Source organism: Olsenella sp. kh2p3, assembly GCA_900119625.1.
Lineage (GTDB): Bacteria > Actinomycetota > Coriobacteriia > Coriobacteriales > Atopobiaceae > Tractidigestivibacter.
Genome location: FPKD01000007.1, coordinates 1 through 57671 on the forward strand (window position 1 = coordinate 1; position 57671 = coordinate 57671).

At 61.6% G+C, this 57671-nt stretch carries 52 protein-coding genes and 1 pseudogene (1 of these 53 running past the window's edge); 9 read left to right on the plus strand and 44 right to left on the minus strand.

Translation table 11 applies throughout. The features are described 5' to 3' along the window. Positions 1-1337, minus strand: a 1337-nt coding sequence (locus BT122_RS08040; protein WP_143190018.1) for a PKD domain-containing protein, incomplete at its 3' end; no start/stop codon positions are given. 185 nt (positions 1338-1522) lie between these two features. Here BT122_RS08040 and BT122_RS08045 point away from each other — a divergent pair. Continuing rightward, entirely contained in the window at positions 1523-2929 is a 1407-nt protein-coding gene (locus BT122_RS08045; protein ID WP_072355446.1) for a glycosyltransferase, read from the plus strand. Between the two features lie 55 nt (positions 2930-2984). On the opposite strand, the gene BT122_RS08050 is transcribed toward BT122_RS08045, so the two are convergent. The 7 genes from BT122_RS08050 to BT122_RS08080 all read right to left on the minus strand — a co-directional run bounded on the left by BT122_RS08050 (position 2985) and on the right by BT122_RS08080 (position 11077). Further along, a complete protein-coding gene (locus BT122_RS08050) occupies positions 2985-6287 on the minus strand; it encodes an FtsX-like permease family protein (protein ID WP_072355447.1) in 3303 nt (1100 codons plus the stop codon). Between the two features lie 53 nt (positions 6288-6340). Then, entirely contained in the window at positions 6341-7042 is a 702-nt protein-coding gene (locus BT122_RS08055; RefSeq protein WP_059053977.1) for an ABC transporter ATP-binding protein, read from the minus strand. A gap of 32 nt (positions 7043-7074) precedes the next feature. Further along, entirely contained in the window at positions 7075-7308 is a 234-nt protein-coding gene (locus BT122_RS08060; RefSeq protein WP_072355448.1) for a hypothetical protein, read from the minus strand. Next, a complete protein-coding gene (locus BT122_RS08065) occupies positions 7298-8644 on the minus strand; it encodes a Y-family DNA polymerase (RefSeq protein WP_072355449.1) in 1347 nt (448 codons plus the stop codon). Before BT122_RS08065 ends, BT122_RS08060 begins: the two co-directional genes overlap by 11 nt. A 1-nt stretch (position 8645) precedes the next feature. Beyond that, the gene (locus tag BT122_RS08070) at positions 8646-9227 is read right to left on the minus strand and encodes a DJ-1 family glyoxalase III (protein ID WP_059053971.1); all 582 of its coding nucleotides are present in this window, start codon (positions 9225-9227) and stop codon (positions 8646-8648) included. A 124-nt stretch (positions 9228-9351) separates the two neighbouring features. After that, positions 9352-9813, minus strand: coding sequence for a PTS sugar transporter subunit IIA (locus tag BT122_RS08075; protein WP_059053969.1), 462 nt, complete (start codon positions 9811-9813; stop codon positions 9352-9354). Between the two features lie 121 nt (positions 9814-9934). After that, a complete protein-coding gene (locus BT122_RS08080; protein ID WP_072355450.1) occupies positions 9935-11077 on the minus strand; it encodes a glycerate kinase family protein in 1143 nt (380 codons plus the stop codon). Positions 11078-11329: 252 nt separating this feature from the next. On the opposite strand from BT122_RS08080, the gene BT122_RS08085 reads away from it, so the two are divergent. Next, positions 11330-12556, plus strand: coding sequence for a hypothetical protein (locus BT122_RS08085; RefSeq protein WP_072355451.1), 1227 nt, complete (start codon positions 11330-11332; stop codon positions 12554-12556). A gap of 135 nt (positions 12557-12691) precedes the next feature. Here BT122_RS08085 and BT122_RS08090 read toward each other — a convergent pair whose 3' ends face one another. Then, positions 12692-16021 carry an ABC transporter ATP-binding protein/permease gene (locus BT122_RS08090; protein WP_059053963.1) on the minus strand — a complete coding sequence of 1110 codons (3330 nt, stop codon included), beginning with the start codon at positions 16019-16021 and terminating at the stop codon, positions 12692-12694. A gap of 353 nt (positions 16022-16374) precedes the next feature. Between BT122_RS08090 and BT122_RS08095 the strand changes: the two genes are divergently transcribed. Genes BT122_RS08095 through BT122_RS08105 form a run of 3 tightly spaced genes read left to right on the plus strand, consistent with a single transcriptional unit; the run spans position 16375 to position 20185 of the window. Then, entirely contained in the window at positions 16375-17259 is an 885-nt protein-coding gene (locus tag BT122_RS08095; protein ID WP_083432404.1) for an Mrp/NBP35 family ATP-binding protein, read from the plus strand. A 3-nt stretch (positions 17260-17262) separates the two neighbouring features. Beyond that, on the plus strand, positions 17263-18498 hold the full coding sequence (locus BT122_RS08100; RefSeq protein ID WP_083432405.1) for an aminoacetone oxidase family FAD-binding enzyme: 1236 nt from the start codon (positions 17263-17265) through the stop codon (positions 18496-18498). A gap of 1 nt (position 18499) precedes the next feature. Beyond that, positions 18500-20185, plus strand: a complete 1686-nt coding sequence (locus tag BT122_RS08105) for an NAD(P)/FAD-dependent oxidoreductase (protein ID WP_072355452.1) — start codon at positions 18500-18502, stop codon at positions 20183-20185. Positions 20186-20211: 26 nt separating this feature from the next. On the opposite strand, the gene BT122_RS08110 is transcribed toward BT122_RS08105, so the two are convergent. The 18 genes and pseudogenes from BT122_RS08110 to BT122_RS08195 all read right to left on the minus strand — a co-directional run bounded on the left by BT122_RS08110 (position 20212) and on the right by BT122_RS08195 (position 35202). Next, positions 20212-20604, minus strand: a complete 393-nt coding sequence (locus tag BT122_RS08110) for a GtrA family protein (protein WP_072355453.1) — start codon at positions 20602-20604, stop codon at positions 20212-20214. Between the two features lie 13 nt (positions 20605-20617). Further along, positions 20618-20902 carry a PTS sugar transporter subunit IIB gene (locus tag BT122_RS08115; RefSeq protein WP_072355454.1) on the minus strand — a complete coding sequence of 95 codons (285 nt, stop codon included), beginning with the start codon at positions 20900-20902 and terminating at the stop codon, positions 20618-20620. Between the two features lie 121 nt (positions 20903-21023). After that, on the minus strand, positions 21024-21425 hold the full coding sequence (locus BT122_RS11280) for a putative toxin-antitoxin system toxin component, PIN family (RefSeq protein ID WP_072355455.1): 402 nt from the start codon (positions 21423-21425) through the stop codon (positions 21024-21026). A gap of 3 nt (positions 21426-21428) precedes the next feature. Further along, positions 21429-21701 (minus strand): AbrB/MazE/SpoVT family DNA-binding domain-containing protein, encoded by a 273-nt coding sequence (locus BT122_RS08125; protein ID WP_072355456.1) that lies wholly within the window; start codon positions 21699-21701, stop codon positions 21429-21431. 150 nt (positions 21702-21851) lie between these two features. After that, complete coding sequence (gene uvrB, locus BT122_RS08130) at positions 21852-24077, minus strand: excinuclease ABC subunit UvrB (protein ID WP_072355457.1); 2226 nt, start codon at positions 24075-24077, stop codon at positions 21852-21854. Between the two features lie 100 nt (positions 24078-24177). After that, complete coding sequence (locus BT122_RS08135) at positions 24178-24723, minus strand: lytic transglycosylase domain-containing protein (RefSeq protein ID WP_286130346.1); 546 nt, start codon at positions 24721-24723, stop codon at positions 24178-24180. A gap of 98 nt (positions 24724-24821) precedes the next feature. Continuing rightward, entirely contained in the window at positions 24822-25466 is a 645-nt protein-coding gene (gene coaE, locus BT122_RS08140) for a dephospho-CoA kinase (RefSeq protein ID WP_072355459.1), read from the minus strand. Between the two features lie 71 nt (positions 25467-25537). Then, positions 25538-25948, minus strand: a complete 411-nt coding sequence (locus tag BT122_RS08145) for a zinc ribbon domain-containing protein (RefSeq protein WP_072355460.1) — start codon at positions 25946-25948, stop codon at positions 25538-25540. Between the two features lie 334 nt (positions 25949-26282). After that, positions 26283-27059 (minus strand): amino acid ABC transporter ATP-binding protein, encoded by a 777-nt coding sequence (locus tag BT122_RS08150; RefSeq protein WP_072355461.1) that lies wholly within the window; start codon positions 27057-27059, stop codon positions 26283-26285. Positions 27060-27074: 15 nt separating this feature from the next. Then, positions 27075-27923: an amino acid ABC transporter permease gene (locus tag BT122_RS08155; RefSeq protein WP_072355462.1), complete on the minus strand. Its 849-nt coding sequence runs from the start codon at positions 27921-27923 to the stop codon at positions 27075-27077. Next, positions 27920-28579, minus strand: a complete 660-nt coding sequence (locus BT122_RS08160; protein ID WP_143190019.1) for an amino acid ABC transporter permease — start codon at positions 28577-28579, stop codon at positions 27920-27922. Before BT122_RS08160 ends, BT122_RS08155 begins: the two co-directional genes overlap by 4 nt. Before the next feature lie 79 nt (positions 28580-28658). Continuing rightward, a complete protein-coding gene (locus tag BT122_RS08165; protein ID WP_072355463.1) occupies positions 28659-29666 on the minus strand; it encodes a glutamate ABC transporter substrate-binding protein in 1008 nt (335 codons plus the stop codon). Between the two features lie 267 nt (positions 29667-29933). Continuing rightward, complete coding sequence (locus BT122_RS08170; protein ID WP_072355464.1) at positions 29934-30362, minus strand: Dps family protein; 429 nt, start codon at positions 30360-30362, stop codon at positions 29934-29936. Positions 30363-30557: 195 nt separating this feature from the next. Then, on the minus strand, positions 30558-31754 hold the full coding sequence (rpsA, locus tag BT122_RS08175) for a 30S ribosomal protein S1 (protein WP_032110940.1): 1197 nt from the start codon (positions 31752-31754) through the stop codon (positions 30558-30560). Positions 31755-32064: 310 nt separating this feature from the next. Then, positions 32065-32913, minus strand: coding sequence for a PTS system mannose/fructose/sorbose family transporter subunit IID (locus BT122_RS08180; protein ID WP_083432407.1), 849 nt, complete (start codon positions 32911-32913; stop codon positions 32065-32067). Positions 32914-32915: 2 nt separating this feature from the next. Continuing rightward, a pseudogene (locus tag BT122_RS08185) lies at positions 32916-33590 on the minus strand (PTS mannose/fructose/sorbose/N-acetylgalactosamine transporter subunit IIC). A 181-nt stretch (positions 33591-33771) separates the two neighbouring features. After that, positions 33772-34254, minus strand: a complete 483-nt coding sequence (locus BT122_RS08190; protein ID WP_072355465.1) for a PTS sugar transporter subunit IIB — start codon at positions 34252-34254, stop codon at positions 33772-33774. 81 nt (positions 34255-34335) lie between these two features. Further along, the gene (locus BT122_RS08195) at positions 34336-35202 is read right to left on the minus strand and encodes a hypothetical protein (RefSeq protein ID WP_059053936.1); all 867 of its coding nucleotides are present in this window, start codon (positions 35200-35202) and stop codon (positions 34336-34338) included. Positions 35203-35590: 388 nt separating this feature from the next. Here BT122_RS08195 and BT122_RS08200 point away from each other — a divergent pair, with 388 nt between their 5' ends. Together BT122_RS08200 and BT122_RS08205 are read left to right on the plus strand one after the other, a co-directional pair. After that, positions 35591-36352 (plus strand): HAD family hydrolase, encoded by a 762-nt coding sequence (locus BT122_RS08200; protein ID WP_059053933.1) that lies wholly within the window; start codon positions 35591-35593, stop codon positions 36350-36352. A gap of 57 nt (positions 36353-36409) precedes the next feature. After that, a complete protein-coding gene (locus BT122_RS08205; protein ID WP_059053931.1) occupies positions 36410-37717 on the plus strand; it encodes an L-cysteine desulfidase family protein in 1308 nt (435 codons plus the stop codon). Positions 37718-37740: 23 nt separating this feature from the next. Here the strand turns inward: BT122_RS08205 and BT122_RS08210 are convergent, their stop codons facing one another. The 13 genes from BT122_RS08210 to gnd form a co-directional block, all read right to left on the minus strand. Then, a complete protein-coding gene (locus BT122_RS08210) occupies positions 37741-38124 on the minus strand; it encodes a heavy-metal-associated domain-containing protein (protein WP_072355466.1) in 384 nt (127 codons plus the stop codon). A gap of 488 nt (positions 38125-38612) precedes the next feature. Next, a complete protein-coding gene (gene rnhA, locus BT122_RS08215; protein WP_059053927.1) occupies positions 38613-39098 on the minus strand; it encodes a ribonuclease HI in 486 nt (161 codons plus the stop codon). 27 nt (positions 39099-39125) lie between these two features. Further along, complete coding sequence (gene polA, locus BT122_RS08220) at positions 39126-41858, minus strand: DNA polymerase I (RefSeq protein ID WP_072355467.1); 2733 nt, start codon at positions 41856-41858, stop codon at positions 39126-39128. A gap of 122 nt (positions 41859-41980) precedes the next feature. Then, a complete protein-coding gene (locus BT122_RS08225; RefSeq protein ID WP_218161975.1) occupies positions 41981-43153 on the minus strand; it encodes a UxaA family hydrolase in 1173 nt (390 codons plus the stop codon). Next, positions 43150-43461: a UxaA family hydrolase gene (locus tag BT122_RS08230; RefSeq protein WP_059053921.1), complete on the minus strand. Its 312-nt coding sequence runs from the start codon at positions 43459-43461 to the stop codon at positions 43150-43152. The genes BT122_RS08225 and BT122_RS08230 overlap by 4 nt, the downstream gene beginning before the upstream one ends. Next, the gene (locus tag BT122_RS08235) at positions 43458-44114 is read right to left on the minus strand and encodes a hypothetical protein (protein ID WP_059053919.1); all 657 of its coding nucleotides are present in this window, start codon (positions 44112-44114) and stop codon (positions 43458-43460) included. The genes BT122_RS08230 and BT122_RS08235 overlap by 4 nt, the downstream gene beginning before the upstream one ends. Positions 44115-44128: 14 nt before the next feature. Further along, positions 44129-44848 (minus strand): HAD family hydrolase, encoded by a 720-nt coding sequence (locus BT122_RS08240; protein WP_059053917.1) that lies wholly within the window; start codon positions 44846-44848, stop codon positions 44129-44131. A gap of 93 nt (positions 44849-44941) precedes the next feature. Further along, the gene (locus BT122_RS08245) at positions 44942-45931 is read right to left on the minus strand and encodes a D-isomer specific 2-hydroxyacid dehydrogenase family protein (RefSeq protein ID WP_072355468.1); all 990 of its coding nucleotides are present in this window, start codon (positions 45929-45931) and stop codon (positions 44942-44944) included. Between the two features lie 3 nt (positions 45932-45934). Further along, on the minus strand, positions 45935-46429 hold the full coding sequence (locus tag BT122_RS08250; protein ID WP_059053912.1) for a PTS sugar transporter subunit IIB: 495 nt from the start codon (positions 46427-46429) through the stop codon (positions 45935-45937). Between the two features lie 24 nt (positions 46430-46453). Next, entirely contained in the window at positions 46454-46870 is a 417-nt protein-coding gene (locus BT122_RS08255; protein ID WP_059053910.1) for a PTS sugar transporter subunit IIA, read from the minus strand. Positions 46871-46919: 49 nt separating this feature from the next. Beyond that, complete coding sequence (locus BT122_RS08260; protein WP_082667223.1) at positions 46920-47846, minus strand: PTS system mannose/fructose/sorbose family transporter subunit IID; 927 nt, start codon at positions 47844-47846, stop codon at positions 46920-46922. A 54-nt stretch (positions 47847-47900) separates the two neighbouring features. Next, positions 47901-48734, minus strand: a complete 834-nt coding sequence (locus tag BT122_RS08265) for a PTS sugar transporter subunit IIC (protein WP_072355469.1) — start codon at positions 48732-48734, stop codon at positions 47901-47903. An 89-nt stretch (positions 48735-48823) separates the two neighbouring features. Continuing rightward, a complete protein-coding gene (gene gnd / locus BT122_RS08270) occupies positions 48824-50263 on the minus strand; it encodes an NADP-dependent phosphogluconate dehydrogenase (protein ID WP_059053905.1) in 1440 nt (479 codons plus the stop codon). 335 nt (positions 50264-50598) lie between these two features. Here gnd and BT122_RS08275 point away from each other — a divergent pair, with 335 nt between their 5' ends. Next, on the plus strand, positions 50599-51480 hold the full coding sequence (locus BT122_RS08275) for a MurR/RpiR family transcriptional regulator (protein ID WP_072355470.1): 882 nt from the start codon (positions 50599-50601) through the stop codon (positions 51478-51480). 188 nt (positions 51481-51668) lie between these two features. Here the strand turns inward: BT122_RS08275 and BT122_RS08280 are convergent, their stop codons facing one another. Further along, on the minus strand, positions 51669-52766 hold the full coding sequence (locus BT122_RS08280) for an iron-containing alcohol dehydrogenase family protein (protein ID WP_059053901.1): 1098 nt from the start codon (positions 52764-52766) through the stop codon (positions 51669-51671). Between the two features lie 65 nt (positions 52767-52831). Next, positions 52832-53491, minus strand: a complete 660-nt coding sequence (locus BT122_RS08285) for a bifunctional 4-hydroxy-2-oxoglutarate aldolase/2-dehydro-3-deoxy-phosphogluconate aldolase (protein ID WP_082667221.1) — start codon at positions 53489-53491, stop codon at positions 52832-52834. Positions 53492-53879: 388 nt separating this feature from the next. Between BT122_RS08285 and BT122_RS08290 the strand changes: the two genes are divergently transcribed. Beyond that, on the plus strand, positions 53880-55970 hold the full coding sequence (locus tag BT122_RS08290; RefSeq protein WP_072355471.1) for a glutamine synthetase III family protein: 2091 nt from the start codon (positions 53880-53882) through the stop codon (positions 55968-55970). 604 nt (positions 55971-56574) lie between these two features. Here the strand turns inward: BT122_RS08290 and BT122_RS08295 are convergent. Both BT122_RS08295 and BT122_RS08300 read right to left on the minus strand, forming a co-directional pair. Next, positions 56575-57114, minus strand: a complete 540-nt coding sequence (locus BT122_RS08295) for an HdeD family acid-resistance protein (protein ID WP_072355472.1) — start codon at positions 57112-57114, stop codon at positions 56575-56577. Between the two features lie 144 nt (positions 57115-57258). Further along, positions 57259-57671, minus strand: partial view of an ABC transporter ATP-binding protein gene (locus tag BT122_RS08300; RefSeq protein ID WP_032110949.1) — the 3' end only. 664 nt of this gene lie beyond the right edge of the window; the window shows 413 of its 1077 coding nt (coding positions 665-1077); the start codon falls outside the window, past its right edge — the gene reads right to left on this strand; the stop codon is at positions 57259-57261.

Genomic DNA, 57671 nt, shown 5'->3' on the forward strand with positions numbered 1-57671 from the left:
GTGACGCCGTCGAGCGACCAGGAGTCGTCGTAGGCCTCGACCTCCGTGGACATGGTGCGCGTCCGCCCGGAGCGGTCGGTCACGTCGACGTAGAGCACGTAGCGGCCGGGGCGGTAGAGGGAGAGCTCGGAGGAGGCCTCGCTCGTGCCCTTGCCGGTGTCCCTCACGGTGGAGCCCCAGAGGTCCCACCCGCCCCCGTAGGACCAGACGTAGTTGTACGTGGCGCCGGCGAGGTCGCCGGACACCTGGGGCGTCACGGTGACGGGCTCGTCGACGCGGACGCGGGACGAGGAGAGCTCGACGCCGGTGAAGGACCACTCGGGGGGCGTCACCTCGAGCGTCGCGGACATGGTGCGCGTCTGCCCGGAGCGGTCGGTCACGTCGACGTAGACCGTGTAGGAGCCGGGGCGGGAGACCTCGGAGGAGAGGGTCGAGGACGCGTCGGAGGTGCCGGAGCCGCTCGAGAGCACGGTGGAGCCCCACTCGCCCTGCGCCCAGGAGCCGTTCCGCTGCCAGACGTAGTTGTACTCGGCGCCGTCGAGGTCGCCGGTCACCTGCGGGGTGACCGTCACGGGCTCGCCGGAGGTGACGCGGTCGGCGGAGAGCTCGACGCCGGTGAAGGACCAGGACGGCGGCGTCACCTCGAGCGTGGCCGACATGGTGCGCGTCTGCCCGGAGCGGTCGGTCACGTCCACGTAGACGGTGTAGGTGCCGGGGCGGGTCAGCGTCAGCGTCCCCGTGGCCTCGCTCGTCCCCTTCCCCGTGTCCCTGGCGGTGGAGCCCCAGAGGTCCCACCCGCCCTCGTAGGACCACACGTAGTTGTACGCGGCGCCTCCGAGGTCGCCGGTCACCTGCGGGGTGACCTTCACGGCCTCGCCGGAGGTCACCCGGGTGGCGGAGAGGCTCACGCCGGTGAACGACCACTCGGGCGACGCCACCTCGAGCGTCGCGGACATCGTCCTCTTCTCGCCCGAGCGGTCGGTGACGTCGACGTAGACCGTGTAGGAGCCGGGGCGGGAGACCTCGGAGGAGAGGGTCGCGGAGGGGTCGGCGGTGCCGGAGCCGCTCGAGAGCACGGTGGAGCCCCACTCGCCCTCCGCCCAGGAGCCGTTGCGCTGCCACACGTAGTTGTACGTGGCGCCTCCGAGGTCGCCGGTCACCTGCGGGGTGACCGTCACGGCCTCGCCGGAGGTGACGCTGGAGGAGGAGAGCTCGACGCCGGAGAAAGACCACCCAGGTGCGACAGCGGACTCAGCAATTGCAGGCAGCGTAACGGCTAGAGTACAGACGAGCGCCAAGGCCAGGCCCACTAGACGGTTGACTGGTTTCAAACTCATCGACCTCCAAGAGGTTCTGCTTGGTGACTCTTTTGTGAATATTTTCAGTCACAAGTATAGTCTCTCGTCAATTTGAGCATTGCACACGTTTGTCAGAAGCAACGAATCCAAGCAAAGAAGGCGTGCGCCAACTGCTAGACTTGGGAAAACCCGAAGGGAATAATCTCGGTAATGAGGACTTGCCTATGCCAAGCACCGAAAGCGATAAACCCGCAATTGCCTTCCATTACTTTACGTTTGGCATTGGCGGCGGCGAGAAGGTGACTTCTCTGCTCATCAAATGTTTTGTTGAGCACGGATATCCCGTCACACTTCTTACCGACATTCCGCTTTCCGAAAACCACCAAGAACTGCCCAGCTCAGTTGATTGCGTAGTCCTCCCCTCGGCTGGAGACGCGCGTAGCCAACTTATTCAGGACACAATCGCCCAGCGAAACATCAAGGTTGTGGTGTATGCAAGTTGGCTCTCTACTAAAGCAATCCAGGACGAGGCAGCCATACAGGCGGCTGGCGCCAAATTCGTGTACTTCCCACAGAGCTGCGTCGCTTACTTTGTTGACAAGCCCGACGGCCAATCGCTCCTGCACACCATGAGAACATGCGCTCAAAGCGCAGATGCGGTTGCGGCGCTTGGCCAGTCGGATGTGCTGTTCTGGAAGACTTGGTGCCCAAACTCGTTCCTCGTTACCAATCCCGTTGGCGACTACCTTGCACAAGACACAACAATCCCCCACGTAAGAGGCACCCGCACTGTCGTATGGTGCGGAAGACTCGATCCGCGCGAGAAGCGTCCCGACCTGGCAATTGAGGTCTTCTCGGCATTCCATCGTGTGCGGCCAGGCTATCGGCTCGTTATCGTAGGCGGGGGCGACGACAACGTTCTTGCGGGTCTCAAGGACCTGGCCGCTCAAAGGGGTATCGCAGATGCGGTGACCTTCGTCGGCTGGGTGAACGACTGCACGCCATACCTCGTCGATTCCGACATATACATCCAGACGTCACCCGTAGAGGGCTTCTGCCTAACTCTTTGCGAGGCAATGAACGTTGGCGTCCCCTCGGTCTGCTTCGAGCTGCCAAACTGCGAGCCAACAAGGGATAGCGGCGTAATGCAAGTTCCCTGGAACGACATCGAGCAGTTCGTAAACGCGCTTGTCTTTCTCGCTGACTGTAGCGACAACACCTACAGTTCCATCTCGAAACAGGAGTATCAGCGCGTACGAGAACTCTGCGACAAGGACATCTACGGCGAGTGGCATCACGTGCTGGCTGCGGCTCTCGCGCAGGCATCTGCTGATGGCGACAAGGTCGACGACACTCAGACTCGTCTTATGGAATCTCTTGCAGGAGGGTACACGCGGCTTGCAGACGAGACCGCAAGGGCCACGCAGAGGTGCCATGAGCTTGCCAATGATGTGGAGCGCCAGTCAAATGACCTACGCGAGAAGGACTCTCGCATCCAAGAACTAGAGGGGGAGCTTGCCGCCGAGCGTGCGAAAGTCGCCCGATTCGACACCTCAATCTCTTTCAAAATTGGGCGTGCCGTAACAGCCCCACCAAGGTTTATCCGAGATCACCTTGCAAGGCATCGGTAACAGCGCTAAGGAACTCGACCGACAGCTTTTTCAGGCCACTTTGCACAGCCGTACATTAGTCCACGCTCTTCAGGCTCTCCACCATGTCAACGGCGTCGAGGTGGCGCCGCATAGCGAGCATCACTAGCAGCGTGAATCCCATCGTGAGGGCAAATGCAAAGCCATAGCTCGTCGCGTGGATGGTGCGCCCAAACATCACGTAGTCGACCTCGGCAGTGGTGACTACGAAGTTCTCGAGCCACGTCCCCAGAAGCAAGCCCACCGCGTCGCCAATTGCCGCGGTAATGACTATCTCGCGGAAGATGTAGGCGTGAACCTCTCGGCGTGTAAACCCAAGCACGCGCAGGCTTGCTATCTCACGCACGCGCTCGGCCACGTTGATGTTCGTGAGGTTGTAGAGCACGATGAAGGCAAGTGCCGCGGCCGAGACCACCAACACGACGACAACCGCATCCACCACCGAGAGCATGGACCGGTAGAGCTCGATCGTCTCGGACGAGAAAGCCACGGTCGAGACAGCGCCCTCGTCGTGGAGCGCCTCGGAGAGCGCGGTGCGTCCGTCCGCGTCGAGCGTGGTTGCCACCAGAACGGTCGAGAAGGACGGCTCACTTGCATCCACCTTGGTCCAGGCATCGGGCCCCACGTAGACGTAGTTCCCCACGTAGTTCTCGCAGATGCCGGTCACCGTAAGGGCATGCCCCTCGCCCGTTGCGTTGCCCACCTCGTCCACGTCGCGAAGCACCACCGTATCGCCAACGCCAATGCCCAGGCGGGTCGCGAGCTTCTCGGTAATGACAACGGAGTCGTTGTCGAAGGGTATCTCCTCGTGCGTGGTGCGGCTCCGCAGCGTCACCGCGCCCTCGAAGGTGGACGCATCCTGCGGGACAACCACGCTCACGCGCAGCGTGTCTGTGGTGCCGCTGCTGGCGCCGGCGTGCATGGTGACCTCCTGCACGCGGTCCTCGCGTGTCACCTGGCCGGTCGAGGCAAGGATGTCCTCCACGGCAGCCATGTCTTCATCGGTGGCACCGTCCTTGAGCCCCACAGTGGTGTCGTAGTGAACGATGGGTCCGTACTGGCAGTCGATGATGTCCCAGATGGCATCGTGAAGGCCAAAGCCCACCAAGAGCAGCGCCGTGCAGCCCGCCACCCCAGCCACCGTCATGGCAAGACGGCGCTTGTAGCGGAACATGTTGCGGCAGGTGACCTTCCACGAGAACGAGAGCCTGTTCCAGAGCGGGCGGATGCCCTCGAGAAGAATCCGCTTCCCTGGCTTGGGCGCCAGCGGGAGCATGAGCTGGGCGGGCGTCTCGCGCAGGCTTGAGACAACCGCACCCCAGGTAGCGACAAGCGTCACGCCCACGCCCACGCCACCAGACACCAGAGCCACCGCGGGGTCCACGGGAAGCGGCCATGCCATGGCAGGCACGGCGTAGATAACGCCGTAGGAAGCCATGATGATGGCCGGAAGCGCCTGCGAGAGCACGGTGATACCCAGAACCGCACCTCCCACGCTGGCGATGGCGGCATAGACCAGGTAGCGCGAGGCGATGCGGCCCTTGGAGTAGCCCAGAGCCTTGAGTGTGCCGATAAGGACGCGGTCGTCCTCTACCATGCGGGTCATGGTGGTAAGCGCAACAAGCGCAGCCACGAGGAAGAAGAAGACCGGAAAGACGTTAGCGATGCCGTCCATGCGGCGCGTGTCCTGCATATAGGTCTCGACGCCCTCGTCCTGCGTGCGGTCGAGCAGGTAGACGTCGGGCTTCTCGAGCGCGTCTACCTGGGCCTGGGCATCATCGATCTTCGCCTGTGCGTCATCGAGCTGCGACTGGACGTCTGCTTCCTGCTCCTGGTAGTTGGCAAGGCCCTCCTCGTAGCTTGCCTTGGCGTCCGCCAGCTGGTCTTCGGCCTGGGCAAGCTGGTCCTCGTTCTGGTCGAGCGTGGCCTGAGCAGCCGCAAGCTCTGCCTCGGCGCTCGCGCGCTGCTGGTCGAGCTGGGCATTGGCGGCGTCAAGCTGGGACTGGGCGTCCGTAAGCTGCGCCTGCGCCGAGGAGAGCTGTTCCACGCCCACAAGCGCCTGGTTTACCTGGTCGAGTGATGTCTGCGCCGCTGCAAGCTGAGCGCGCAGGGCCTCGAGCGTTGCCTGATCCGCAGCGTCACCCAGCGCCTCCAAGGCAGAAATCTGCTGTTCGAGGGCATCGATACCTGCGCTGGCCTGCTCCTTCTGGGCAAAAAGCGAGGAGGCCGCCTCGTCGAGCGAGGAGGCGCCAGTCTGCGCGAGCAGGGCGGACGTGCTCGTCTCGAGCTCCTGACGCTGCTGGTCGAGCGTTGCCTGGTTGGCATCGATCTGGTCCTGGGCGTCCTGCAGCTGCGATGCTGCCTCGGCACGCTTTTGTTCGAGCTGCGCCCGGCCATCCTCGAGTTGCGCCCTGCCGGAGGCAATCTCTTCCTCACCCGAGGCAATCTGCTGCGCCGCGTCGTCCAGCTGCGACTTGGCATCCGCAAGCTGCGATTCCGCGTCCGCGCGCTCCTGGTCGAGCTGAGCCTGCGCGTCGTCCACCTTGGCCTGGGCATCCTGGCGCAGATCACCGAGACGTGCCTGGGCCAGCTCGTCCAGGCGTGCGGAGAGCGCCTCCTCCGTGGGTGAGATGGCATCTTCGTAGAACGAGCTTCCGCTCACGGCTGCGTCCGCCCCATCGACGCTCAGGTAGAGCGTGGTCCATGGGTAGTCGTCCGAGAAGGCCGAGGGCAGCACGTAGGCCACCTGCTTCACGGACCCGTCACCAAGCGTCGTGGTGCCAAAGGTGCCTGTGTAGGGATAGCTCGGCGAGCTCATGAGCCCCACCACGGTGAAGGTGCGCACCGAAAGCGTGCCGTCGAGGTCATCCGTACCGTAGAGGACCTCCACCGTATCGCCCACTTCAAGGCCGGGCGTGGCAGCATCACCGTCGAGCAAGCACTCGTCAGCAGACTGCGGCCAGCGCCCCGCCGTCAGGTGCACGCGGTTGAGGTAGGAGTTGTCGGAGGACTCGACCGTCTCGTCAGACGTGCTTGTCGCCGCTTGCGCCGCATCCGCGTCGAGCGACGTGATGCGCACGGCCATCTGCTCGTTGCCAACGCGCGCCATCACGTCGGTGGAGCTTGAGGGCATGACCGCCGTGACGCCCTCGGTAGACGAGACGCGCTCCACGTCCTTCTCCGAGAAGCCCTTCGTGGAAACCAGCCGCAGGTCATAGAGCTTGCAGCCATCAAACCAGCGGTCCGCGGCAAGGCGCATGTCTCGTCCTGACATCTGCAGGCCGGCCAAAAAGCCGCAGCCCAGGGCCACGATGCCCGTGATGGCAAAGAAGCGCCCCATCGAGCCGCGGATGCTCCTCCACACACTTCTTGTGAACGGCGAGGCTGCCACCCCTACCACTCGACCTCTGCCGCATCGAGCGGGTACTCGTTTGTCTCGACGCTCTCGGCGCGTCCCTCTCGCACGTGAATCACTCGGTTAGCGATCTGGGTGAAGGCGGAGTTGTGGGTCACAATTGCCACGGTGCGGCCGCGCTCGCGGCAGGTGCGCTGGAGAAGCCCCAGAATCTGCTTGCCCGTCACGTAGTCCAGGGCACCCGTGGGCTCGTCGCAGAGCAGAAGCTTGGGGTTCTTGGCAAGCGCGCGGGCAATGGCAACGCGCTGCTGCTCACCGCCGGAGAGCTGCGCCGGAAACATGTCCTTGCGCTCGGCGAGGCCAACCTCGTCAAGCACCTCGGCTGCTGGAAGCGGATCCGTGCAAATCTGGCTTGCGAGCTCGACGTTCTCGAGTGCGGTGAGGTTCTGCACCAGGTTGTAGAACTGGAACACAAAGCCAATGTCATGCCGGCGGTAGAGTGTGAGGTCGTGCTCAGAGAGCCCCGAGACCTCGCGGCCCGCAAGCCGGATGGACCCGGAGGTGCAGGAGTCCATGCCTCCAAGCATGTTGAGTACCGTGGTCTTGCCGGCGCCGGACGGCCCCACAATCACGCAGAGCTCGCCCTCCTCGATGTCGAAGGACATGCCGGCAACCGCATGGACTTCGACGCTACCCATGTGGTAGGTCTTACAGACGTCCCTGAACTCAACAAATGCCATGTAACACGCCCAATCCCAGCGGTACCCAGCCATCAGTCCTTGTCCACATTATGCCCGGGACCGCGCTGGATGGCAGGCGGCGCCGAGTGAGGCCACGGCCTTGGCCCGTGGGCGGTACCCTCCTCCTGCTGGCGCTCGCGCTCGGCGAGCATGGCGCGATACCCCTTGAGCGGGTCAAATGGCGAGAAGATCTTTGCCCGCTCCGAGAGGGGCATGGGCTGGCGCGGATGTGGCGTGGCGCGCCCGCCGGCGGCGCTACTCTCCACTGCGATGACCCCCAATCTGCAGGTTGCGCTCGCGCGTGGTTGCCTCGGGGAGAAGGTCCACGCCTTTGAGCAGCGAGTTCTTTCCAAACTTGCGCTTCACGGCGCTGATGGCCTCCTGCCGGCGGCGCTCACGGGCGTCCGCTTCTGGTGTGGCAAAGAGGCTGTCCTGGACGCCGGGGGCATCCTCGGGAAGCACGCCTGTGGCCGTGAGGCCAAGGCGGTGCACCGGGCGCGAACGGTCAACGGAGGAATCGAAGATGCGCGTGATTGCAGCCATGATCTGTTCGCGCGAGCTGGTGGGCACAAGGAGACGCTCGGTGCCGCCGGCGGAGGCAACGGCGCGGTACCAGGCACGAGGGTCCGAGCGGTCACGAATGCCCGCGCGCTCCTCGGCCGAGAGGTCGTATCCCACGTACAGGCTCACGCCACTGGCAACAAGCCGCTGGTCAACGAGGTCGAGCGCGAGAGAGTCTGCCATCTCGCGAGCAATGATGCGCGCACCGGCAAAGTCTCGGTTGCAGCCGAGAACCTGCGCCGTCGAGACGGAATGTGAGCCGGAGCGATAGGCCTTGATGTCTGCCATAGTCACGGGCTCCACGCCCCAGGCGTGGTCGATGAGTATCTCCGCGTCAACGCCAAACTCCCGGTAGAGGGGCTCGGCTGGGTAGGTGGCAACCTGGCCCATGGTATGTATGCCCATGGCTGCCAGGCGCTCGGCAATGCCAGGGCCCACGCGCCAGAAGTCCGTGATGGGACGGTGGTTCCAGAGCGTGGCGCGATAAGTCTCCTCGTCCAGCTCGCCAAAGAAGTCCCTGCTGTGCTTGGCGGTGATGTCGAGTGCGATCTTTGCCAGGTAGAGGTTGGTACCAAGCCCGCAGGTGGCGGGGATGCCAGTGGTCTTCACCACATCCTCGCGAATGCGCTCACCAAGCTCGCGCGCCGTGCAGCCGTAGAGGTCGAGATAGCCCGTGATGTCCATGAAGGCCTCGTCTATCGAGTAGACGTGGATGTCTTCCGGGGCAATCCAGCGCAGGTAGACCGCATAGACGTCACACGAGCGCTCCATGTAGAGCGCCATTCTCGGCGGCACCATCACGTAGTCGATGGTCTGAGGGATCTCGAAGACGCGGCATCGGTTGCGCACGCCCAGCGCCTTCATGGCCGGCGAGACCGCAAGGCAGATGGTCTTCTCAGTGCGCGAGGGATCGGCCACCACGAGGCGCGTCGCGAGCGGGTCAAGGCCGCGCTCCACGCACTCAACGCTGGCGTAGAAGCTCTTGAGATCTATGCAGAGGTACTGGCGCTCCTGTGCGCGCGCCGCAAGGGCGTCTGCCACGCTAGTGCTCGAGCACGATGCGGGGCTTGAGATCCTCGACGGCGGCATCCCCCAGGAACCAGCGGACAATCTCGAGGCCAAACGGGATAGCGGTTGCCATGCCCTTGCTGGTGATCACGTTGCTGTCCACCACGGCAGGCTCCTCCGAGAGGATGGCGCCGTTCTCCACCAGCACGTGCTGGAAGTTAGGGTTCGAGGTTGCGGGACGGTTGGTAAGAATGCCTAGCTCGGCCAAGATCGATGGGGCGGCGCAGATGGCAGCCACGCCCTTGCCCGCCTGGTCGAAGGCCATGACGGCAGCGGTGAGGGGTTCGCACGCCTTGAGGTTGAGCGTTCCCGGCATGCCGCCAGGGAGCACGAGCATGTCGTAGTCATCGAAGGAGAAGCCTTCGTCCGCAATTGAACGGTCGCAGGTGATGGTAACCTGGTGCGAGGAGGTCACGGTGCGCTCCGGCGTGATGGACACGGTGTCTGTAGGGATGCCCGCGCGGAAGAGCAGGTCAACCACCGTAAGGCCCTCGATTTCCTCGAGCCCGTTGGCCACGAACACTGCGACGCGCTTGTCGGTCGACTGCCTGAACATTCCGTACTCCTCTCATGAGACAAAGGGAGTTTCCCTTTGTCTCATCATAAGAAGGGCGGCGCGCAAATGCGGCCGCCCTCGAAATCAACAGCTACACAGGACAAGGAAACCCCGTCCCGTTGGCTTAGTCCTGATCGTTAATGCCCTTGTTGATGGCGTCGGCGATAGCCTGGGGATCGTCGGAGCCACGCACGAGGTTCTTGAAGTCGTCCTTCATGAGCAGGACGGCGGTCTTGGACAGCAGCTTGATGTGCGTGGTGCCAGCCTCGCCGGCGGGGACCAGCAGCGAGATGGCAATGTCGACAGGCTTCTCGTCGAAGGAAGGCCAATCGAGGGCGTGGTCGTTCTTGAAGACGATGACGGCTGCCTTCTTGATGGCGGCGTCCTTGGCGTGCGGCACGGCAAAGCCGTCGGTCATGCCCGTCTCGCCCATGTCCTCGCGGGCGATAAAGGCCTTGTAGACGGCATCGGCGTCATCGGTGACGCCAAGCTCGACTGCCTTCTGGGAGATGAAGCGCAGCACCTCGTCGCGGCTCTCGGCGTGCTGGTTAACAAAGACGTCGTTGGAAGTTACGAAATCGCTCACTGGGTGCTCCTTTGGACGTAGGAAAACGTGTGGCATCGCGCATGGGCACGATGACCTCTCTCTACATAATAGTAGCAGGGAAGCTCGTTGCGCCCAAGAATTGGAGCGGGATACGCGCGGCTTACGTAATGGGAAGACCCCTGCCCAGCTTCAAGAGAGAGAAGACCCTTGCTGCGGCAAGATGGTAGTTCCTCTCGGCATGCAAAAGGGCGTCCGTCACGTCACTGCAGTCGATAACCGTGGGCACAAGTGCATCTACGCCCAGGTTTGAGAGGTCAAGGGCACTGGGGTCCATGCCGCCCACGATAGCCACGCAGGGCACACCCGCCTGCTTGCAGCGCGCCGCCACGCCCGAGACCACCTTGCCGTGAAGTGACTGCTCGTCCGCGTGGCCCTCCCCCGTAATGCAGAGGTCAGCGCCGAGAAGCGCCTGGTAAAGGCCCACAACGTCGAGAACCCAATCGATGCCCGAAACCGATGTTGCCCCAAGGAAGAGGCGCACCGCCGCGCCAAGGCCGCCTGCCGCCCCGTCGCCAGGCTGGTCCGCACTGCTGCCGAGCGTACGCTCGAGCACGTTCGCGTATGATGCCATGCCTTCCTCGAGCTCCTCGATCTGCTGCGGGCTGGCACCCTTTTGCGGGGCAAAGACGCGCGTGGCACCGCAGGGGCCAAGGAGCGGGTTGTCGACGTCGCATAGGAGCCGGAAGCGCGCGTGCGAGACGAGCGGGTCAAGGCCGGTGGCGTCGATGCTTGCCACGCGGGCCAGATCTGCGCCGGTGCCATCGAGCTCCCCTCCCGCGGCGTCAAGAAAGCGCACGCCCAGCGCGCGCATGGCCCCCATGCCACCGTCGTTGGTGGCGCTACCGCCAATGGCAAGGGTTACCTCAGTGGCACCGTTTCGCAGTGCGTGAAGCACGAGCTGGCCCGTGCCAAAGGTGCTGGTGAGCATGGGGTTTCGCTCCGCGTGCGTGAGAAGCGGCAGTCCCGAGGCAGCGGCCATCTCGATGATGGCACGGTTCCCGGGGAGCATGCCGTAGATAGCCTCGACGGGCCGGCCAAGAGGATCTGCCACGCTAGTCTCGACGCGGGCGCCGCCAAGGGAGGCCACAACTGCATCGACCGTCCCCTCGCCGCCGTCCGCCACCGCAAGCTTTGTGCAGGTCACGCCGGGAAAGGCGCGCGTGGCTTCCTCCGCGAGAATGGCAGCCGCGCGAGCAGAGCTGATGGTGCCCTTAAGCGAATCGGATGCGAAGACAAACCTCATGTGCACTCCCCTCTCTGTGCGCGGCGGCACCGACGCCGCTCGCCAGTTGTCGCCCGGCGCCTCTCGCCAGTCGCCAACCGGTACTGTTGAGAACTAATTCGACACATTAGAGCCTCAAGGGTCCGAAAAATGTCCAAATCCTTCTCAGCAGCGTCAGACAAAAGCCGCTTACCCGAGTTTTACCTCTCTAACCACGTTATGAGTGATACTAGACTGCCACAGATAGGCCCGGAGGCAAAAGAAGGTGACGTCATGTCAAAGGCGGCGCGGGCAAGGCTCATGAATCAGGTAAACCGAGCAGCTGCTGGGCTTGCCTTCTTCTCGCCTGATGCGGAGAAGGACGAACGTGTAGCCTCACGAATGGCAGCCGCCGGAGACCTTGTGCGGGTGTGTCCAAGGGTCTACGCAAGCCCATCAGACTGGGAGGGACTTAGGCCCGATGCCCAGCACCTCTGGCTAGCAAGGGCATTGCAGGACAAGCACCCATCATGGGTGTTCTGCGGGACAACCGCCGCTCTCATTCACGGCCTTTCGGTCTCGTATTACCAGCTAGATAGGATAATGCTGGCCGTTGGACCTCACGGACACTCGGGACGGATGGGCACCCTTCGACGAATGGAAACCTCCGCGAGCAACGTGGCGGCCATCGATGGACTCCGTGTGACGCCAATACTCCAGACTGTCTTTGATTGCATGCGCTGGATGCCATTTTCCGAGGGTCTTGTTGTTGCAGACTCCGCCCTTCGGGCCGGGCTAGTCGAAAAAGACCAGCTCATTGAGTACGTCCTGTCAAGGGGAAGAGGGGTAAGGGGTGCCGCACAGGCGTACGTCTGCGCCTTGCACGCCGATGGCCGCGCTGAGAACGGCGGCGAGTCACTCTCGCGAGCAACCATGCTTGAGCTGGGATTTGCTTGTCCAGAGCTTCAGGTGGAGGTTCCCAATCCACTCAACCCAGATCATCCATACCGTCTGGACTTCGCCTGGCGGCTTGCAAACGGGCAGCTCATTGGCGGAGAACACGACGGCTTCGAGAAGTACACCAACATGGAGATGCTTGCTGGTGGGAGCACGCTTGACGCCCTTGTGGCAGAACGTCAGCGAGAATCCTATATTGCCGCGGCGGGCATTAGAGTGCTTCGGTTCACGGCACGCCAGAGATGCGACAAGGTTTACATGTGGAGACTGCTCTCGACGTACGGGGTTCCGTGGGTCGGCACACCAAAGGAAATTGCGTCTCCGCGCGCAGCTGCCCGCCTGCTTGCCAGGGCACGCCAGCAGCGTCGGAATGAGCAGTGGATTCGCAACCATCTGCAAGGCACGCTCCAGATGCAGCTGGGTTCTTGCCTTGTAAACATCGAGGTTATTCAGGGGCCGTGGCACAGGCGCAGCGCCGGACGGCGCACCAAGCGTCCGGAAGCCGGTAATCCAGCAGCGGCAGATTTGCTCCCGGGTACTGTTGAGAAAAATCTGGACAAATAGCGTCGCCCAAAGCCTGAAAAATGGCGAATTTCTTCTCAACAGCCCAGGAGGGTTAGCTCAGAGGTTAACCAGGAGGGTTAGCTCGGAGGTTAACCAGGAGGGTTGGCCCAGAGGAATCCAGAAGCCAAGAGCCCCCTACTCACTGCGCAGCGCCTCTACCGGGTCCTCCCGCGACGCCTTGGAAGCCGGAATCAACCCCGCGAGGAAGGTGAGCAGCACGCTGATGCCAATGAGGATTACGGCATGCTGCCATGAGAGCTGCATGATGTCTGCCACGGCATAGCGGTTGAGCACGTAGGCGTTCACCGGTATGGAGGCCGCAAGCGTTATCGCGATGCCCATCACGCCGGAAACTAGCCCCTCAATCACGGTCTCCGCATTGAAGACCGAGCTCACGTTGTGCTTCGAGGCGCCAATCGATCGCAGGATGCCTATCTCCTTCTTGCGCTCCAGCACCGAGATGTACGTGATGACGGCAATCATGATCGAGGAGACAATGAGCGATATCGAGACAAACGCAATGAGCAGGTAGGAGATCATGTTCACGATGCGCGTGACCGACTCCATGAGCGTCCCCACCAAGTCCGTGTAGGTGATCTTCTTTGCGTCGTCGGTCTGGGAGGCGTTGTACTCGTCCAGAATCCTGATGACCTGCTCCTTGTCGTCGAAGTTGCCCGGATAGATGTCTATCTCGGAGGGGGTCTCGGGGTCTGCATAGCCCAGCTTAACCAGGTTGTCGTCGTAGGTGGCACTGCTGTTAGTGAGCATGCTCATCATGAGCTCGCGCAACTGGGTCTCGTCCACGTTGAGCGAGAAGGCGCTCTTGATCTTGTCGGCGTCGACAGACATCGCGCTCGCCAGGCTCCCCGCGAGCTTGTCCATGCTCGACTGCATGGCAGAAGTGAGCTGGGTCTGAAGCGCGGTGGAGACCTGGGTCATAACCTGCGTCATCGCAGACTGGATGTAGCTCGTGAGGGCATTCGTAATCTGGACCGCAAGCTGGGACGCAATCTGCGAGGCAAGCTGCTTGACGATCTGGGACTTCAGCGCCTTGGCAACAGAGTCACTGACCTTCTCGTCCACAATGGGGTCGAGCTGCTCCTTAAGCTGTCGCTGGATGTCATCGAAGTTAACGATCTTCTCGACGCCTGTCTCTATGGTCTGTCTCCCCTGCTCGGACATGAAGTAGTCCTGGGGGTTTGCGTCAGGATGCTCGCGCATGTAGGCCTGGTACTCGGTTGTGAGCTGGCTCATGAGGGCATCGGCGGCGGACTGGTCGTACTTGATGTCGAGGTTAGAGATGATGCTTGCCCAATCCACGTCCGAGAAGTCCGGCATCAGCTCCTGAAGCTCCTGCGTATCGAGCTTCGACACGTCGACCCCAGAGAGGTCGACGTTCGTGAAGTCCACGCCAGAGAGGTCAAGCGCAGGCACGTCCACCTGCGGTGTGGTCATGGTGCTCATGTCCAGCGACGAGAGGTCCACATCCAGCTTCGAGGTGTCAAAGGAGAACGACGCCTTCAGGGCATCCGCGTCCACGTTAAAGAGGTTCGAGAGGTCGATGTTCTCCTCGCTCGCCCCCGACGCCTCCTCGATGAAGCTCTTCCCCGTAAAGACGTCGGTTGCGGGGTCCGCAAGCTGCTGCTGAACGATCTCACTTTGGGCGGCGTGGTCCATGACCTGGCGCGTGAGGGCGCTTGTGTAGTAGATGCCGGGGCTGAGCGAGGACGAGCTGTCCTTCGCCTGGACAATGCCCACAACCTTCACGTCCATGCCCTGGGAGACAAGCTCCTGCATGAACGCGTCGTCATCCGTCTTGTCGGTCCATACGCCATACTCCGCGTCGTAGGAGTAGACGTCCGAGGGGTAGACGAGCTTGAGCATGCTGGCGAGAATGTCCGCCACGGGATACGAGGAGCCCTCGGACTCGTCGATCGCAGATTCCTCGTCCGCGGAGGTGTTCGACTGCGTGAGCGTGGAGACCATGTAGTCGAGCTGGCTGTGGTCGCGAAGGCCAAGCTCAAACGCATCGAGGTCCGGGATTGTGCCGTCAGGCCTCAGGACCACGAGAAGCTCGTCCGCTTCCGTAGGCCACTCCCCCGCCACAAGGTCGTACTGCCCTTCGATAAGGTCCGTGTCATCGAGCAGCTCGTGGAACGCGCTTGTCTGCGAGGTCATGCTCGAAGTGATGGAGGAGCTCACGCCGGAGCCCAGCTGTTCGAAGGATGACTCGGGGTTTACCTGCACAACCGTCCCGTCATCGTTCTGAAGATAGAGATAGGGCGTGACGTTATAGGAGTACTGGATGGCATGGGCGTACGTGTCGATGCCGCCACCGTTGGCATCCAGGTACGCCTTGAGCGACTTGAGGTCGTTTTTCCCCACGCTCTTGAACATGTTGGTGATGGTGGAGGCCTCACCGATGCTGTCGCTTCCCTCCACGCTCTGAGTATTGTTGGCCGCAAGGGGGTCGCCGGAAGAGGAGCCGCCGCCCGAGCCGCTTACCGAGGAGAGGACGCTCGTGAGGTTGAGCGACGTTCCCTCGATGGTGAGGGGGTAGACAGTGAGCATCTCCTCCTCGGTGTTCCTGATGTAGTTGTTCGCGCCGTTTGACAGGGCGAGAATGGCCGCAATGCCAATGATGCCAATCGAGCCCGCAAACGCCGTGAGGAAGGTTCGGCCCTTCTTGGTCATGAGGTTGTTGAACGAGAGCCCCAAAGCCGTGAGGAACGACATCGAGGTCTTGCGTGTGGGCTTGGCAGGGCGGCGCTCCTCCTCCGGACCGGGCTCGAAGGGGTCTGAGTCACTCGTGATGTGGCCGTCGCGCAGTTCGACGATGCGCGTGGCGTACTGGCGGGCAAGCTCGGGATTGTGGGTGACCATCACCACCAGCCGGTCGCGCGAGACCTCCTTGAGGAGGTCCATTACCTGCACGGACGTCACCGAGTCAAGGGCGCCCGTGGGCTCGTCGGCAAGAAGGATCTCGGGGTCGTTGATGAGGGCGCGCGCAATGGCCACGCGCTGCATCTGCCCGCCCGAGAGCTGGGCCGGTCGCTTGTCCACGTGGTCGGCAAGGCCCACGTCAGCAAGTGCCTTGAGGGCGCGCTCGCGTCGCTCCGTGCGAGAGACGCCCGAGAGCGTGAGCGCCAGCTCCACGTTAGCAAGGATGGTCTGGTGCGGGATGAGGTTGTAGCTCTGGAACACGAATCCGATGCGGTTGTTGCGGTAGGCGTCCCAGTCGCGGTCGCGGAAGCGCTGTGTAGAGATGCCGTCAACCAGAAGATCGCCGGAGTCAAAGTGGTCGAGGCCGCCCACCACGTTGAGCATCGTGGTCTTGCCCGAACCCGAGGGGCCGAGAACCGCCACGAACTCGGAGTCGCGGAAGGCCACGCTGATGTAGTCGAGCGCCACCTGCGTGAAGTTTCCGGTAACATACTTTTTGGAGATGTCCCTGAGTTCGAGCATGCGATTCCTGTCGGTTGACGTTATTCTGGCTCATCCCAGCTTACCCAAGCTAACCTTGGTGAATCGTTCCTGTGGGATAGGTCTACGAAAGAGATACCAAGTTTGAGAGCAGGCCGCACCACGCGTTGTCCAAGCGGATTGGCAGAGTTTAGCTCCATTTCTTAAACAGCCGCCACGTTTGCGCAGGTCGCTGGCAACCGAATTAAGAAATGGAGCTAAACTGCGCTCGTGGCAGCCCCGAAAGGCACTGGCGATGAACCGCCAGCGGCACAACCCTCTCGCCTTCTGCGCCCTTGGGTAGAATTGACCGTGCAACTTACGCGCCGCCCAGCGGCGAGAAGGAAAGGAACGCCATGGCAGACGCCAACGAAGAGAAGATCAAGCGGGAGATGGATGAGGTGCTGCACGGCCGCTCGAAGGCGGCGCAGGGCCCGGCCGGCTTCAAGCAGAACGAGTACACCAAGATCCACCACGTGATTGGGGTCATTTCCGGCAAGGGCGGCGTGGGCAAGTCGTTTGTCTGCGGCAGCCTTGCCGTTGAGCTGGCACGCTCCGGCGCACGCGTGGGCATCCTTGACGCAGACATCACCGGCCCCTCCATCCCCAAGATGCTGGGCCTAGCCGGCGAGCGCGCCACCGCGGTGAACGACATCCTGGTGCCTGCAACCACCAAGGGCGGCATCGAGGTCATGAGCGCCAACCTCGTCCTCGAGAACGAGACCGACCCCATCGTGTGGCGCGGGCCGGTGATCGCGGGCGCCCTCAGGCAGTTCTTCGAGGAGTGCGCCTGGGGCGAGCTAGACTACCTGCTCGTCGACATGCCCCCGGGAACGGGCGACGTGCCTCTCACCGTGTTCCAGTCCCTGCCCATCGAGGGCGTGGTGGTTGTCTCATCGCCGCAGGACCTCGTGCAGATGGTCGTGGGCAAGGCGTTCAACATGGCATCCATGATGAGCGTGCCCGTGCTTGGCCTTGTCGAGAACATGGCCTATGTCACCTGCCCCCACTGCGGCGAGAAGATCTGGCCGTACGGGCCGAGCCACCTTGCGCAGACGGCAGACGAGTACGGCATCGACGCGCTGGGCGAGCTGCCCATCGACCCCGCGCTTGCGGCGGCATGCGACCACGGCACCCTTGAGGACGAGCTTCCCCAGGGCTTTTTGCCAAAGGCCGTGGAGGCCGTGGTCTCCACCTGCGAGTTCGATGACGCCAAGGCGTCGTCGGGGGCGGCGGAGTAGCGCATGCCCTCTCGGCCGAGAAGCACATCGCGCGCGGGCCGCGGGCCGTCGCGCCTGGCGCGGGAGCGCGAGCTTGCCGCGCAGGCGCAGGCGGTCCAGGTTCCTGCCCAGGTAGACGTGGCCGTTATCGGCGGTGGGGCATCAGGCCTCGCCGCCGCCATCACTGCCGCCGAGGCGGGCGCCCGCGTGGTTATCATCGAGCGCGCGCTTGAGTGCGGCCGCAGCATCCTCGCCACGGGCGGCGGGCGCTGCAACCTTGCGAACGCAAACCTCTCGGCCGAGAGGTACCGGCATCCCGGCTTTGTGTCCGCCGTCTGCGGGGAGCGTTTCCTTCCAGACGTGCTGGGCTTCTTCTCGGCGTGCGGGCTTGCCGTGGCCGAGGAGGAGGGCGGCAGGCTCTACCCCGTGACTCGCGAGGCATCCTCCGTGCGAGAGGTGCTGGTGGCGCGGGCGGACAGGGCTCACGTTACGCTTGCCTGCGGGCGCGAGGTTGCCGGCGTCTCGCGGATGGCGAGCGACTATCGTTTGGAGCTTGTGCCCGCGTTTGAGGGTGGCCGGCGAGAGACGCTGGGTGCGCAGGCGGTCGTGATTGCCACAGGCGGCGGGGAGAGCTCACTCGCCCGTGGCCTTGGCCTTCCTCTGGTGGACGTGCGGCCAGTCCTGTGCCCGCTTGCGTGCAGGGGGCTCGACTTCCCCGCACTTGACGGACGGCGGGCACGTGTTGCTGCAACTCTCATGCGAGGTGACACCACCATTGCGCGTGAGGCGGGCGAGCTGCTCTTCAGGCCGTACGGCATCTCCGGCATCGTGAGCTTTGACCTCTCGCGAAATACGCTGCCGGGAGACAGGTTGATTCTCGACCTTCTCCCCGAGGTGGACGCGGGCACGGCCCGAGAGCTTGCGGCGCGCGGAGGCACAGCGGGCCTGCTCGACGACGCGGTTGCCGCCCAGCTGGTCAAGCGCGGCGGCACGGTCGAGGACGTGGCGGCTCGTGCAAAGGCGGTTGAGCTTCTCGTCACGGGCACCGCAGACGAGAAGCGCGCCCAGGTCACGGCCGGCGGCATTGACGTGGGGGCGTTGGACACCTCGACGCTTGCGTGTCCGGGCGCGCCGGGTGTGTTTGTCTGCGGTGAGGCCGTGGACGTCGACGGGGCCTGCGGGGGCTTCAACCTTGCATGGGCTTGGAAGAGCGGCATGGTGGCGGGGGCATCTGCCGCGCGCCTGGCTGAGAGGAGATAGCGTGATAGAGGTATCCGGCATTCGCGTGCCGCTCTCGCAGCTGGACGGAACCGAAGCCCGCGAACAGGCGGTTATCCGCAAGGCGCTAGCCCGGCGCCTGCACGTACGTCCCGACGAGCTTGGCCGCGTCACGCGGCGCAAGCGCTCCATCGACGCGCGCAAGAAGGGCGACGTCCAGCTCATCTTCACGCTGCGGACAGAATTTCCGGGTGGCGAGCCAGCGGAGAGGGAACTCCTCGCCGGGCTTGCCTCCAGGCGCGAGTCAGGCAGCGTACGCCTGGTAGGGACTGCCGACAAGGACTTCCCACTGCCGTGTGCGCATGTGCCACATGACCAGGGCCCCATCGTTGTTGTAGGGGCAGGCTGCGCGGGACTCTTCTGCGCGCTCTCGCTTGCGCGCGCGGGCTTGGAGCCGCTCCTCGTCGAGCGTGGCGACGATGCCGCGCGGCGATCGCGCGTGGTACGCCACCACGACGAGACGGGCGAGCTTGACCCCGAGAGCAACATCCAGTTTGGCGTGGGTGGTGCCGGGACCTTCTCAGACGGCAAGCTGCAGACAGGGACCAAGAGCCCCTTTCACCGGCTGGTGCTCAAGACCTTTGCGGACGCCGGCGCGCAGCAGCGCATCCTGTGGGACGCAAAGCCGCACATTGGGAGCGACGTTCTGCCCGAGGTGGTGACGCACATCGTCGAGATGATCGAGGAGGCCGATGGGACGGTGCGCTGCCGTTGCCGCCTGGTTGACCTCGACGTGAGCGGCGGAAGCGTGCGCGCGGTGACGCTGCGCTCCGAGGACCCGGAGACGGGAATCGTCACCGAGGAACGCGTGCCCTGCTCAAGGGTAGTGCTTGCGTGTGGGCACTCCGCTCGTGACGTCTTCGAGTTGCTCTCGCAACGCGGCGTTCCCATGGAGCGCAAGACCTTTGCGATGGGCGTGCGCATCGAGCACCTCCAGACAGACATCGACCGCGCGCTCTATGGGCCGGCAGCCGGCAACCCCGCGTTGGGCGCCGCGCCATACAGTCTTGCCGTTCACCTCCCGTCGGGCCGCTCGGCCTTCTCGTTCTGCATGTGCCCCGGCGGGTACGTGGTCTCTGCCGCAAGCGAACCGGGCGGCGTCGTGACCAACGGCATGAGCTACTCCGACCGCGCAGGCGAGAATGCAAACTCCGGGCTGCTCGCCAACGTTTTCCCCGAGGACCTTCCCGGTGACGACGTCCTTGCAGGTATCAAGCTGCAGCGCGCCTGTGAGCAGGCGGCGTTCGAGGCGGGCGGCGGTGGCTTTGTGGCACCTGCGCAGCTGGTGGGAGACTTCCTGCACGACAGGCCATCCTCTGCAGTTGGTGGCGTGGAACCCACGTACCCCAGGGGTGTGGCCTGGGGAGACGTCTCGCGTTGCCTCCCTTCCTACATCACCGAGACCATCCGCGCCGCCATTCCCGAGATGGGACGCAAGCTTCGCGGCTTTGACCGTCCGGATGCGGTGCTCACGGGCGTGGAGACAAGGTCCAGCTCGCCCGTGCGCGTGACACGGGGGAGCAACCTACAAAGCGTGGGCGTACGAGGGCTTTGGCCTGTGGGCGAGGGTGCCGGCTACGCAGGCGGCATCATGAGCGCGGCGGCTGACGGTCTGCGTGTGGCCGAGGCCGTTGTGGAAGACGTTACAGAAGAGCTGCGGCAGGCGTAACTCGGGCGGCACGCTGCCGCCACGCCCTAGCGCTGCCTGAACGTCACGGACCTGTTGAGGACAAACTGCATGAGCCCCGCAGTCACAAGGGCGGCGAGCTTCGCCACCAATGGCGTCGAGAGGGGCGCTGCGGCATGTGTGGTGAGAGCGGCAATAACCAGCTCCTGCACGCACATGCCGCAGAGCCCCACGCAGATAAAGACCACATAGCGACGAGCGGGACTATCCATCACATGAAAAGTGTGCTGGCGGTTGAGAAAGAAGCTCAGGGTAAGCCCAACCGCCACACTCGCCACGTTTGCGGCAAGCGGCTCTATGCCGCCCAGTGATGTAAGTGCGAGAAAGACGAGCATGTCGACGGCAGAGCAGACGCACCCAAAGAGCGCATACGAGATGAGCTGCCGAAATGCCTGGTGCATGGTAGCGCTCGAGCTACTTGCCCCTCACTGCGTCGGCGAGGCGCTTGAGCTCCTCGTCCTGGTTCATGCCCGTGAGGAACGCGACGCCGTTAAAGACGGGAACGTCAAACTCGCGCTCGGGGCGGACCACGGCAACATATGCGTCGGCGTTCTTGAGCGCCTCGTCAAGGTCGGCGACGGCGACTGCCTCGACGTCCGCCTCGATGCCATCGGCCGCAAGCAGCTTCTTGACCTTATAGGCTACAGTCGCAGAGGTTGCGACTCCTGAACCACATGCAACGACAATCTTTGCAGCCATGATGCCTCCTTGATAGCTTGACAACCGTCACACAACACATTTCTGGCGACATTCATCATACCCCACGCGTGCAACCGAACTCCCGGGCGCGTTGATTGCGGCGCACACAAGGGCCTACGGCCTACGACTCCAAGAACTCCCGAGGGGAGATTATTCTAAGTGAATCAATCCCCGAATCTAGCAAGTCCCTGTCCCCCGTTAGCAGCACGTCTGCATTTGATGCCAAGGCAGCACGTACAATCGGCCGATCTGCCGAATCACGTACACCCATCTCATCGGCACAAGAGTCACTGGGGGTAGCGACTATTTCGACCGCATATGACAACGAAGCAAGAAACCCGTCGAGCGCAGGAAGCTTTTCCGGGAATTTTCTCTTGAATACCGTCCTGAGCTCTTCTACCACGTAGTCACTAACAATTGGTCGATTCGGTGATGACACCGCGGCTTCATAGGCACAGGCTGCTGCACCACCAGGAAAGAGAGCGGCGGACAGTAACACATTTGTGTCGATGAAGATACGCATAAACTAGTTCCCTGGCCCTTCAGAACGCATGGACGAGACTAGTTTTACGGCCTCGTCCTCTGTTGCGATGCCCACACGGTTAGCCTCGTCACTCATTTCCCGCTGAAGTACCCTCATGGCATATGCTGCGGAGTTCATGACCCTCACTGTATTGCCTTCCACAACAAACGTCACTTTATCTCCGCTCTGAACGCCCAAAACCTTACGCACCTCCTTGGGGATAGTGACCTGCCCCTTTGACATAACCTTGGCGCTATCCACAAATACAGTTTGCATGGTGGCCTCCCCGACTTTTAGTTGCCCTGTTAGTAGGAAAAGTAGGAATATCCTCACTACATTGTACCCACCTAGAGGTCTGATAGGGATTCACGTGGCCATCGTACTTACCAAAAGGGGAAGCAGGGATACCTCAGCGAAGGCTTCGCGTCAGTGCTTCCCGCGGTACTTGCGCCGCGTCGCGTGAGCGCTCCCCTTTCTTGCGCCTACCTTGAGACGTTTCATGACCTCTTCCTCGCTCGTTCCCTCAAATTGGCTCTTGAGTTCGACGAGCTGGTCACGAATGCGAGCCGCCTGCTCGTACTCCATGTTCGCCGAAGCGTTGGCCATCTCCTCCTCGAGCGAAGCGATGACACGCATGACCTCGTCGCGCGGGAGCTTGGAGAGCTCGGCGGCAACGGCCTCTGCCGTAGACACCTCCGCGGGAGCGCCTTGCTCCTCTGCCCCCTCCCCCGAGGCAGTATAGAAGGCCCCGTCCTTGCGCTTGCGCTTTCCCACATTGGCCTGTGCCTCGGCAAGGAAGCCAGAGATGTCGTTGATGGCCTTTCGCACCGTTTGGGGCTCGATATGGTGTTCCTCGTTGAACTTCTCCTGGATGGCACGACGCCTACGCGTCTCGTCGATTGCCTCGCGCATGGAGTCCGTTATCTCATCGGCATACATGATGACCTCGCCCGAGACGTTACGTGCGGCACGTCCCATGGTCTGGATGAGCGACCGACGGTTTCTGAGGAAACCCTCCTTGTCCGCATCCAAAATGGCAACGAGGGAGACCTCTGGAATGTCAAGCCCCTCTCGCAGAAGGTTGATGCCCACGAGCACGTCGATCTTTCCCTCACGAAGGTCGCGGATGATATCCACGCGATCGAGCGTTGCGGTGTCCGAGTGCATATAGTTGACGCGGAACCCCTCGTCTAGGAGGTGGTCGGTGAGGTCTTCTGCCATACGCTTGGTAAGAGTGGTCACAAGCACGCGCTCATGGCGCCCCACACGCTCGCGAATCTCGGAGATGAGGTCGTCAATCTGGCCGTGAACGGGGCGCACCTCAATCTTTGGGTCGAGAAGGCCGGTGGGACGGATGATCTGCTCCACCTCCTGCTGCGTCACCGACTCCTCGTAGTCTCCCGGCGTTGCGGATACGTAGATGAACTGCGGGATGCGCGCCTCGAACTCGTCGAAGCGCAGCGGCCTGTTGTCCAGAGCCGAGGGCAAACGGAAGCCATGCTCGACGAGCGTGACCTTGCGCGAGCGGTCTCCCTCGTGCATGCCACGAATCTGCGGAACCGTCACGTGGCTCTCGTCGATGATGCACAGCATGTCCTTGGGGAAGTAATCGATGAGCGTGTACGGCGGCTCGCCGGGGGCTCGCCCATCAAGGTGGCGCGAGTAGTTCTCGATGCCGTTGCAATATCCCATGTTCTCGAGCATCTCGAGGTCATACGCCGTGCGCTGCGAGAGCCTCTCGGCCTCCAGCAGCATGTTGTTTGCCTTGAGCTCGGCCACGCGCTGCTCGAGCTCCTCGGAGATGGTCTTTAGGGCGTGGGTGATCTTGGGGCGCTCGGTGACGTAGTGCGATGCGGGCCAGATGGGGATGGCGTCAAACTCGCGCACGACCTCACCCGTCACGTTGTCCACCTCGGCAATCTGCTCGACCTCGTCGCCAAAGAACGAGATGCGCAGGGGGTTCTCTGCGTAGGGCGGGAACACGTCCACGGTGTCTCCGCGAACGCGGAAGGTGCCGCGCTGGAGGTCGTAGTCGTTCCTGTCGTACTGGATGTCTATGAGGTTTTTGATGAGGTCATCCCGCTCGAGCGGGACCTCCTTGTCCACATTGGGCGCAAGGCCGGCGTAGTCCTGGGGACTGCCGATGCCGTATATGCACGAGACGGACGCCACCACAATAACGTCGCGGCGCGAGAGCAGGCTCGAGGTGGCCTGGTGGCGCAGCTTCTCGACCTCCTCATTGATGGAGGCATCCTTCTCGATGTAGGTGTCACTCTGGGGGACGTAGGCCTCTGGCTGGTAGTAGTCGTAGTAGCTCACGAAGTAGACAACGGCATTGTTGGGAAAGAGCTCGCGCATCTCGCTTGCTACCTGTGCGGCGAGCGTTTTGTTTGGCTCCATGATGAGCGTGGGGCGCTGGACCGCCTCGATGGTCTTGGCCATGGTGAACGTCTTGCCCGAGCCGGTGACGCCCATGAGCGTCTGGTAGCGCAGGCCATCCTCCACGCCATGCGCGAGCTTCTCGATTGCCTGCGGTTGGTCTCCTGCGGGCTCGAAGGGAGAGACAACCTTGAACGGCGTACCCGCCTGCTCGACGCCAAAGCGCTTGAGTTCTCCGCCAAAGCGCTCGCCCGTTACCGAAGGTTCTGCCATAGCCTCCTCCTTTCCCTGAGCCAGAGTATAACAGAACGCTTGTTCTGTTTCTAGGTCGCTTCAAAGTATTTCTCGAACATGCCCGCCGGCAGCCTCTTGCCTACTGCTCGACCACCAGACCGTTTGGGTAGCTGTCGCGATACCCCTGGTAGGCCTCGCTCACACGGCGCAGGTACTCGCGCGTCTCCGGATACGTGATGTTGTCGGCAAGCTCCCCGGGCTGGGCAAGCCACTCCTCAACCTTGCCCATGCCAGCGTTGTACGCCGCAATCACCTGGTCTGTCGAGGAGAGGTTCTTCTCGAGGAACGCGAGGTAGGCCGTCCCGTACTCGATGTTCGTAGTGGGATCGAAGAGGTTTGAGGGATCGTAGGCACCAGAATCGACCAACCCCATGCGCGCAAGCTCAGACGAGGTCTGCGGCATTACCTGCATGAGGCCAATGGCGCCAGCAGCGGACTGCGCATTCTCGTCCCAGTTAGACTCGCACTTGATAACGGCAGCAACAAGCAGAGGGTCCACACCGTGGCGCTCTGCCGACGCCTGGATGTCCTGCGCATGGCTCACGGGATAGAGCGTCCTCCTAGCAAGCGTCGTGGGCGTAGCCGCAAGTATCGCGCACGCTATGGCCACGGCGCCAACAAGCACGAGCGGCACCACCCGATACCAGCGCCAGAAACCACGTCCTCGAGTGCGATGGCGACGCGCATGAGGGCGCCTTCCCCGCGTGCGAGCAGTGCGTGAGCTCATCGCAGGGCCCCATCCTCGTGCGTCGAGAGGCGCTTCCAGCCCTCGCGCTCGCGCGAGACCCACCAGGCTTGGACCTGTGAGGCCAGGCCCTTCTCGTCCCCCGCGTTGTCGAACACGACGTCTGCGTGAGAGCGCAGATAATCGTTTGATGGCTGCAGGGCAACCCGGCGGTCAAAATCCGCTAGATCCATGCCGCGCCCCTGCGCCCGCACGCGACGCACGTCCAGTGGCGCAACCACGCAGAGAACCTCATCTACCTGAGAAAGCATGGGCTCAACCCTGTCAAGCAGCGGAACCTCGACCACGCAGACAGGGGCGGCACCGGAGCGCTCCTCCTTGGCAAGCGCATGGGCGAGCGTCTCCGAGATGAATGGCAGTTCGATGGCCTCCAGTCGCGCCCCACCCTCGGGCGTGGCAAACGCCCTCTTGGCGAGAAGTGCCCGGTTTATCTCGCCCGTTGTGGGGTTCACGAGGTCTTCGCCAAAGGCCTTGGCCACGGCGGCCGAGCAGTCACTTCTCGGCGAGAGCACGCTTCTTGAGACCTGGTCGAGGTCTATTCGCGAGGCACCCAACCCCTCAAGAATTCGAGCGACGGTCGACTTGCCCGAGGCAATGCCGCCGGCGAGAAATACCTTGTACACAGGTTGCCTCCAGCTGCGATTTGAGTACGTTCAAGGGATACCATCATCGCACGCCGAGGGGCGGGCGTCATCTAGGACTTGACCTCGAACTTCTCGTGGCACTTGGGGCAAGTCACGCGCAGCTTGCCCTTCCCTCGCGGCACGCGGACCTTCTGCCCGCATGAGGGACACTTTGCGTGCTTGTAGGTGCGCAGCTCGTGAGCCGCGTGGTTCGGATTCTGCAGCCACGGCCTCACGGGACCCAGCGCCTTGAGGAAGGCGTCGTTCTCGTTCATACGTGCGTAGACGTTCTTCGAGCACATGCGCCAGGCCGCGTAGACCACAAGCGCCATGGAAATCCAGCTGAGCCAGCCGGTGTGCACAAAGATATCGATGACAACGAGAATGACGGCAACCCACACACAGAGGTTGGCGAGGTCGTCTGGTCCACGGCGCCCGTTCATAAACTGCTGCACCTTACGGTTAAAGTCGCCCTGTGCCATGTCTCCCCTATCGCTAACGCACCCATTGCGGCCGCGTGTCCGCTGAATAGCCAACGAACACATGTCTACCCAAATGGGAGGGTGGCATACGGCAAGCCTCCGCAGCATGGAGGCCGCGTGGAGCAGACAGGGGCCCACGAGGCAGGATGCTTCAAGAAATCGTGCGGCTCCCGGCACCGCAGCATTGCCGCGGATTCCGAACGGTTAAGGGCCCCTAAACGGCGAGTGAGCGCGGCATCGCAAAGGTGCCGCGGATTCCGAACGGTTAGCCCTGCCTAAACGTTCGAAACCCGCGGCACGAAATCTCTCGCCTTGCCAATAGCAGGCCGCGTCCCTAGTGCCCCTTGATGGAGTCGAGGAACTCTCGGGCGCGCTCGGTTGTGGGGTGCTCGAAGAACTCGTCGGGCTTACCCTCCTCGATGATGGCGCCGTCGGCCATGAAGACCACACGGTCGCTCACGCGGCGCGCGAAACCCATCTCGTGCGTAACCACGACCATGGTCATACCGCCGCGCGCAAGCTCAACCATGACGTCCAGGACCTCGTTGATCATCTCGGGGTCGAGCGCCGAGGTGGGCTCGTCAAAGAGCATCGCCTTGGGGTGCATGGCCAGGGACCTCGCGATGGCCACGCGCTGCTGCTGGCCGCCGGAGAGCTGGGCCGGCATCTTCTCGGCCTGCTCGGCAACTCCCACGCGGCGCAGGAGCTCCATGCCCTCCTCACGGGCCTTGTCGCGCGGCACGCCAAGCACCTCGACGGGGCCCATGGTCACGTTGTCGATGATCGAGCGGTGCGCGAAGAGGTTGAAGGACTGGAAGACCATGCCAATCTCGGCGCGCGTGGCGGCAAGCTCCTTCCCCTCCTGCGGGAGCGGCTTGCCCTCGATGAGAACCTCGCCGGAGTCGATGGTCTCAAGCCTGTTGATGGTGCGGCAAAGCGTGGACTTGCCCGAGCCCGAAGGGCCGATAACCACGACAACCTCGCCCTTGCCAACTTTGAGGTTAATGTCCTTGAGCACGTGGAGGCTGCCAAAGTGCTTGTCCACGTGGCGAAGCTCGATGATGGGGGTGTCCTCTGCGGCGAGTGCCTCACCGGTTTGCGTCTGTGTCAACGTAGCCTCCTTTGGCTAGACGGGGTTCTCGCTCGTACGGGAGATGATGCTCGTGCCAGAGCGACGCGCCAGCGACACCGCCAGGTGGTTGATGGCGTAGTTCACAAGGATGTAGAGAATCGCGACGACAAAGTACACCGAGACAAGCGCGTCGTAGTTAGTGATGAGCACGCGCGCGTTCTGCAGCATATCGGGGAAGCTCACCACGTACGCAACAGTGGTGTCCTTCACCACAACGACAAGCTGCGAGATGAGCGAGGGAATCACGTAGCGCACGGCCTGCGGGAATACGATCTTCATCGTGACCTTCATCTTGCGCATGCCCAGCGAGTACGCGGCCTCGGACTGCCCCTTGGGAACGGCGTTCATGCCACCGCGGAAGACCTCGGCAAGGACGCCGGAGGCCGCGAGGCCAACCGGCAGTGTGATCATCCAGAACGAGCTCATCTTCACGCCGTAGGTGGGGACCACCAGGAAGAAGAAGTAGATGAGGAGCAGGCTCGGGACGCCACGGAAGAAGTTGATGATCACGCGGCAGATGCCGGAAAGCACGCGAGAAGAGCTCATGCGCCCCAGCATGAGAAGGAAGCCCAGCACGATGGCGATAAGGCCCGCCATAAGCGAGACCTTAATGGTGCCCAGGAAGCCCTTACCAAGGAAGATCCACGTGGTAGGCCGCGCGAAGAGCTCCCAGTAGCGCGGGGCAAGCTGCCCCGTCACGTAGAAGCGCCGGACGATAAGGCCAATGCCCACAGCCACAAGCACCAGCGAGATGGCCGTCCAGAAGCGGATGCGCCTGCGGGTGTGAGGACCGGGCGCCTCGTACAGCGCATCGCGCATGGAGGTGGAGTTGGCTGCGCTCATCGGACGATCCTCACCTTCTTGTCAATGGCGTTGCCAATGACGCCAATCACAAACGCCGTGCCCGCATACATGAGGGCGGAGATAACAAAGGGCAGGATGCCGCCGACGGTACGGGTGTTGATGTAGGAGACAAGACCCGTAAGCTCGGGCGGAGAGAGCGGGACCTGGGAGCCAAGGGCCGTGGTGAGAAGAACAGCCACAGCCAGGTTGGTCATAGGCAGCACGGCCGAGCGAAGCGCCTGCGGGATGACCACCAAGCGCAGCATCTTGCCAAAGCCCATACCAAGCGAGCGAGCGGCCTCAATCTGCCCCACGCCGATGGTGTTGATGCCACTCATGAAGTTCTCGGACCCAAAGGCCGAGGCAACAAGAATCACCGTGACAATCACGCAGAGGCGGTAGTCCATCACGATCTTGAGGTACGGCAGCGCGTACACCAGGATGATGAGGAGCGAGACGCCTGGGATGTTGCGGAATATCTGCACGTAGAGGTCGCCCACCACGCGCAATGGCTTGATGGGGCTCACGCGGAACACGGTGATGACGAGTGCCAGAAGCATGGCGAAGGCAAACGACACAAGCGACATCCACCACGTGCCGAGAAGCGCTTGGACGTACATGTCCCCGTACTCAGCAAGAAGCTCCGAGATGCTCAAGGCTCCCCCTCTCCAATTACCAACCAAGGCCCCCTGCGCCTTTGCGACGCAGAGGGCCCATACCAGACGTTACCTGGAGTTAGGCGCCAATCGCGGGCGGCTCGGGAACCTTATCGATGCCAGTACGGTCACCGATGCAGATCTTCCACAGCTTAGCCCAGGTGCCTTCGTCCTCGATCTTCTTGAGCCAGGTGTTTACGAAGGTGACCCCGTCAGAGTCGAGCTGCAGGCCAATGCCGTAGGGATCCTCGGGACCAAAGGAATCGCCAGCAAGGCGATACTTGCCGGGGTTCTTGACGATGGAGCTCATCTGCATAGTGGCGTCGATGACGTAGGCGTCAACACGACCCTGCTCAAGGGCGGTACGGGCCTCCTCGTCGGTGGTGAACTCCTGGACGGTTGCGGTAGGCGCGTACTCGGCAAGGATGCTCGGGCCGGTGGAGCCGGACTGGGCGGCAACGGTCTTGCCGGCAAGGTCGTCGACGGAGTTGATGTCCGAGTTGTCGGCAAGCACGAGGATGCCCTGCTGCGTGGAGTAGTACGGGCCGGCGAAGGAGATGACCTCCTTGCGCTTGTCGGTGATGGAGTAGGTGGCGAAGACGGCGTCGACCTGGTCGTTCTGGAGGACGGACTCACGCGTGTCCGAGGTCACCTTGGTGAACTCGTACTTAGACTCGTCACCCAGGATGTAGCGGACGAGCAGCTGCGCAAGGCCAGCGTCAAAGCCACGGAGCTTGTTGTCCGTCTCGTCAAGCGAAGCGAAGAGCGTTGAGGTCTGGACGCCGCCCAGACGGAACTTGCCAGCATCCTTGATCTTCTGGGCCCAGGCGCTCGCAGAGACCGTGGCGTCATCGGCAACGTCACCGGCGGCGAGCAGGCTGTCGAAGGCATCCTTGTCAATCTGGGTCGAGGCGGTGGAATCGGTGCTCGTCGAGGAAGCCGACGAGGAGCTGCTGTTAGAAGCGGTGGAATCGTTGCTGGTGTCGGTGCAGCCGGCGAGGGCAACAACGCCCGCGGCGGCAACGCTGCCAAGGCCAAGGCGGATAGCCTGGCGACGGCTCACGGAAGTGCTCGAAAGTGACTTCATTAGAGTCTCCCCTCTCTTGGTGGTGCGACAACCCCTCCCCCACCCACCTGAGGGCAGCGCAGACAGGGATGTCTCTCGTTTTCCTAGTGTAGCAATCGGAATTGATACTCACCCACAGGGAATTCCGATAGCTAACCATTTGGAAACCAGATACCAGGACAACTTGAACTTTCTTTCTATACCCCAAAGCAGGCGGCTTACGACCCCTAAACAAAAATGCAGGGCCGAGAGGCTCGGCCCTGCGAAGCGTTGCGCCGTTCTCGCCGGCTACGCGCGCTGCTGGCGAATCATCCAGATGGTCTTGGAGAGGCTGGCGATGTAGTCGTCCATGAGAGCGCTCACCAGGTGGTTGTTCTCCTCGTCTGCTGCAACCTTGATTGCGGTAACCTCGTCGAGAAGCGCCGAGAAGTCCGCAAGGACGATCTCGAAGACCTGGGTGCTACGTACGGGCGCATTCTCGCGCTCCTTGATGCTTGCCGTTGAGAGAACCTCTCCCAGGCTTGCGATGGGCTTGCCACCCTGCTGAAGAATGGTCTCTGCCACGTCATCGACAATGGGGAGCAGGCCATCGTAGAGCTCCTCGAGCTTTGCGTGGACCTGGAAGAAGTCACTGCCCGAGATGTACCAATGCAGGTTCTGGAGCTTGTGGTACTCGACGGTGACGTTGGCGAGAAGGTGGTTAAGCTTGGATTCCATTGTATCCTCCTGTGTCTGTCCTTATTAGGAACTGTTCTTAATTGTTGTAGTCAGTATTCCACAGGAGGAGTTCTTCATTATCGAGAATTATTACTATTAGTGTTCTACACATCTTGCACACAAAAAGGGGAGCCGCCCGAAGGCGACTCCCCTATCACGTGCATTTGCTCGGCGCTAAGACGATACGAGTAAGAGCTACTCGGCAGCAGGCTCAGCCTCGGCCTCTGCGGCCTCGTCCTTCTCGGCAGGCTTGTCGCTCTCGGGCAGAGGCTTGACCTCGACCTCGGTGCCCAGGGTCTCGGCAGCGGCCTTCATGGAGAGGGAGATGCGACGACGGTCGAGGTCGATCTCCATGACCTTCACCTGGACGGTGTCGCCAACCTGGCAAACCTGCGAGGGGGCGTCTACGTGGCTCTTAGCCATCTCGGAGATGTGGACCAGGCCCTCGACGCCCTCGCCGAGGTCAACGAAGGCACCAAAGGTGACGAGCTTGGTGACCTTGCCCTCAACGATGGCACCCACGGGGTACTTCTTGACGAGCGTGCGCCAAGGATCCTCGGTGGTCTGCTTGAGGCCAAGGGAGATGCGCTCGCGGTTGAGGTCGACGTCGAGCACCTGAACCTCGACCTCCTGGCCGACCTTGACGACCTCGGAGGGGTGGTTGACGTGGTTCCAGGAGAGCTCGGAGATGTGAACCAGGCCGTCGATGCCGCCGAGGTCCACGAAGGCACCGAAGTCCACGATCGAGGACACGGTGCCCTTGAGGCGCATGCCGGGCTTGAGCTTGGAGAGAATCTCCTGGCGCTCGGCCTTGCGGGCCTCCTCGAGCACGACGCGGCGAGAAAGCACGACGTTGTTGCGGTTGCGGTCCATCTCGATGACGCGAGCCTCGATGCGGGTGCCAAGGTAGGCGTTGAGGTCCTTCACGCGGCGAAGGTCAACGAGGGACGCAGGCAGGAAGCCGCGAAGGCCGATGTCGAGGATAAGGCCGCCCTTGACGACCTCGATGACCTCGCCCTCGACGGTCTCACCGGAGTTGAACTTCTCCTCCACGCGGTTCCAGGCACGCTCGTACTCGGCACGCTTCTTGGAGAGGACGAGACGGCCCTCCTTGTCCTCCTTCTGAAGGACGAGAGCCTCGATCTGGTCGCCCAGCGAGACGACGTCGGCAGGGTTGACGTCCTTGCGGATGGAAAGCTCGCGAGCAGGAATGACGCCCTCAGACTTGTAGCCGATGTCAAGCAGGACCTCGTCGCGCTCGATCTTGACGACGGTTCCGGTGACAAGATCGCCCTCGTCGAAATCGGTGACGGTACCGTCGATGAGGTTGTTCATCTCCTCGTCGGAAATATCATCCAGCGCGAAGACGGACGAGTTCTGAATCTCACTCAAAGGTGGACCCCTCTCGAAACGGGACCCCGGTCGTCATGGTCTGCGCTTCCGCGCTCGCGCACGAACGCTTAGGCGAACTTACATGCTCTCGGGGGCCGACAGATACGCTGCATGGCGGACGCGCATGCACTGGATAGATTAGCCTGTTCGTAGGCATAATTTCAAGCGTCAGGTGTCTTTTTTTCTAAATGTGCGGGAGTGCCGAGCAGCCATGAGACAAAGGGAAACTCCCTTTGTCTCATGCGCGTGGGGTGCGTCAGCCAGATGACTCACACACCCACGAAGGCGTACAACTATGCATGCCCTGCAACTAGACCGTGAGGATCGTGGTGAAGTAGCCCACGATGGAGATCACGAGCATAAGGAGCATGGTCTTGCCAGCAGACCAGTTCTTCTTGACCATGAGCCAGTAGGTCACGAAGGAGATAATCAGCACAGGCAGCTCGGGGAAGATCGAGTCCAAGATGTCGGCGATGTTGATCGTGAGGTCGCCGCTGGTGTAGACGAGGCCAATGTTGAACTTGGAGTACTGCGCGCAGATGGCGCCCACGACGACAAGGCCAACAACCTCGGCAGCACGCGTGACCTTGTCCTTGATGCCACCCGAAAGGACCATCTCCGCGGCGTTGGCACCGGCCTTGACGCCGTAGGAGAAGAGGAACCAGGTGAGCGGCAGCATGATGGCCAGGAAGACCACGATGTAGAAGATCGGGCCGGTGACCTCGCCGTTGGGCGACATGCCCAAGGCGATGGAGAGCAGGATCGGGATCAGCGTACCGGGGAGCAGTGAGTCACCAATGCCGGCGAAGGGCCCCATGAGCGCGGTCTTGATCGAGTTGATGAACTCAGGAGAGATCTCGTCGTTGCCCTCTGCCTTGCTCGCCTCCATGCCGGGGACGATGCTGCCCAGGTACGGCACGGTGTTGAGGAAGACCTCGTGGCGCTCGAGCATCTCCTGCTGGGCCTCGGGGTCGCCAGGGTAGAGGTCCTCACGGACGTCAGCCAGCATCTTGATGATGGCAGGGCCCTGCATCCTCTCGAAGTTCTGCACGGATAGGTTGTAGAACATCCAGTCCCAGTACGCGTGGCGAATGGCGCTCTTGCTGAGCTTCTTGGCGCCGCCCATCTCCTGGTCCTCGGTGGTGATGTCGTTTGCCATGTCTACTCACTCCTCTCGGGGGCAGCGGTGGCGTTGGTGCCGCGGTAGTCGAGGTAGGCGATGCCCAGCGCGAAAATCACGATGGTGACCATGCCGAGCTGGAGCACGGACATGAGCGCGAAGCCAACGCAGAAGAGGATGAGGTCGACGTCACGCTTGCAGATCATGCGCATAAGAAGCATGAAGCCGACGAGCGGCAGCATGTTGGCGAAGATCTGGAGGATGTCGGTCACCTGGACGGGCAGAGCGTTGACAAGAACGGTGATGAGGTCCTGGCCAAAGAAGTTGATGAGAAGGATCGGGGAGAAGCGCAGCACGAAGTTGGTGATCTGGCCAACGATGGGGATGCGAGCGGCGGCGTCAAGCTTGCCGGCCTCGACATAGGCGTCCTGCTTGTGGACGAAGTACAGGTTGATGGCGCACAGGTCGTAGACGGCGAGGACGCCCAGCGACGACAGCGGCACGGCGAGCGCGAGCGCGTACTCCTTGCCGGCACCGGCGACCATGGCCAGCGGGATGCCAATCTACGCGGCAAAGTTGACGTCGGTGGGCATCGTGCCGCCGGGGGTCACGAGGCCGATATAGAGCATCTGGATGGCAGCACCCATGATGATGCCGGTCTGGAAGTCACCAAGGATAATGCCGATGATCCTGCCCGAGACCAGCGGCCGACCGATCGTGTACTAGCCTGCGAGTCCTCCTATGAGCACCGGCGAGTAGATGGAGCCCATCCACCCAAACAGTGCCAGGAGCAGTGCCTGTAGAAAACTCATGGCAGTACCTTCCTTTCCTCTGACACCAGGACCTTATCCCGCTGCCGACGGGATCTTGCTCAGGCCCAAGGTCCGCGCACGGACCCTAGAACCTGTCCTTCACGTCGTCCCACTCGACGACGGGTTGGCTGGGAACCTGCTGGAAGAAGACGTGGGCGCCCTGGTCCACAACATCCTTCACGGCCTGCGCCTCGTCGGGCATGAGGTGCGAGGTGGGGGTCACCTCCGTGGTGCCCTTGCGCTTGGACATGGAGCCAACGTTGAGCTCCTTGGGAAGCCCGGGCACCTTCTCCAGCAGACGCTTGTACGTGATGGGAGACTTCATGAGCACGAGCGTGCGGACGTCATCGCCCATGGCCTTCTCGATGAGCGGGGCAGCCTCGTCCACCGTGTAGACGCCGGCCTTCATGTCGGCCGGGACGGCTGCCTTGAAGACCGAGCGCAGGATAGAGTTGCTCGCCGTGAGGTCGTCGACGACGATGATGCGCTCGATGTGGTTGCCCTTGACTACAACGGTCATGCACTGACCGTGGATAAGACGGTCATCACACCTAACGAGAACTACCATGCGTACCCCTTCCCTCCACGCGTCTTACGAACGCGCGCCATGCCGTGGGGTTACCACGGCCCAACAGCCGGCAGGGCCAGCTCATCCGACGCGCAGGAGCGAGCTTCTCACCTGTGCGGTCATGATGCGCGACATCTCCCGCGAGGTCTGGCTCACAACCACGACCCTAGGGAGCTCTCCGGAGGTGTTCCCCGCCTGGGCAACGTTGCCCAGATCGACGGGGACTCCGGCAAGGAGCGCCTCCTCGCCGGAGCCCATCATGAAGATGGCATCGACGGTGAAGAGGGAGGTAAGAATCGAGAGAATATCGACCAGGCGGTCGACGATTGCGCCCTCGAGCTCGCCGCTGTTGGCGAGTAGGCGGCTTATCTCGGCATATGAACCGTTGCGGAGGGGCAGGCGCTTACCACCTTGGGCTATTCCCACAAGGACCTCGGAGCCAAGGCTCACGAGCAGGTGGTTGGCGCTTGCCTCCTCTGACTCGTCGTGGAGGATCTTGTACTCGGCGCAGTCCTCTGCGCGCTGCTCGTACGCGGGGACGCCGAGACGACGCGAGAGCGCATCCGAAAGCCCGTGGACGGCGTCCCAGGACTCGTCACAGTGAAGGATGCCCACCGCACGCAGGGTCTTCTCGAACTCGCCGTCAGCGCACGAGAGATGCGCCTCGACCGCGCGAGGGAGGTCTGCCGGGGCGTAGTCTCCCCCGAGGGGGATGGGCTCGGCGCAGGGCTCGAGCGCCATGTCGTACTGGTAGAGCGTGGCTCCACGGTATGCGAGGCTCACGATGGCGATACGGCCATAGGAGGCGTTGATCGTTACGGGAATGCGACTCCTGCCCTCCGTGCGCACGCGGGTGGTGTCCTCGACGAGCACGCCCACCGTCATGAGATAGGCAATGTTGCGGGTGACGGTTGCGGGAGAAAGGCCGCTTACCTGGGCAATCTCCACACGTGAGAGAGGACCGTGATCGACGATGGCTCACATGATGCGGGCTCGGTTGGCGTCTGCGACGTACTCCGTACTGCCCGACATGTCTCCACCTCCAAAGTCGCGTCAGCGCATTGGAACATTTCCAAGAGCCCGTGGGCCGCTGTCGTGTACCTGTTATAGCCGCACTTATTATCTGCATGATAATAAATAGGATTCTGGGAGATGAACGAACAGTGGAACCGTCAGCGGTCAAATAGAAACGCAGGCGGGAAAAGCGCCACAAGGCTTAGGCCGATGGGGTTCTCGCGAGTAACCTTGCATCGTAAGCCGGGGTTCTGTAGGGTCACAAAGGGGTATTAGTGCTCACGGGAAGAGCCCGAAGCAGGCAAGACGGGGGGTTGATGGCATGATCAAGGCAGTTCTCTTCGACCTCGACGACACCCTGCTCGACATCAACTTCACCGCATTCATGACGCGTTACGTGGCGGGGCTCTCCGGGCTTCTCGGCGACATCTCGCGCACGCCGGCGCCGCTCATGGGCGTCCCCTTCACCAGGGGCTACCTTGCCATGGAGGACCGCGACCGTTCTGATGACCTCACCAACCACCAACTCTTTATCAATAAGGTCCATGCGCTCACCGGCATTCCCATGGATGATCCCGCAATTGCAGATGCCATTGACTGCTACGAGCGCGAGTTTGTGCCAGCCATGCGTGGAGGCATAGTTGCGGCGCGCCCCCAGCGCGGCGGGCGACAGGCAGTTGACGTGGTGCATGAGCTTGGCCTCACCTGCGCACTGGCGACAAACCCCGCCTTTTCGGAGGCTTGCGTCGAGGCGCGCATGGGCTGGGCAAACGTCTCGCCCGAGGACTTCGTACGTATCTCGAACTGGGACAACGCCTACAGGCTCAAGCCAAACGCCCGCTTCTACCAGGAGTTTGTGAACTCGCTGGGTCTCACGTGCGACGAGTGCCTTATGGTTGGCAATGACTCGCGTCGCGACTTCGCCCGCCCCGACTGCGGACTGCGCACCATCTACGTTGGCCATGCGTGGCCGCGCCGCGCCGTGTGGCACGGGCCCATGTCTCGTCTTGCCCGCGAGCTTCCCAACATCATCCGGAGGTTTGACGGCGAGGAGACCAACAAGCGTGACATGGCCTCGCTCTAGCGCTACCGTTTCCTCCAACCGCGCGCAGAGCCGCGCACGACAACGGCTGGAGGGCCCATGGATCGCAGCACCTACGACACCTATCTCGACATCCTAAGGCGTGAGCTTGTGTGCGCCCTTGGCTGCACAGAGCCCATCGCCGTAGCCTACGTGGCCGCCCTCTCGCGCGACGCGCTGGGCGCCATGCCGGAGCACCTCGAGGTCTCCTGCAGCGGCAACATCATCAAGAACGTAAAGAGCGTGACGGTGCCCAACTCGGGTGACCAGCGCGGCATTGAGGCCGCGGCTACGCTTGGTGCCGTCGGTGGTGACGCCACGCGAGCGCTCGAGGTGCTCGAGGGCGTGGGCGAGGAGGACCGCCAGCGCACACGCGAGCTTGTCTCGGCGGGATTCTGCTCGGTCTCTCTCGCCGAGGGCGTGCCCAATCTCTACGTTCGCGCGGTTGCCACGGGTCAAGGCCACACTGGCGTGGCCTGCGTCGCCGGCAGGCACACCAACGTGGTCGAGCTCTCGCGCGACGGGCAGACCGTCAGCGTCGACGGCGTTACGGCAAACGAGCAGGACACCTGCAGTAGCGACGGCGAGCCGGAGGAGCCGGGTCTCTCGTCCCTCTCGCTGGAGGGAATCTGGGAGTTTGTGCATGAGGTTGACGTCGAGGACATTCGCGAGATGGTCGAGCGCCAGGTGGAGCTCAACGGCGCCATTTCGGACGAGGGACTCTCGGGTGACTGGGGCGCGCGCATTGGGAAGACGCTCCTGCTCACACGGCCGGATGACATCTCGTGCCGCGCGCGGGCGGCCGCAGCGGCCGGCTCAGACGCGCGTATGAGCGGCTGCGCCATGCCCGTGGTCATCAACTGCGGGAGCGGCAACCAAGGCATCACCTGCTCGCTGCCAGTGGCGGAGTACGCCAAGTACCTGCGCGTTCCCCACGACGAGATGCTGCGAGCGGTGGCGCTCTCGGACCTCACGGCCATCCACGCCAAGCGCTTCATTGGCGAGCTCTCGGCGTTCTGCGGTGCCGTGACCGCGGCAACCGGCGCTGGAGCGGCCGTGTGCTACCTGCGCGGAGGTTCCTTTGGGCAGTACCAGGCAACCATCGCAAACACGCTGGCAAACGTGGGCGGCATCGTGTGCGACGGTGCCAAGCCCAGCTGTGCGGCAAAGATTGCGGCAGCGGTGGACGCGGCGATTCTCGGCTGCGACATGGCGCTGGCCAACGTGGACTTTAGGCCTGGCGAGGGGCTTATCGGCGAGACGGCCGAGGAGACCATCCGTTCGATGGGCTACGTGGGCCGCGTTGGCATGCACCCCACCGATGTCGAGATCTTGAACATCATGATTGGCAAGACCATCTGCTCATGAGACAAAGGGAAACTCCCTTTGTCTCATTCAACGCCCACCAGGCGATAGCCGGCCTCCTCGACTACCTTGCGGTATGCGTTCTCGTCGATGGGTGACTTCGAGCGAACATGCGCACGACCGCCCACAAGCGAGACCGTGGCCCAGGTGCCGTCGATGGAATCGAGTGCGCGGGTGACATTCTCAACGCAGTGCTCGCAGCTCATGCCCCCGATCTCGAGGTCGGCCTGGTAGGGGTAGTGGCTCTCGTCTTTGTCGTCAATCGTGCGCGCGCGGAACTGCTTGCCCGCGGACTTCTTGGCGCCGCTGCAGCAATCGCGCGTGCCCGTTGCCGTGCCGACAAAGCGGCGGATGGCAATGACGAGAATCGCGACGACGGCGAGGATAAGAATGATGTCGATTGGCTTCACGGGGTGCCTCCTCCTGGCGCAGAACGTTGCTTCTGGGCGTACGTCTGCGCAACCATTAGTTAACCAAGGGCAACTATATCACTGAGAAGGGCGTAGGCACTCCCCCGCCGGTTCATTTACTCCCATCGTTGCGGAGTTTAGCTCCTTTTCTTAAACGTCATCCGCATTTGCGCAGGTCACAGTAAACGGTTTTAAGAAAAGGAGCTGGAGTCCGATGGAGGCGCTGGGGCGACTGCGCCGGCAATGTGCCTATGGCGGCAAAGTAGCGCTGGAGGCTAGCTTTTTTACGCCGTAGCTGCGATAACCGGCCTTCCGGCGAGGAATTGGCGCCTAAGCCGAAATCTCGTACGCACTTGCTGCTAAAACCGGCCTTCCGGCGGCAAAATGCCGCCGGAACAGGGTTTTTTAGACGAAATGTCCGCTAAAACCGGTCCCCCAGCGTCACGCGAGTCACGCCCCGTCGCCATACAGGCCGCCCAGCCTCGCGCCTACACGTCAGCGTCCGAGAAGCCCTCGTCATCCACGAGCGCATCCCCGTCTGCCGCCGTTGTGGCAAGCTCGTCGCACCGCTCGTTGAGGTCGTGGCCCGCATGGCCCTTCACCCACACAAAGCTCACGTCGTGCGGAGCCATGGCCGCAAGCAGGCGGTTCCACAGGTCGACGTTCTTCACCGGCTGCTTCTGCGAGGTCTTCCAGCCGCGACGAATCCAGCCGTCAATCCAGTGGTCGTTGAAGGCCTTCACCACGTACTGGGAGTCGGAGTGCAGCTCGACGCTGCACGGCCTGGTGAGCGCCTCCAGCGCGGCAATAGCGCCCATGAGCTCCATGCGGTTGTTCGTCGTGCGCTGATACCCCTGAGAGAGCTCGCGCTTGTGCGTCTGACCTGCAGGATCGGTATAGAGGAGCACCGCCCCAAAGCCGCCCGGACCGGGGTTTCCCCGGGAGGAGCCGTCGGAGTACGCCACTACGCGCATGCGTTGTCCTTGCGCCACGCTGCCCCCTTATTTCGCGTCTGCCCACGTGGCACCGGAGGAGACCTCGGCAATGAGCGGCACCTTGAGCTGCGCCACGCCCTCCATGGTCTCCTTTACCAGCGTGGATGCCGCATCAATCTCGTCAACGGGCACCTCGAGGTCCAGCTCGTCGTGGATCTGCAGCACAAGCTTCGACTTGAGGCCCTCCTCGGCCAGGCGCTTCTCGACGCGAACCATGGCAATCTTGATGATGTCTGCCGCCGTGCCCTGCATGGGGTGGTTCATCGCCGTGCGCTCGCCAAAGGCCACCAGCTGCTTGTTCCTCTGCTGGAACTCGCGGATGTGCCGCTTGCGGCCATACATGGTGATGGCGTAGCCGTGCTCGTGCGCAAAGGCGACGGACTGGTCGAGGTAGGCGCGAACGCCGGGATATGCCTCGAAGTAGCGGTCGATCATCTGCTGCGCCTCGGCGCGCGGAATCTTGAGCGAGGTGGCAAGGCCGTACGCCTGCTGCCCGTAGACAATGCCAAAGTTAACGGCCTTGGCGCGGCTGCGCAGCTGAGGCGTGACCTCCTCGACGGGAACGCCAAAGACGCGCGCAGCGGTTGCGGCGTGGAAGTCTGCACCCTCGTTGAACGCCGCAATCAGGTGCTCGTCACCGGAGAGGTGCGCAAGCAGCCTCAGCTCGATCTGCGAGTAGTCGCAGGCGAGAAACACGGAGCCCTCGGGTACCGTGAAGGCAGTGCGCACGCGATGCCCCAGCTCAGAGCGGGTGGGGATGTTCTGCAGGTTAGGATCGGAGCTCGACAGGCGCCCCGTAGCGGCCACTGTCTGGTTGAACGTGGTGTGAATGCGGTGGTCCCCCCTGATGAGCGCCGGCAGCGCGTCGAGGTAGGTCGACTTGATCTTGGCGCGCTCGCGGTACTCCAGTACCTTGGCGACCAGCTCGTCGGTCTGGGAGAGGTCGGCGAGGACCTTGGCGTTGGTCGAGTAGAAGCCCCGCTTGGTGCGCTTCATGCCAAACGTGGGCAGCTTGCGCACGTCGAAGAGGATGTGCGAGAGCTGCTGCGGGGAGTCGATGTTGAAGTCCTCCCCCGCCATGGCGTGGATGTCCGAGACCATCTGGTCTATCTCGGCTCCCAGCTCGGCGGACTGGCGGGCGAGAATCGCAGGGTCAACGGAGAGGCCCACGCGCTCCATCTGCGCAAGTACCGGCAAGAGTGGCATCTCAATCTTGTACATGACATCCGCGGACCCATCGTCGATAAGACGCTGCGCGAGCACCGGCACCAGCAGGCGCGAGGCAACTGCCTCGACGGCAGCAGCGGAGGCAGCGTCCTCCTCCGGGAGTGCGGACGAGAGGAACTGCTCAGCCAGACCACGCACCTCGAAGGACGAGCGGTCTGATTCCAGCAGGTAGGCAGCCACACCCACGTCGAAGATGCGCTCCGGTGACACGCTTCCGGCAGTCATGGTCTCGGGAAGCGACGAGTCGACCGGCGAAAGGCGATGGAAGAGTGCCTTGACGTCGCCTGCCGCCACGTGCCCCTCGGCAAAGGCAAGCTTGAGCGCCGCATCCGCCGCGTCGCCGGCAAAGCGCAGAAGCACGTCGTCGGCAACGGAAACCCAAAGCGTGTAGCCCTGAGAGAACAGCGTTCCCGCTGACGGGTCCTCCTCGACGGCACAGCCAATCCAGCCCCCGGCCCTGACGGCGTCCTTGAGCGCAGAAGCAGCGGCGTCGCCCTCGAGCGGCTTGGGCACCGTTACGGTTGCAGGAGCGGGTTCGCTGGCCTTAGGGACATCGACAGACTTCGCAGCCACAACGCGTCCAGAGTCCCCGCCAAGGCGAGCAAGCCTGCCTGTAAGCCCCGTGAACCCAAGCGCCGAGAAGGCCTTGGTGACCTCTGCCGGGTCGAAGGTGGGGAACTTTGCGTCGGAAAGCTCGATGTCGATGGGGGCGTCAGTGCGGATGGTCGCAATCTCGCGAGAGAGCAGGGCATCGTCGATGTGTGCTCTGAGGTTCTCGCCCATCTTGCCCTTGACCTCGTCCGCATGGGCAATGACCTCGTCGAGGTTGCCGTACTGGACGATGAGGGCAGCCGCCTTCTTGGGGCCGATGCCCGGCACGCCCGGGATGTTGTCCGACGTGTCGCCCTTGAGGCCGTAGAAGTCCGGCACCAGCTCGGGCGTGATGCCGTGATAGAGGTCGTCGACGCTCTCGGGCGTCATGATCTGGACCTCCGAGACACCCTTCTTGGTGGAGACGATCTTCACGTGCTCCGTGGCAAGCTGGTACATGTCGCGGTCGCCGGTGAAGAGCAGCATCTCGTAACCCGCAGCCTCCCCGCGGCGCGCGAGGGTGCCCAGGATGTCGTCGCCCTCCCAGCCCTCGAGCTCGCAGACAGGCACGTCGAGCGTGCGCAGCAGGTCCTTCACCATGGGGAACTGCTCGTGGAGCGCCTCGTCCATGGGCGGGCGCTGTGCCTTGTACTGCGGGAGCTTCTCCATGCGCACCTTTGGCTTGCCCTTGTCGAAGGCGCAGATGATGCCGTCGGGATGGAACGTCTCGACCATCTTGATAAACATGTTGAAGAACCCAAAGAGGGCGTTTGTCGAGCGTCCGTCCGGTGCCGTCATGGGCTGCATGATGGCGTGGTACGCGCGGTGCATGAGCGAGTTGCCGTCGATGACGGCTATGGTTCGGCGCGCGGCGTCCGTCTTGGCAGCCGTGGCCGTGGTTGTCTCCTCGGTTTCTGACATGAGCCTGTCCCCTCTCGTGTTGACCCATTCATTCTACCGGGGAGCCGGACGGAATTGTCCGCGGCGGGCGGATGTGCGAGAGGTGCCCACAGCCGCCCGCCTTGCAAATGGCAGACAGCAGCTTACGAGAAGGAGCAGGTGCCCCAAAGCTCCATGTTGTGATATAGGGAGAAGTCGTCGAAGCCAAGCCGCTCGGAAACCGTCTGCTCACCAGAGCAAACCCTGTCAAGCAGCCCCAGCAGGCGCTTCCCCTCCTCTCGGATGCTCCTGCCCTGCGTAATCACGCCCGAAGCGTCGAAGTCTATGTTCTCCCCCATGGACTTGAAGGTTTCGTCGTTGCCGGTCACCTTGATCACCGGGGCCAATGCGCAACCCGTAGGCGTTCCCCTGCCAGACGAGAATATGACCACCTGGGCCCCGCCGGCGACCATGCCCGAGACTGACTCGATGTCATATCCGGGCGTATCCATGATGACGAGGCCAGCACGGTCTGGGCGTGCACCGTATTCGATGACCTGTTGAATCATCGACGTCCCGCCCTTGCTAATGCCGCCGAGCGCCTTCTCTTCGAGCGTGCTGAGGCCTCCTCGCATGTTCCCGGGAGACGGGTTTGCGCCACGAACGTCGACCCCAGATTCAACAAGGTCGTGCTCGAGGGTCCCCACGAGACGAAGAATGTCATCGCGCACCTTGGGGGTGGCCGCACGGCGAGCAAGGATGTGCTCGGTTCCGATAAGCTCGGTGGTCTCCCCCAGAAGCACCGTTCCGCCCGCGCCAACCACGGCGTCACTCACATAACCGATGGTTGGGTTGGCGGCGATGCCGCTCGTGGCGTCCGAGCCCCCGCAGTTGGTCCCAAGGACCAGGTCCCCCAGCCCCATCTCGGACGGAGTTACCTTCTCTGCGCGCTCCACCAGCTCTTTTACCAGCGTGCGACCCTTCTCTACCGCCGCGCTGGAACCGCCCTCCTCCTGGATCGTGATGTCATAGACCGGCTTGTCCGAGAGGCTCCTCATGCGTTGAGCCAGTTCGTGGGGACGCATGGTCTCGCACCCAAGGCCAACCACGACCGTTCCAAAGACGTTGGGGTTCTGCGAGAGGTTCACCAGGCAGCGCGACATCATCTCGGCGCTTTTCCCAAGCTGGCCGCAGCCCTTTGCGTTGCGAAGTGACACCGCACCAGGGATGCCCTTCGCTATGAGGTCGGCAACATGATTCGCGCAGCCGACGCTCGAGAGCACCAGCACATAGTTGCGGACGCCGTACCTGCCATCGGGTCGCACATAGCCCATCATTTGCCAACACCCACCTTTGCGCTCACGAGGTTGTGAACGTGCACGTAGTCGCCACGGGTTATTGCCGAGCTCGTAGTCCCAATGACCTCACCGTATTTAGTGAGGCGCTCGCCTGCCCCCAGGTCCCTGAGCGCCACCTTGTGGAAACGGGGAATATCGGCACGCGCTGCCACCGTGTCGACGACGGCACCGTCCGTATCCCTCACTTCTATCTGGTCGTCCTTCGACGCCGGTCCAAGAAGACAGGCAACGTCATCGTGCTCGTTCAGCCGGAGTGCGGGCACGCAGGAACTCGTGTCACCACTCATTGCCCGTCATCTCCAGACTTGCCTTCCTCCTCGGCAAGGCGCTTCTTCACTTCCTGCTCGCGACGGCGCTGCTGGCGCTCCAGGCGCTCCCGCCCCTTCTTGGAGTGGGTGGCAAGGCTGTCCTGGAACCCCGTGCACACAACGTCGGGATTGTAGCGGGCCGCAAGAACCGAGATGTCATCGAACGCCTGCTCCATGTGCTTGTGAGAGACCCACATGCCAGAGAGCTCGAGGAGGTAGTAGCCCTTGCCACCATTCTGCTCGGCCATCTGACGCTGCTCCGGGGTCAAATCGCCCATCTCGTCAATCGTCTTGAAGCCTACGACATCGAGCATGAGAGCCTCGTTGTTGGCTGCCTTGAGATCGATCCTCTCAACGTGGTCCCACGGGACAAAGACGACATCGTCCTTCTTCGTGTAGTCGGTCACGCCCTTCGAATCGGCCTTGAACAGGACGCGCGAGTGAGCGATCTCGACCACGTTGTGAATAAGACCAAGCAGCGCGACCACAGCGACGGCACAGCAGAGGCCAACAACAACCGGCCCATCGGCAACCGTTGCGCCCAAGCCGACGAACAACGCACCCAAAATCACATATGCCACCGATATTGAGACCAGCTTGCCCGTATCGGTACGAATGACCACGTCTTGCATGCCTTCCACCTCCGTTAAGAGTTTGCCTGTTTGATGATTGGAATGACCTCTTCAAGATCATGTGGTTTGAAATCTGCGAGCAGACCTGCGTCGTGCGGGTCGGGAAGGTCGACAAGAATGGGATAGCCACTGGTGAGAGTCCCATATTTGGTCACGTCATCATAGACGAACGCGCTGCGGAAGCCACCCCGGTGAGCTGCCTCGATACCCGCACGGGCGTCCTCGAGAACAAGCGCCTCGGACGGGTCGACGCCCAGCTTGGAAGCAGCGGTTAGGAATATCTCGGGGTCAGGCTTGCCGTGCGTGACCATATCGCCACTCACAATCACCGGGAAGGCATGAACAAGGTATTCCGTCGAGAGGAGCTCGAGGATCTTCTCCTTCTTGGTGGAGCTTGCCAGGGCATAGGGAATGTGCATCTCGTTGAGGTAGCAGAGAAGCTCGAGCAGGCCCGCCTTCTTGCCGGCCCGACCACGCTCGCGAAGGATGACGTCCTTTTGATGGTTGATATAGGAACGCCATCCAACGATGTCCTTGTCGTCACCGAACAGGCGCTTGAGTTCGGCGATAATCTCGGGCTCTGTGCGTCCGCCCAAATCCATGTGAAGCCGCTCGTTAACCTGGAAGCCAAACTTCCTTCCAGCACGGAGATATGCGTTGTATCCAATTGACTCGGTATCGAGCGTAAGCCCATCCATGTCGAACAGGACAGCGCGTATGCATCTCTGGGTCATATGACCTCCAGTCACAAAGCGGTGTCGCCCCGCACAAACATGCAGAGCGACACTGTGTAGCTCACCAACATGCATCCGGCAACGCTATAGATGCTAGCGCTTGACCGGCACGTTCTTTGCGTTGACAGGCTCCTCGCCCCTGACGTAGCGCTCGACGTCGCCAACGCACTTCTCGCCCATCTCGACAAGGCACTCCTGCGTGTATGCAGAGATGTGCGTGGTCACAAGTACCTTGGGGTGGTTGAAGTACGGGTCATCGGGCTTAGGCGGCTCGTCATGCATGACGTCGATGGCGAGACCGGCAACCGTTCCGTCATCGAGGGCCTTGAGCATGGCCTGCTGGTCGATGAGGTCCGCGCGGGCATTGTCGACCACGTAGACGCCCTTCTTCATCTTGGAGAACTGCTCCTCGCCAAGGATGTGGTAGGACGTGGGGTTGAGGTCGGCGTTCAGGGTAAGCACGTCGCAGTTGCTCACGACGGTATCCAGATCGGTGTACTCGACGCCCAGGACATCGGCCCAGTGCTCGAAGTGCTTGGGATCGCAGGCAAGAACGCGCATGTCAAAGCCGCGCTTGAGAATCTCGACGACCCTGCTTCCGATGTTGCCGCAGCCGATGATGCCAAGCGTCTTGCCAGAGAGCCCGTTGCCCAGGAAGCTGGCGCGCTCCGCCCAACGGCCCTCGTTCGCCGCCACGTGGGAGTCGCTCACGCGGCGCATGCAGTCCATGAGCGTCGCAACGGCGCCCTCTGCAACTGCGTCGCGCTCGACCTTCGGCGAGACGGTGGTCACGAGCGTGCCGCATGCGGCGGCCGCGTCGACGTCAACGTTGTTAAAGCCAATTCCATGCCTGCTCAAGAGAAGGAGGTCGCGCTTGTTGTCGAAGAACTCCTTGTCAAAGAAGGGGGTCACCGACGCGATGACGATGTTGTATCCCTCGAGCGCCTGGGCAAGCTCCTTGCCGTGGCAGTCGCCGGCGACACGAACGCGCTCTACCGGACCAATCTTCTCGAGACGCTTGATGTGCTCGGGAAAGTGCTGCCCAAACGAGGAGGAGTTGACGATAGCGATCCGATAATCCATGCCCTACTTTCCCATCTTCTTAGCAGCGTCATCCATCGAGAGCTTCTCGCTCGAAGGAATGTTCTGGAAATAGACCTCGACGCCCTTGTCAGAAATCTCCTTGAGGTCCTCGTAGTCCTTGTCCGAAAGGTAGACAGTCTTGATGACCTGCACGGTGTTGGGCTTGTTGCAGACGTTGCCCACATCGACCGAGGTGATAGGCACGCCACCCTCAACAGCCGTCTTCACGTAGTCCGCGTTCTTGAAGACCAGCATGAGCTTCCTGTCGCCAAACTGGTTCTTTGCATACTGCTTCACGAGGCCCTTGGCGGAGAAGACCTTGATCTTGAGTCCACCGGTAGACTGGGTCGACTCGTAGATCTCCTTCATGAACGCGTCCTTGGCGGTGTCATCGTCAACGACGTAGATCGTGTTGGTGCCGTTGCCCTTGGACCAGACCTGCATGACCTGGCCGTGGATGAGGCGATCGTCAATTCTTGTGAGGTTGATGGTTGCCATAATAACTACCTGCCTTTTCTTTCGCTATTTCCCGAGCAGAATTGCCCTGTCCTTGACCACAACGCCGTCACGGGCTGCCTGCGCTGCAGTGTTGACGAGCTCGTCGAGGTCCTCCGTATCATGGATGTCTTGAGCAAGCTGGACGAGCATGGGCATGTTAACACCAAGCACGACCTTGCAGTCGCTCTTGCCTAGGCAGGAGAGTGCAACGTTGCTGGGGCTGCCCCCAAACAGGTCGCAGCACACGATGGTGTCGGCGCCGTCGGCATCGTTCTTGGCAACGACCTCAAACGCCTTCTCCCTGAGATCATCAACAGAACAACCAGGCAAAAGCCCCATTGCCGTGACGTAGTCCTGCTTGCCCATGATCATCTCGACACTCTTGACGAGCTCCTCGCCAAAGTGGCCGTGCGTGATGACGAGAACTCTTCTCTCCTTCAACGGAGGACCTCCTATAGACAGACGGTAAATGGTTTCCTAAAACCTAATCCTAGAGGACGTTCACAAGGCCGAGCACGAGAAGCACGATCGTGTAGATGATCATGGCCTTGGTGATCTTGAGGCCGTTCTTCTTGAAGTACAGGTACAGAAGGACAACGGCCAGGAGCGGCAGGAACCCAGGAAGAATTCCGTTGAGGATGGTCTGGATGGCAAAGGTCTTGCCCGACAGCTCGAACGAGATGGGCGTGGACACCTTGACGTAGCTAGCTGCCAGAATGCCCATCATGAACAGTCCGAGAACGCCCAGGCCATCGATGACGGCCTTGATCTTGGTGCCCTTCATGACCTCAAGCGCGGCACGACGGCCCATCTTGTAGCCAAGCTTCACAAAAGCGAAGCCGTAGATGAACGTTGCAACCGTGAAGCAGATCCAGGGGAGCAGAGCGCCCCATGCGCTGCCCTGCTGAGCGAGCGGCAGGAACATAGCGATGAAGATGTACTGAACGGTACCGGAGTCGATGGAGTCACCAATGCCGGCGAGCGGGCCCATGAGGCCGACCTTCGTTGCGTTGATGATCTGCGGGCTGATTGCCTCGTCTGCCCTGCCCTCGTGGAGCGCCTTGGCGCGCTCCTCCTCGAGCGAAGCGGTGATGCCGGTGATGAGGCCCTGGCCCCAGATTGCCTGGGTGTTGAAGAACACCATGTGGCGCTGGTACGCCTCGCCGAGCATGACCTTGTTCTTGTAGAGCTTCTGGAGGATCGGCATGAGGCCAAAGAGGAATGCGGGTGCAATCATACGGTCGAACGAGTGTGGAACCTCGTTTGCCCACCATCCGCGGAACCAAGCCTTGAACAGGTCGTGCTTGGTAATCTCTTCGGGTGCGTTCTCGTCACCGAGCATGAGAGCGGGGTCGGCCTCAATCATGCCCTCACTGTTGAGGTAGTCATGATAATCGTTGGAAAGCGTCTCACTCATTGTGATTGGTTCCCTTCTAGGTTGCCTTGGCTGGGGATGTCAAAGTTGTTGGTGCTAGTCCTCGTCATCCTCGTCCTCGTCCTCTTCCTTCTTGGCGGTGAAGAGGGTGTACAGGAAGGCGATGATGATGCCGAAGGCAGCCCAGGTAACAGTAGTGATGCTGGACATCGTGACGTCAAGCGACGCAGCGGTGCTCACGGCGTTGATTCCGCTCACGAACTGATTGGCGGTAACGACCAGGAAGTAGCCCAGGAAGAAGAAGGGCAGGAGCTTCTGGTTGCCGATGACGTGCATGGTGACTGCGATACCGAGGGCAGCCAGGCCACCGCCAACGGTGTTGAGGGCATGCAGGATCGGGCCGTTGCTGATGGAGTTCATGAAGTCGGAGATGACAGGAGCGCCAAGGTAAAGAGCGATGAACATGGTGGGCACAAACAGTGCGAACGAAATCATCGTAGGAACGGCGCCAATCCAGAACGCGAGCTTGTGGCTCTCGCCCTCAGCAGCATAGACATCCATCTTCTGGATGGCGAAGGTGTTCAGGAAGAAGCGGAGCTGGTAGAGATAGCTGCCGAGCAGGCCAACGGGGACTGCGATTGCAACCGCTGCGTTGGGGTCAAGGTTACCGATGACTGCCGCAGAGACGGCGACTGCCGCAGAGATGGACGGCTCAGAGGGAAGCGGGCCACCAGGAGCAACGACGCCCATGTAGATGAGCTGGATGGCGGCAGTCGTGACCATTGCCACCTCCATGTTGCCAAGGACAAGACCAACCCACATGCCCGTCATGAGAGGAGAAAACCTCATTGTAAGAGTCGCGTAGCCAAGGGCTCGGGACTCGATTGCGGCTACGAAGACCGCAATCAGCAGTGCTTGTGTAACGCTCATACTCTCACCTTTCGTTCTTCACGTCTGTCTCCGTGGCAGACGCACAACCACAAGTTTGACCAGGAGAAAAATGCTCTGCTGCTAGACAGCTAGTCGAGCTTCTCCCAGGTGTGATGGAAGGACTCGTCGTGCGGACGGTCGTCGCGATGGAACGTGTGCGCGCCAAACCAGTCGCGCTGGGCCTGGCACATGTTGGCCTCGAGCTTCTCGGAGGTATAGCCATCGAAGTACTGCAGGGAGGCGACCATCGTGGGGATATAGAGGCCGCACTCGATGGCCTTGGCAACGACGCGACGGTATGCAGGGATGGCAGCCCTGATCTCCTCGCGGAACTCGTCCGTAAGGATGAGGTTCACGACCTTCTTCCCCTCGCTGTATGCGGACTTGATGCGATCGAGGAAGCCAGCGCGGATGATGCAACCCTCACGCCACAGCAGCGCGATGTCGCCGAGCTTGAGGTCCCAGTTGTGCTCGTCGGAGGCGGCGGACAGAAGCTGGAAGCCCTGCGCGTAGGCGATGATCTTGTTGGCGTACACGGCCTGCTCGAGGTCGGCGAGGAAGGCCTGCTTGTCCTCGATGTGCGCCGCGGGCTTCTCGGAGAAGACCTTGGAGGCCTCGACGCGCTGACCCTTGATGGCAGAGAGGTTGCGGGCGAACACCGCCTCGGCCATGGTTGGGATGGGCATGTGCATCTCGAGGCCGTCAATGGCCGTCCACATGCCGGTGCCCTTCTGGGCCGCCTCGTCGAGGATGTGGTCGATGAGGTCGTCGCCGGTCTCGGGGTCCTTCTCGCGCAGAATCTTGTAGGTAATTTCGACCAGGAACGAGTTGAGACGGCCGTTGTTCCAGCTCTCGAAGACGTCTGCCATCTCGGCGTTGCTCATGCCGAGAAGCTGCTTCATGATCCAGTACGCCTCGTCGATGTTCTGGATGTCACCATACTCGATGCCATTGTGAACCATCTTCACGTACTGGCCAGAGCCCTCGGGACCAATGTAATCGCAGCAAGGCGAGCCATCAGCGGTATGGGCCGAGATGTCAGTGAGGAGCTTGGCAAGGTAGGTGTCGTAGAGGTTCTTGTCACCGCTGGGCATAATGGAGGGGCCAACGAGGGCGCCCTTCTCGCCACCGGAGACGCCCATGCCAAAGAAGTTGATGCCCTTCTCGGCATAGTAATCCATGCGACGCTTGGTGTCCTTGTAGTACGAGTTGCCAGCGTCGATAACGATGTCGCCGGACTCAAGGTAAGGGAGAAGCTCGTCGGTAACGGCATCCACGACGGGACCGGCCTTGACCATGAGGATGATCTTGCGAGGAGTCTCGAGAGAATCGCAGAACGACTTGAGGTCGTAGGAGTCGCTCACGAGCTTCATGCGGTCCTCGTGACCCTGAACGCGGTTCTCCATGAACTTCTTCGTGGCTTCGCCGTGCCTGTTGAAGACAGAAACGGAGTACCCCTTGCTGGCGATGTTCAGGGCGAGACTCTGTCCCATGACGCCCATGCCAAAGACCCCAACGTAACTACCCATATTGCTCCTCTCGTCGGCAGCACTTGCCTACGTAACGGCTACATACTATGACACTTTTCAAGTAATTTTTTTCTTTTTTCTCTAAACGGAGAAATATTTTTTGTGGACGTACTGTTGAGATTTCATTTCTTATATGTGTGGATGGCAATTTTATCTTTTGCGAAGGGGAAGTGATAAGATTGCGGCTTCTTCCACTTCTGCGGATAAATCGCCGTTGACCTGCTAATGTTTATTTAAGGTCACCTGTTGGGACAAGGACTGGAAAGACCCCCTTGGGCCACCGGCGACAAGCCCTACCCCATCGCGCTATTTCTCTGGAAACATTGGAGTGCGCCATGCCCGTCCACAACAGTTCGGTCTTGCTCAAGATCAAGGCTGCCATGCCCTCCTTCTCCTCCAAGGAGAGGGAGATTGCCGAGTACGTCATTGCCAACCCCGATGACGCCTCGCTCATGACAATCTCCGAGATTGCCTCCACCCTTGGCCTGGCGGACTCCACGGTCTTCAAGTTCACGAAGAAGCTCGGCTACCAGGGCTATCGCGATTTTAGGAACGACCTTCTCACCGATGCCTACAATCCGGAGATTTCGGTCCACGAGAACGTCTCGCGTGACGACTCGGCCATCGACATTGCGAAGAAGGTTTTTCGCTCTTCAGTCATGTCGCTCGAGGACACGGCGAAGCTCTTCGATGCAGACGATCTCGACAAGGCAGTCCAGCTTCTGCTTGATGCACGGCGCGTCTCGTTCTACGGAAGCGGCGAGTCGAATGCCGTCGCCTATGACGCTTACCAGAAGTTCCTTCGCTCCCCTATCGAAGTCCAGTTCGCCGCTGACTACCACGTCCAGCTCATGCAGGCCTCTCTTCTCGGGAAGGAAGACTGCATCTTTGCCATCACCCACACGGGCCTCTCAGAGGGAATCATCAACATCGCGCGCATCGCGAAGGACGCAGGCGCAAAGGTGATTGCCGTAGCAAGCTACCCCTCTAAGTACCTGGAGCAATACGCGGACGTCATCCTGCTCTCGGCATCTGAGGAGACGGGGTACCGCTCGGAGTCGCTCTCGAGCAGGATCGCCCAGCTTGCCCTCATCGATTCGCTCTACACGACCGTCATGTTCCGCAAGCCTGGCGTTCCGGAATCCCTGCACGCCATTAGGTCTGCCATCAGCCTCACCAAGTTGGACAACCCCGAGAATTACATGTCCCAGCTGTAGGACAGTGCCCAGTAGGCGCCCAGTAGGGCGGTTCCTGCGCGCGGATAGGCGCATGCGCGCGGGGCTGCACGAACAGACGCCCGCACTAAGACGCGACCCCGGCTGCCTCTCCCCCAAGGCAGCCGGGGTCGTTTTCCCTTCGCTCCGCGGGCTTCCCCACAGACGCGGAATAGGTGTATGAGAAGTGCCTATGCCATCTCGTGAACCGCGTCGTGCAGGCGCTTGCGGTCCGCCGGGTCGGTGCTCGTGAAGTGACGAGAGTTCGCGATGTACTCCTCGAGCTTGTCCATGTTCTCCTCGGTCGGCTCGATGCCAAGGTCGGAGAGGGTCAGCGGCATATCCATGCTGCGCATGAACTCGCGCAGCTCGGCCTCCTTGTCCTCCTGGCCGTTGAAGTAGAGCTGGCAGAAGAGGCCAACTCCCACGATCTCGCCGTGGATTGCGTCAGCCGCCTCCTTGGTGAAGATGGTGCGAACGCCATCGTAGATGACGTGAGCAAGCTCAGACTGCTTGAAGCTCTTGGTGGTGTTGGCGATGACGCCCGTCACCGGCACGTTCATGAACGCGACGTCGTAGAGCGTCTTTGTTGCCTTGTGCTGCCTGTTGTCCTCGATTGCCTTGAGGGCATTCTGCTCCAGCACCGAGTACGTGTAGCACGCAATGCTATAGGCCGAGAATATGTCGATGGGCGTGTCCTCCTCCTTGAGGGCGGGCTGGCCGTTGAGCATCTCGATGCGCTTGGCCATGGCGTCAACGATGCCTGCCGCGTTGTAGCGGATGGGGCAGTTCGCAATCACGTCCATGTCCATGAGGCAGGCATCGATCTCGTGGTCGAACCTCCAGCTGAGCTTCTTGCCACCCTCCGGCGTGTACATGACGCTCATGCACGTGAACGGGGCGCACGTGGATGCCGAGGTGGGGACGTTGACAGTCCCGAGCTTTGCCACCTCGCCAACCGCCTTTGCGAGGTCCATGATCTTGCCGCCGCCAATGCCAACGATCTCCTGCGCGCCGTAGGCGTGGGCCTTGTCGGCAAGCTCCTTTGCCGCCTCAAAGGAGCACCATCCGCCAAAAACCTCCAGCTGGAAGTCAATGCCGGACTCGTTCATGCTTGCGGTGAACTTGTCCTTCACGGCATCCCATGCACGCGGACCGGCAACGACAAGGACCCTGCGGCCAAAGCGGCGAATTTCCTCGCCAATGTGGTCGAGAAGGCCGCTCTCCTGCCGATACCTTCCTGCACCAAACTTGATTGCGCTGTCGAGCTTAGTTGTGCTGCTTGCCATGGAATCTGCTCCTCTCGTCAGCCGTCTGAGCGACAGCCACGTTGCCTGCATGCCGCACCTGGTGCCTACATGCCCCTGATCTCGCGAACCATCTTTGCTGCCTCGGCGGACTTGCGCTCCACCTCGGTGAAGTCACCGTCGCTGAAGAGGGCGGGCTTCACCATCCACGTGCCACCAGCAGCGATAATCGCCTTGTCGCTGAGATAATCGCGGAGGTTATCGGCGTTGACGCCACCGGTAGGCATGAAGCGGTGCCCAACAAACACCGAAGCCAGTGCGTCGATGGCCTTGATGCCACCGTAAATGCCTGCAGGGAAGAACTTGGTGACCTCGATGCCCCGGTTGACCAGGGTCGTGAGCTCGGTCGGCGTCACACCGGCGGGAATCACGTCAATCTTGTTAGCGAGGCACCAATCGACAACCTCGAGGTCAAAACCGGGGCTCACGATGAACTTCGCGCCAGCATCCACCGCACGCTTTGCCTGGTCGAGGTTGAGTACGGTTCCCGCACCAACGAGGACGTCGGGGCACTTGGTTGCCATGGCGTGAATGCAATCGGCCGCCGCGGAGGTCCTGAACGTCACCTCGGCTGCAGGCAGGCCGCCCTTAGTAAGCGCGTTTCCCATGGGAACTGCATCCTCGAGCTTCTCGAGAACGACAACCGGCATGACGCCGATCTTCTCGACATTCTCATAGAAGCCATCCTGCTTCATATAATCTGTCATGAGTGTCTCCTTGGCCCGCTCCGTCCGTTACGTGAACCATTATAGAAAAGTTTTTTCTTTTTTTCCTCAACAATTTGGGAAATTTTCTTTGTTTTTCCCTGTTGTTGCCACGGCTGCGCCCGCCTTCATTTCCCCTCGATAGCCGCACGCCCCTTTTACTCGCGAATCTCTGTGACTCTTGCGAGCGTACGGTGCGGTTGGAGGCGCCAAATGCCCCCAGACGCCCCTCTGTCCCCCAACCTTCCCCTCCTCGAAATTGCGTAGAAACAAGCTCTTCCAGCATTGGGAAACAAAGGCACGGTACAGTGGTGTGCGTACAAGGGCGCCAGCGAGCAGCAACCCCCGCAGGGTGCCTCCGGGAAAGTTCAGGGACAGGAGAAGAGGCAGTATGGCAACAGACAAGGTCTCAGAGGAATACGGGAGCCTGCTGTTCACCGACAAGGACATGCAGGAGCGTCTCCCCAAGCCGACCTACAAGAAGCTCATGCAGGTCATCAAGGAGGGCGCGCCTCTCGATATCGACATCGCCAACGAGGTCGCCCACGCCATGAAGGAGTGGGCACTCGAGAAGGGCGCCACTCACTACACCCACTGGTTCCAGCCGCTGACGGGCATCACGTCCGAGAAGCACGACAGCTTCATCTCCCCCAACGGTGACGGCTCGGTGCTCATGACCTTCTCCGGCAAGGAGCTGGTCCAGGGCGAGCCCGACGCCTCGAGCTTCCCCTCCGGCGGCCTTCGCGCCACCTTCGAGGCCCGTGGCTACACCGTGTGGGATCCCACCAGCCCCGCCTTCATCAAGGACGAGGTTCTCTGCATCCCCACCGCCTTCATCAGCTATACCGGTGAGGCCCTCGACAAGAAGACCCCGCTGCTTCGCTCCGAGGTCGCCCTCGAGAAGCAGGCCAAGCGCCTGCTGGCACTCTTCGGCCAGAAGCCGCACCGCGTCTACACCACCATTGGCCCGGAGCAGGAGTACTTCCTCATCAAGGAGGAGGACTACCAGGCCCGACCCGACCTCATCCTCACCGGCCGCACGCTCTTTGGATGCGAGCCCGCAAAGGGCCAGGAGCTCGAGGAACACTACTTCGGCGCCATTCGCCCCACGGTCAACGAGTTCATGAAGGAGCTCGATGACGAGCTCTGGAAGCTCGGCATCCCTGCCAAGACCAAGCACAACGAGGTCGCGCCGAGCCAGCACGAACTTGCCCCCATCTTCGAGAGGGGCTCACTCGCGATTGACGACAACCTCCTCACCATGGAGAAGATGAAGCTCATCGCTTCTCACCATGGCCTGGTGTGCCTGCAGCACGAGAAGCCCTTCGACTATGTAAACGGCTCCGGCAAGCACAACAACTGGTCGCTTTGCGCTGACAACAAGAACCTCCTCGAGCCGGGCGACGACCCGCAGGACAACCTGCAGTTCCTGGTCTTTCTCGCCTGCCTGGTTGCTGCTGTCGACGACCACGCCGACCTGCTGCGCATGTCCGTGGCCTCTGCCGGTAACGACCACCGCCTCGGCGCCAACGAGGCGCCCCCGGCGATCATCTCCGTCTTCCTGGGCGACGCCCTCACGCCTATCGTTGAGGCGCTCGTGAAGAAGGAGCAGCCCGAGGCCCACGATCGCGAGTCCATCGATCTGGGCGTCCCGCAGCTGCCCGAGGTCCTGCGCGACAACACAGACCGCAACCGCACCTCCCCGTTCGCCTTCACCGGCAACAAGTTCGAGTTCCGCATGTGCGGCAGCCAGCAGAACCTCTCCGATCCCAACGTCATCCTCAACACCGCAGTCGCCGAGCAGTGCGAGCGCTTCGTGGACTACGTTGCCGACCGTGCCGACGAGGACTTCACTACCGTCGCCATGCGCTTCGTGCGCCACACCTTCCGTGACCACCAGCGCATCCTCTTCGATGGCAACGGCTACTCCGAGGAGTGGGAGGCCGAGGCAGCACGCCGTGGCCTGCCTAACCTCAAGACCACGCCGGATGCTCTCCCCGCGCTGATCAAGCCCGAGAACATCAAGTTCTTCGAGAAGTACGGCGTCCTCAGCGAGACCGAGGTCCATGCCCGCTACGTGGCAAAGGCCGAGCAGTACGCAAAGCTGCTCAACATCGAGGCCAACACCATGGTCTACATGACGCGCCACATGTACCTACCTGCCCTCTTCGACTACTCCGGCGACATCGCCACGAGCGTCGCGACTAAGGCCGAGCTGGGCATTGACGCCAAGGCCGAAAAGAAGATGGTGAGCGTCCTCACCGACGGCATCAACGCCATCTCCGACGCCGTGGATGACCTTGAGGCCAAGAACGCCCAGGCCAAAGGCCTTGAGGATCCGCAGGCAGCCGATGACTGCTACCGCGACGTCGTCATCCCCGCAATGACCGCGCTGCGCACCGCTGTCGATGACATGGAGAAGGTCTGCGGCCACGACTACTGGCCCGTCCCGAGCTACAACAAGATGCTCTTCTACGTGTAAGCATCGCGTACCAGCCGTGAGTGAGCCCAGCTGCAGCTAAGCTGCAGCTGGGCTCTTTGTTGGATGTCCTTCTGGAGACGCGACCGTTGTTACCGGATGATCGCGTGGCAGCAACGTTTCCGCAGCTGGGAGTTGCAGTTTGCCGCTGGCCGGTAACAACGTGCGGGCCCGGGTGGGTGCTTGTTACCGGCCTGTCACACGACTGCGGCATTTACGCAGTTAAGGGTTGCCATGCGCCACGAGCCGGTAATAGCGAGCTGTTCAAGACGAGGCTTGTTACCGGCCGGTCGCCCATTTTGACTACCAACTGGGCGTATGCCGCGGGCACGAGACGGGCTGGTAACAACGAACGGGGCTGGCGGCACCCAATCGGGGACCTGCTGCCCAAAAATCGACATTGACGGCCCATTTTCGGCGATTTGGCGAGTACTAAGACTCTAACTTTTAGCGGAACCGCAGGTAGGGAAATGGCACCCGTCAGGTGATACTAGGCGCTACCCCCTGATTTGGGCCGTCAATGTCGATTTTTGGGCAGGGGTCCGTCAGAAGCAGCTGACCAAGAGCCCCTGGAGACCAAATCCCTCAGCCCCGTGCGAAGGCTCCCCTACTTCCTGCGGTCGTCTGGCATACGAACGCCATCCACAATGCGCACGATGCCACAGTAGACCAGCGCAATGCCGCAGATGACCATGGTCGTATCAGCAAAGAGACCAGGCGAGAACAGCACCAGCACACCCAGCACGATGGCGAGAATGGCACCCACCTTGGCGGTTCCAGCCCTCGGCAGGCCAAGCGCCTGCAAGGCGTTTGCGCCGTACAGGGAGTTGAGGCCGGAGACCAGGATGAAGATGCCCAGCAGGATGAAGATCCACGTCACAAAGAAGCCTGGGATGTTCACCAGAAGGATGCCAAAGAGCAGCTCGACGATGCCGGCGTAGAGGTCGGCAGTCGAGAGGATCACGCTCCAGCGCGTGAGCGCGCTCGCCAGAGAAACAATGCCCATGACAACCAGCACCCATCCAAGCATGACGGTGATCGTAAGCATGGCGGATTGCGGGTTGGTGAAGAGAATGATGCCCATAGCCGCCAGCGCAACGCCAGAGACGATGGTTCCCAACTTAGTACTCGCAAACTTCTGGTCCATGGTATGCCTCCAGACGCGCTAACAAACTGACACACTCTGCTCATACCCATCGATTCTACCCGCCAATACCAAGAACGGGCGCCTTCCCCGCCCATGGCGCAGGAAGACGCCCGTCGAATGAGACAAAGGGAAACTCCCTTTGTCTCACAGTGCGTGAACGTCGCCTTTTGTGAAGCTCACAAAGGCATCGTCGCCCACCTCATAGATCTTGTGGGTCTTGGGGTTGAAGTCCTGAATCTTGACAAGGGTGTTGCCTACCATGACCTGGTAGTTCTGGTAGCTGCCCATGAAGCGCGAGAGTGTGACCTTGCAGTGGAGGACGCCCTCGTCAGCGAGGGTGGCCGCCTCGGGACGCAGCACCAGGGTGATGTCATCGCCCACGCTGTGGGCGGAAACGCCGTCAACCTCAACGCTGTGCCCCTCGATGGTCGCGACACCGGTGTCACCCTCCTTCTCGGCAAGCTTGCCACGCAGGAAGTTGGACTCGCCAATGAAGTCGGCCACAAACTCGTCGACGGGACGATAGTAGACGGCGTGCGGGTCGCCAACCTGGTCGA

Excerpts from the sequence above, each read along its gene's own strand:
- BT122_RS08245 (WP_072355468.1), bottom strand. The coding sequence starts at position 45,931 with ATGGATTATCGGATCGCTATCGTCAACTCCTCCTCGTTTGGGCAGCAC.
- BT122_RS08165 (WP_072355463.1), bottom strand. The coding sequence starts at position 29,666 with ATGAAGTCACTTTCGAGCACTTCCGTGAGCCGTCGCCAGGCTATCCGC.
- BT122_RS08050 (WP_072355447.1), bottom strand. The coding sequence starts at position 6,287 with ATGGGGCGCTTCTTTGCCATCACGGGCATCGTGGCCCTGGGCTGCGGC.
- BT122_RS08235 (WP_059053919.1), bottom strand. The coding sequence starts at position 44,114 with ATGCAAGACGTGGTCATTCGTACCGATACGGGCAAGCTGGTCTCAATA.
- BT122_RS08280 (WP_059053901.1), bottom strand. The coding sequence starts at position 52,766 with ATGGCAAGCAGCACAACTAAGCTCGACAGCGCAATCAAGTTTGGTGCA.
- BT122_RS08200 (WP_059053933.1), top strand. The coding sequence starts at position 35,591 with ATGATCAAGGCAGTTCTCTTCGACCTCGACGACACCCTGCTCGACATC.
- BT122_RS08095 (WP_083432404.1), top strand. The coding sequence starts at position 16,375 with ATGGCAGACGCCAACGAAGAGAAGATCAAGCGGGAGATGGATGAGGTG.
- BT122_RS08240 (WP_059053917.1), bottom strand. The coding sequence starts at position 44,848 with ATGACCCAGAGATGCATACGCGCTGTCCTGTTCGACATGGATGGGCTT.
- BT122_RS08115 (WP_072355454.1), bottom strand. The coding sequence starts at position 20,902 with ATGGCTGCAAAGATTGTCGTTGCATGTGGTTCAGGAGTCGCAACCTCT.
- BT122_RS08055 (WP_059053977.1), bottom strand. The coding sequence starts at position 7,042 with ATGGCATTTGTTGAGTTCAGGGACGTCTGTAAGACCTACCACATGGGT.
- BT122_RS08155 (WP_072355462.1), bottom strand. The coding sequence starts at position 27,923 with ATGAGCGCAGCCAACTCCACCTCCATGCGCGATGCGCTGTACGAGGCG.
- BT122_RS08090 (WP_059053963.1), bottom strand. The coding sequence starts at position 16,021 with ATGCTCGAACTCAGGGACATCTCCAAAAAGTATGTTACCGGAAACTTC.
- BT122_RS08205 (WP_059053931.1), top strand. The coding sequence starts at position 36,410 with ATGGATCGCAGCACCTACGACACCTATCTCGACATCCTAAGGCGTGAG.
- BT122_RS08080 (WP_072355450.1), bottom strand. The coding sequence starts at position 11,077 with ATGAGGTTTGTCTTCGCATCCGATTCGCTTAAGGGCACCATCAGCTCT.
- BT122_RS08085 (WP_072355451.1), top strand. The coding sequence starts at position 11,330 with ATGTCAAAGGCGGCGCGGGCAAGGCTCATGAATCAGGTAAACCGAGCA.
- BT122_RS08070 (WP_059053971.1), bottom strand. The coding sequence starts at position 9,227 with ATGTTCAGGCAGTCGACCGACAAGCGCGTCGCAGTGTTCGTGGCCAAC.
- BT122_RS08250 (WP_059053912.1), bottom strand. The coding sequence starts at position 46,429 with ATGGCAACCATCAACCTCACAAGAATTGACGATCGCCTCATCCACGGC.
- BT122_RS08190 (WP_072355465.1), bottom strand. The coding sequence starts at position 34,254 with ATGGTAGTTCTCGTTAGGTGTGATGACCGTCTTATCCACGGTCAGTGC.
- BT122_RS08265 (WP_072355469.1), bottom strand. The coding sequence starts at position 48,734 with ATGAGCGTTACACAAGCACTGCTGATTGCGGTCTTCGTAGCCGCAATC.
- BT122_RS11280 (WP_072355455.1), bottom strand. The coding sequence starts at position 21,425 with ATGCGTATCTTCATCGACACAAATGTGTTACTGTCCGCCGCTCTCTTT.
- BT122_RS08110 (WP_072355453.1), bottom strand. The coding sequence starts at position 20,604 with ATGCACCAGGCATTTCGGCAGCTCATCTCGTATGCGCTCTTTGGGTGC.
- BT122_RS08230 (WP_059053921.1), bottom strand. The coding sequence starts at position 43,461 with ATGAGTGGTGACACGAGTTCCTGCGTGCCCGCACTCCGGCTGAACGAG.
- polA (WP_072355467.1), bottom strand. The coding sequence starts at position 41,858 with ATGTCAGAAACCGAGGAGACAACCACGGCCACGGCTGCCAAGACGGAC.
- BT122_RS08285 (WP_082667221.1), bottom strand. The coding sequence starts at position 53,491 with ATGACAGATTATATGAAGCAGGATGGCTTCTATGAGAATGTCGAGAAG.
- rnhA (WP_059053927.1), bottom strand. The coding sequence starts at position 39,098 with ATGCGCGTAGTGGCGTACTCCGACGGCTCCTCCCGGGGAAACCCCGGT.
- uvrB (WP_072355457.1), bottom strand. The coding sequence starts at position 24,077 with ATGGCAGAACCTTCGGTAACGGGCGAGCGCTTTGGCGGAGAACTCAAG.
- BT122_RS08225 (WP_218161975.1), bottom strand. The coding sequence starts at position 43,153 with ATGATGGGCTATGTGCGACCCGATGGCAGGTACGGCGTCCGCAACTAT.
- gnd (WP_059053905.1), bottom strand. The coding sequence starts at position 50,263 with ATGGGTAGTTACGTTGGGGTCTTTGGCATGGGCGTCATGGGACAGAGT.
- BT122_RS08125 (WP_072355456.1), bottom strand. The coding sequence starts at position 21,701 with ATGCAAACTGTATTTGTGGATAGCGCCAAGGTTATGTCAAAGGGGCAG.
- BT122_RS08275 (WP_072355470.1), top strand. The coding sequence starts at position 50,599 with ATGCCCGTCCACAACAGTTCGGTCTTGCTCAAGATCAAGGCTGCCATG.
- BT122_RS08145 (WP_072355460.1), bottom strand. The coding sequence starts at position 25,948 with ATGGCACAGGGCGACTTTAACCGTAAGGTGCAGCAGTTTATGAACGGG.
- BT122_RS08170 (WP_072355464.1), bottom strand. The coding sequence starts at position 30,362 with ATGGAATCCAAGCTTAACCACCTTCTCGCCAACGTCACCGTCGAGTAC.
- BT122_RS08295 (WP_072355472.1), bottom strand. The coding sequence starts at position 57,114 with ATGGACCAGAAGTTTGCGAGTACTAAGTTGGGAACCATCGTCTCTGGC.
- BT122_RS08100 (WP_083432405.1), top strand. The coding sequence starts at position 17,263 with ATGCCCTCTCGGCCGAGAAGCACATCGCGCGCGGGCCGCGGGCCGTCG.
- BT122_RS08290 (WP_072355471.1), top strand. The coding sequence starts at position 53,880 with ATGGCAACAGACAAGGTCTCAGAGGAATACGGGAGCCTGCTGTTCACC.
- BT122_RS08260 (WP_082667223.1), bottom strand. The coding sequence starts at position 47,846 with ATGAGTGAGACGCTTTCCAACGATTATCATGACTACCTCAACAGTGAG.
- BT122_RS08180 (WP_083432407.1), bottom strand. The coding sequence starts at position 32,913 with ATGGCAAACGACATCACCACCGAGGACCAGGAGATGGGCGGCGCCAAG.
- BT122_RS08045 (WP_072355446.1), top strand. The coding sequence starts at position 1,523 with ATGCCAAGCACCGAAAGCGATAAACCCGCAATTGCCTTCCATTACTTT.